Consider the following 55656-nt stretch of genomic DNA (forward strand, 5'->3'; position numbering starts at 1 on the left):
GAAAGTCAGCCGCCTTTGTCTGGGAACAATGAATTTCGGCGACGTCACCGACGAGGCGATGAGTTTTCGCATTCTGGACGCAGCCGTAGAGGCGGGAATAAATTTTATCGATACAGCCGACGTGTATGGGACGGAGCAATCACCTGACATCAGGCAGGGTTCAGGCCTGTCCGAAGAAATTATTGGACGCTGGCTTCAGCAGGGCGGTCGACGCGACCGTATCGTTCTGGCCACTAAGGTTTATCAGCCTATGGGACCCGGCCCAAACGATCGCCGCCTGTCGGCTTATCACATTCGCAAAGCCTGTGAAGACAGTCTCCGGCGGCTCCAGACCGATTATATCGATCTCTATCAGATGCATCACATCGATCGTCACACCCCCTGGGAAGAGATCTGGCAGGCCCTGGAAATTCTCGTTCAGCAGGGAAAAGTGCTTTATACCGGCAGCAGTAATTTTGCCGGCTGGGACATCGCCACCGCGCAGTCTGCCGCCAGCGCGCGCCATTTTCTCGGCCTGGCGGCCGAGCAGAGCCTGTACAATCTGACGGCCCGAACCGTTGAGCTGGAGGTCATTCCCGCCTGCCGCCATTACGGACTGGGGTTTATACCCTGGAGTCCGCTGGGCGGAGGGCTGCTCAGCGGCGTTCTGAAACAGCCTGTCGGCGGTCGCCGCGCAAGGCCTGCTTTCGCCCGCCAAATCGAACAATACAGAACGCAGCTTGAAGCCTGGGAAGGGTTATGTAAGGAAATGGGCGAAACGCCGTCGAATGTCGCTCTTGCCTGGCTCCTGAAAAACCCGGTCGTCACCGCTCCGCTGATTGGGCCGCGTACCCCTGAGCAGCTAAAAGAGGCGTTGCACGCCATAACCATCGATCTCTCTGAAGAGACGCTACGTCGCCTCGATGAGATCTGGCCGGGACCTGGCGGAGAAGCGCCGCAGGCTTATGCCTGGTAGCCCCGGTTTTCCGTCCAGCTTATCGATCAAATACGGGCGCCGTGCGGGTAAGCCCTGCGATTGCCCCGGCGCCGCAGACAATCACGCACGCTGAAAGCCGGTTCAGAACCCGATATTGACGCGCGCCATAATGACCTGGGAGCGGCTTTTCTGCTGAGCGAGTCCTGCCGTGCCCTGATAGGCAATACCGGGGGTAATGTTGTGGGGAAGCAGCAGATCAAAACCGGCTCCCAGCGTCAGCGATCGCTGGCTCTGTTCGTAAAGAGGGAGATGCCATGTGTCGTTAGCCACATCGGCGTAGCCCACGCGCGCGCTGCCGTTGTCATTGGTGAGCTGCGAGTATTCCAGACGGCTATGCAGCTTTATCACGCCCCAGCTGGCAAGGACGTTGTGCTCTCCGCGCAGGCCGGCAGTGGTGACACTCTGCGCGATTTCCTGAGAGGCGTAGGCCAGGTTAAAGACGCCTGCGTTGGTCTCGCTGTAGCTATCAAGCCAGGTACGGTAATACTGAACGCGCGCATAGGGAGAAAAGAGACTCAGAGGGGTTCTGAACTCGTAGCCCGTGGTCAGCGACGTAAATACCTGATGCCCGGAGCGACTGCCGCGCGCAACAGCATCGGACTCGCTGACGTGTCGTCTGCTGTCAAATGAGAGTGCGTTGTAGCCTGTCAGGCCATCAACAAAGAAAGCGTTGGGATGCCAGCTACCGTAGACGGCCGAACTGACTGCGCGTCCATTGGTACGCGACCCCGCGTCGCCAATATCGCTGACGTCGCGACCGAATCCGAGTCCTGTCCCGGCCGTAAAGGCTGGGGTGAAGCGGTAATCTGCTCCCGTGGTGATCCCTGCCGTCGTGTGGCTGAAGCGTACGGTATCGTCTTTGTCATGACCAAAATCGATGTACCCGCCGGTCCACCAGGAGAGGCGGCTGTTGTCCTGACCAGCAGCAAAGGGGGACGCTGGCGCAACCAGAGGGGGCTGTAAAAAGCTGTCCCGTTGTTGACCTTGTGCCTGCCAGGCTGAAGACCACAGCGTATTATCCCTGTCCTGCTCCGGGCGGCTGGCAGGCAAAGTGAACCGGATCGCGTTGTTCCCGGAAGGCAGCATCGCGCCGCTATGCAGCTGTTCCAGACGATCGTTGAAGTTACGGATCTGGGCGCGGGCGAAGTGCTGCGCAGCCTGTACCTGCGCGCTGATAAGGCCAGTCACATCCGCGTCTGAGGCGGGATCCGGTCGCGCGGCAATGGTAAAGGTGACGCGCGCAGGCTGCGTAGCGCCGGATGCGCTGGTCAGCGTATAGCGCAACACCACGGTTCCGCTCGCCTGTTGAGCCGCAGTGAACAGCAGCTGATAGTTTCCGCCTGAGGAGGAGATCGACGCGGTGCCTGAATCGGCTTGCGGCTCGTCGAGCAACTGCGCGCCCGTAAAAGGACCTCCCGTCGCGCCTTCTGAAAGAGGGACTTTGACTGACTGTCCGGCGTAAAGCTGGGCTGTATGATCGGCAGCGATGGCGGCGGGCGTCACCGTCAGCGTATAGACAGAGTGGATGCTGGCGTTGTTTGTGTCGGTTGCCGTCAGGGTAAAGGAAAACGAACCGGCTACCTGCGGAGTGCCTGTTAGTGCGCCTTCGGCAAATGTCATGCCCTGAGGCAGGACGCCGCTCAGTTGCCAGCGATACGGGGCGGTGCCGCCGGACGCGCTGAAAGCATGGAGATAAGCGCTTCCAGCGGTGCCATTGGGCAGCGCGCCGCTGGCTGGTGACAGGGCAAGGGTGACTTTCGACACCGTTAAACTGACGGTGGCCTCCACAGAGGTGCCGTAGGCATTGGTAGCGGTATAGGTAAAACTGTCGCTGCCTGAATAGCCGCCGGCAGGCGTATAGCGGATGCGGGTGCCAGTGACCTGCGCGGCGCCGTGGGCAGCCTGGCGGACAACAGCCACGCTGGTGACCGAGCCAGCAATGGAAAGGGTAATGGCGTTGTCGCTGCTGTCTGCGTTTACGTTTGCCGTCACCGGGCTGACAACCGGAGCGGTCCCGCCTGCGGCGACGCTAAGGCTGTAGTGAGCGGTATTGCTGGCGCCATAAAAATCTGTTGCGGTGATCTGCAGGCTGTAGCTGCCTGCAAGCGCAGGAGCGCCGCTTATTTCACCGGTGCTGCCGTTAAGGGTTAATCCCGCAGGCAAGCCGGTTGCCGCCCAGGTGTAGGGACCGGTGCCGCCGGTAGCGGAAAAAGAAACAGACAGGTTCTCACCCACTGTTGCGCCGGGCAGGGCGCCGGAGGCGGGAAGAAGGGTCAGCGTGGGCGCGGTGACCATAATCAACACGGTGGCGTTTGACGAGGTACCGGCTGCATTCGTCGCGTTCCATCTGAACGAATCTGCGCCGGAAAAACCTGATGTCGGTGTGTAGGTCAGGGTCGCGCCGCTGAGGGTCACCGAACCGTGCGCGGGCACGGACGCGATCGCATAAGAGTTTGCAGAGCCGCCGCTGGTGGGCAGGGAGATAACATTGCCTGAGCTGTTTGCCGCGACGGTGACCGAATTGTTGTTTGCTATTACAGGCTCTACCGCGCGCGTAGCGTCTACCGTGTAAGATTTAGTGCTGCCATCCTGAGCCGTGACCAGGATACTGATAGCTGTCGTGCTGCCTGCCGTCAGCGTTATGGCGGCAGACGCCGATCCTGATGACACAGGGTTACCGTTAACGGTAATGGTCGCATTTGCCTCTGCCGAAACCGGCGTCAGCGTTATACTGGATACGCTATTCGCAACCGCAACACTGTAGTGTGTGGTGCCAGCCGCAAAGGAGGGCGTCAGCGCACCAGTGGAGACCGACAGGCTGCTGAGGGTTGCGTCGCTCGATGGCGTGGCAGCCGCGCCGGTACAACTAAACACCACATTACTTATCTGCCCGTGGGTTGTGCTGAGACGCAGGCGTAAACCATTTGCGGCCAGGCTGCCGGCAGCAACGCTGAGCGATTCTGTATGAGCAGAGGTGCTGGTGGACTGAGAGGCGTAGTAGGTTTGCGTGCTGGTATAGCCGGTAGTGGTTAAACCGATGCTGTCCGTATTCATCGCGCTCTGACCGTAGCCAGCGCCGCTGTCGGTAAAGCTGACAACCAGCGCGTCGGCGGCGTCGAAGTCAGAAGCCGGAAAAGCATTAGCGGCAAAGGTGAGCGACGTTGAACCACTGAGAGAATTAACGGCGCTACAGCCGTTTGATAACGCATGCGCAGAGGTCATTGTTGAGAGCGCAACAAAAATGGCAATGGGCAATACCACCGCTTTTTGCAGTCTGGAAAAACGAAGTGCCATCATTCACCCGACAATTTTATGATTATAAGTTATTGAGAATAAAATTATTGGGTTCAGGCTATCATGAGGTAAATCGCCGCGATTGGCTGAGCTAAATCCTTTTCATATTTTATTTCCGGGCATTCCTGGAGGCGGCGGAGTAAGGCGGGGAGCTGCTGCGTAACTTTATTTTCCCGTTTTTATCTTTGATGAAAATACGGCCAGACATCTTTACCCGCTAAGCCTGGCCAGATAAGGCATAAAGGCGCAGGCGGGATGCCAAGGGGCATAAGCGCGTTAAAGTGAAACTCCTGGAGTGCAAGAGGCATAGAATTCAGGCGCAGCGTTTAACCGTGAACATCGATATGGTTTGCGAACCTGCTCGAGCTTTATCAGTAAAATATCGGCATCAGGATGAATAATAACCGGGAAGGGCGGGATTATTCGCGGCGATAAAACGGGTATCACCGGTCTGTCCAGATAGTTATCTCAAGCCAGGAAGATATTTATTCAGGCGGTGGTGCGGCTGAAAAACTTCTCTCTTTCTGGCGGTCGCGAATAAAACAGCAGCCGCGACCACCGGTCGCGGCCCAAAACTTATGCAGACTGCCACTCGCTTTCCACATCAGCTTTCGATTTGGCCAGAATAACCTTGTTATCGTCCACTTCTTTTACCCAGCTAAAGGGAATGATGTGGTGTTTGCCGCCAGCCTCAGGATCGCTTTTAGCAAGCTTGATTTTGTCTTCACCTTCGAAATGGTCCACGATGCCAACGTGTTCGCCGTTAACATCGACAACCTGAGCGTGATCTAAAATATCTGATTTGCTTACCATAATGCCTCCATCCTGGTTATCTGTGGGAATACTCATCTAGAGTGCTTCAAGACCCCTTAAGCCTGGTCAGTAAAACCCGGTTCGGTCAAGTCAGTAACAAAATGAAATATCCGGCATGCCCGTTACAACAGAGGAATCCTCTGTCTGTTAGCGCCATAAGCCATTTTAAAATCTGCTCGCGCCGCGCCAGCCAGCACCGGTTTATATCAGCCAAAGCGCCGGTTCACTGGCCCTGATCCGCGCCAGAAAAAAAGGGGCGTGGAAAAGTCGTCTACACTGTCGGATGTTCCTTAAACCCTCCGGCACCAGAGGAGAATCCGTGAAGAAATCCATAGCAGACGATGAGATGCCCATCATTATTCCCGACACCAGCTTCAACCAGGTGCTAAGCCCTGAAACTACCAACAAGATAAATACTCAGGATTTTCTTTCACGCGGTATCGATGAGTTTACGCTGCCCGACTTTACGTTGCCTTTTGGCTATCGCCTGGTGAGCTGTCCCGATGAAAAGCAGTATCGCATGGTGACCTGTGAGCCTGAGCCGGAAACGATATACGCCGTCAGGCTGGAAGAGACGCAGGATTTTACCTCGCCGGAGCGCGCCTGCATTCAGGTTATGGTGTGGCGCACCCGTCAACCTGAACATGAGCATGCGGTGCATGGCATCGCCCGTCGCTTCTTCCGCTACTTTCTGCAAACCTACTCCGTTATCGTCACTGACAGCGCGCAAACCAATGCCGCGCGTGTAATGTGGGAAGGAATGATTGCCTGGGCGTTGCGCGATCCGGGCCACTACGTTTACATCTATAACGCCTCCTGGCAGGACAAAAAGCTGGAGCGCGTGCGGGGGTGGGATGAGTTTTGCCAGCACTGGGCAGGCTTCTGCTGGGGAGCCGAGCCAGAAAGCCATCTTAATCGGCGCGTGGTGATTAGCACCGTACAGCTGGATTAACAGCGTGCCCGACAGGGCAGAAGGCGGGGAAAAGGCGCTCTGTCGCCGCGCGCGCCGCGCAGCGACAGAGCGTTGTGATGATCACAAACTACTGGTAAAGCCCGGCACAAAGCGATCGACATCGACCTCCATAAACTGCGAGCGCTGAAAGCTCTTTTTCAGGTCATAAGGCACGGTACAGTCGTAAATGGTTTTACAGGTAATGCCGTGCGCCCGGATAGAGGGGCTAAACGCAGGATCCTGTGACGGATCAAGCGGATGACAGCGCACACCGGGAATAGTGATGGTATCCACATCGGCCTGATAGCGGGTGGTCATCGCCCAGATGACGTCGTTCAGATCGAAAATATCCACATCCTCATCCACCAGGAACACATGCTTAAGTTCCGAAAAGGCAGAGAAGGCCAGCAGGGCAGCCTGACGCTGACGTCCTTCATCCTGCTGACTGCGCTTGTTGATCTGTAGCACAGCCATATATTTACCGGTTCCCGGCGAAGGGCAGTGGACATTTTTAACCAGCCCCGGCAGGGCGCGCTCGACCATGTCGAGAATACTGGCTTCAGTGGGAATACCCGCCAGATTGGTATGCTCGTCGCTGGGTCCGATACAGGTTTGCAGCACAGGGTGCTGGCGGTGGGTGACGGCTTTCACTTTGATAACCGGCACCGCCGCCTGAGCCTCGCCGGTGTAGCCCGGAAACTCAGGCATCGCTTTGCCGCTATGCGTATGCTGATCTTCCTGAACGCGATAATTGGGGACCAGTTCGCCCTCAATGACAATTTCCGCATTGGCGATAGCGCGCGCATTAACCGCAACGCCCTGGACCAGCTCTACCGCGCGTCCGCGCAGGCCACCGGCAATCGCCAGCTCATCAAAGCCCAGCGGCGTGGTGGGCGGCTCAAAACAGGCGCCGATTTCAATGGCGGGATCGACGCCGATACTGATAGTGATCGGCAGCGCCTGGCCTGCCTGCTCTGCTTTAATACGGAACTGATCGAGATGGCGGCCCGGAACGAAATACATCGAAATTTCGTCTTTGCCCTGCACGCAGAGGCGGTGAATAGTTACATCATGCTCACCCGTTTCCGGATCGGCGGCGTAGCACATACCCAGGGTAAAGTAGGGACCTGCGTCTTCAGGCGTGTTGGTCGGCGCGGGCAGCAGGGTGCGAATATCGAATCCTTCGTCAGAGGCCAGGTGGACCACCTCCTGACAGACGGCTTTATCGTTAGGAATAACCACCGGCGCGATGGCGCGATGCACCGAGTCGCGCAGCAGCTGCGCCAGATTCTCTTTGGGGACGCCCAGCAGGCGCGCCACCCGCTGGCGCGAAGCCAGCAGCCCGATCAGGACGCGAAAATCGTCATAGCCTTTTATCTTGTTGAAAACCATCGCCGGCCCGGTGCGCGTAGGACGCATTACCGTGCCGCCTGCGCCGACATAGCGATAAACGCCTGACAGCTCCGCCGCCGGATCGACCGGCTCGCTGGTTTCAAGATATTCACCGTCGTACTGTTTTAATATTTCGATGGCGGAACGGAGATCAAAACTCTTGCCTTCCGGGGAGTGATGCGCGTTGTCTGTCATGTTGTTCTCCTGAAAAAAAAAGAGGGGCAGTCAGGTTGTTAGCGGGCAAGGCCCTGCCAGCGGGTTGACTGCGGGGTGTCCAGTCCGAACTGATCGAGTACGCGACCGGCAATATGGTTTTCCACATCGGCAAGCGTGCGGGGATGGTTGTACCAGGCAGGCACGGGGGGAATGATGCTGACGCCCATGCGCGAGAGCGCGAGCATATTTTCCAGATGAATGGTATTCAGCGGCGTCTCCCTCGCGACCAGCACCAGCTTGCGCTGCTCTTTCAACACCACGTCCGCCGCGCGGCCAATCAGTCCTTCAGCGTAACCGCTGCGAATGCCTGCCAGGGTTTTCATGCTACAGGGAATGATGATCATGCCGTCCGTGACAAAAGAGCCGGATGAAAGCGTCGCGGCCTGATCGCCCGCGCTGTAACAGACGTCCGCCAGCGCTTTAACGTCGTTGAGATGCAGACCCGTTTCGTGTTCGATGGTGGTTTTACCCCAGCGCGAAACGATCAGATGCGTCTCTACATGCGGAATGTCAGCCAGCTTGCGCAGCAGCGTCACGGCGAGCGGCGCGCCCGTCGCGCCGGTGATACCGACAATGATTCTCATGCAGCCTCCCGATACAGGTAGAGAGTGGATTACTCACAGGAACAGAATGTTTCGACAGGCTGAGGATAATGGCGCGACTGATAAGGATCTAATTGCTATTATGGGATTATTAATAAGGATTCATTATCAGGTGGCCTGTGGAATACCCGAAACTTCGTTCTTTTATCACTCTGGCGCGCACCCTGCATTTTGCTCAGGCGGCAGCAGAGGTCAGCCTGACGCAGCCTGCATTGAGCCAGCATATTCAGTCGCTGGAAAAGAGCTGGGGCGTAAAGCTGTTTGAGCGAAACAAGCGTCAGGTCAGCCTGACCGTTGAGGGACAGTTGCTGCTGGATGAGGCCGAGCGCACTGTGCAGCGGCTGGACAATCTGCGTGCGACCGTCAGCGAGGTGGCGGCAGGCAGTCGCGGCGTGCTGCGGCTCGGCTATGTCGGCACGGCGGTGCTGGAGCCGCTGCTGGTCAGCGCGCTAAGAAGTTTCAGGAGTCAGTTCCCGCAGATACGTCTGGAGCCGGCAGAATATAACGTCGATCAACAAATTAGCCTGCTACAGAGCGGGGAGCTGGATGCCGGCCTTTTACGTGGCCCGTTGCCCGCTTTTCGCTTTATCGCCTGTCGGGAAATCCATCGGACGGCGTTATGCGTGGTGCTGCCCGATAATCATCCGCGCGCCAGCGACAGGCAGATCGACCTGCGCGATCTGGCGGACGAAACCCTGATCGTTCAGCAGGATCCGGATGGCGTGGGGCTGGGGGGCGCTGTGCTGCGTCTCTACACGGAAGCCGAACGGGTGCCGACAACAATAGTGCGCGCGCGCGATGTGAATACGGCCATCGATTATACGGCGATGGGCATGGGAATAACCTGTATTCCCTCTTCACAGCGCCATTTTTTGCGCCATGACGTGGTGGCGTTGGATATTAACGCGACAAATATTACCACCTCTCTCTATCTTTGCTGGAAAGAGGGAAGAAAAAATGCCGACCTGATGAAGTTTATTAAAAATACCCGACAGCTGTTTATGCCTGCGGCTGAAAAGATAAAATAGCCTGCATAATCCACGCATTATCCTGACCACGAAACTTTTTCGCCAAAATAAACGCATGTTTCCTGATGTAATATTTGTTTCAAAATAAAGAAATATCCTGCCGTGACCTTTTCCACCTGAAAATGATGTCTACACTCAATTTTCATGCTTCGTTTATCTCCACCTGTAACCCGAAATCATTACTCTAAGACTAACGATCGTCCCGTTGCCTTAATTGAATCACTTATGCATAAAGCGCAGACTGCATCCAGCATAAACGAAAGAATGATTATCTGAATCAGGAGGTTATAATGCACGCTGGCCAAGCGCCGGTTCGGGAATGGAACACGCGCCGCAGTGAAAAAGCGCGTCGTCTCGCCTCTTTTCCCGTAGACGGTAAACTGATCCCTACTGAAAGAGCGGTAGAAGCGCTGGAGAAATTAATAGCCCCAGGCGACCGCGTTGTCCTTGAAGGAAATAACCAGAAGCAGGCGGATTTTTTATCACGTACGCTGGCAGAGGTTAATCCGGCGAAAGTTCACGACCTGCATATGATTATGCCCAGCGTGGGCCGTAGCGAACACCTCGATATTTTTGAAAAGGGCATCGCCCGTAAACTCGATTTCTCTTTTTCCGGCCCGCAAAGTTTACGTATTTCCCAGCTACTTCAGGATGGCCAGCTGGAAATTGGCGCTATCCACACCTATATCGAACTCTATTCCCGACTCTATGTGGACCTCAGCCCAAATGTGGCGCTCATTGCCGGTTATAAAGCTGACCGCAAAGGCAATCTCTATACCGGTCCCAGCACCGAAGATACGCCAGCGCTGGTGGAAGCTGCCGCGTTTCGTGACGGCATCGTTATCGCTCAGGTTAATGAGCTGGTGGAGGATGAAAGCGATTTGCCGCGCGTCGATATTCCGGCCTCCTGGGTGGATTACATCGTGGTGGCGGACAAGCCTTTCTTTATCGAGCCGCTGTTTACCCGCGATCCTCGCCTGATTAAGCAAGAGCACATCCTGATGGCGATGATGGCCATCAAAGGCATCTACGCCGAACACCAGGTGCAGTCGCTCAACCACGGTATCGGCTTCAACACCGCGGCGATTGAGCTGCTGCTGCCGACCTACGGCGAGCAGCTTGGGCTGAAAGGCAAAATCTGTCGGCACTGGACGCTTAACCCGCACCCGACGCTGATTCCGGCGATTGAGAGCGGCTGGGTCGAGAGCGTGCACTGCTTCGGCGGCGAGTTGGGCATGGAAGAGTATATCCGCGCCCGTCCGGATGTCTTCTTTACCGGCGCGGATGGATCAATGCGCTCGAACCGCGCCTTCTGCCAGCTGGCGGGTCAGTATGCGGTCGATATGTTTATCGGCGCGACGTTGCAGGTAGACGGGCTGGCAAATTCTTCTACCGTAACGCGCGGGCGTCTTTCCGGCTTCGGCGGCGCGCCCAATATGGGGCACGATCCGCACGGCCGCCGTCATGCGACCCCTGCCTGGCTCAACATGATTACCGAACCGGACCCGATGCAGCGCGGTAAAAAACTGGTGGTGCAGATGGTGGAGACCTTCCAGGCGGGCGCGAAGCCGACTTTTGTCGAGCAGCTCGACGCGGTCGAGGTGGCGAAATCCTCCGGCATGCCGCTGGCGCCGGTAATGATTTACGGCGATGACGTTACCCACGTCCTGACCGAGGAGGGCATTGCCTATCTCTACCGCGCCGACAGCCTCGAAGAGCGCCGCGCGATGGTGGCCGCCGTGGCGGGCATTACCGACATCGGGCTTGGCGTTGACGCCGCGCGCGTGGCTGAACTGCGTAAAAGCGGCAAAGTCGTCTACCCGGAAGATATGGGGATCCGTCGCTCAGACGCCACGCGCTCGCTGCTCGCCGCGGGCAGCGTGGCGGATCTGGTCGAATGGTCCGGCGGTCTCTACAACCCACCGGCCAAATTCCGGAGCTGGTAATGAAACTCCTGTCACAGACTCAAGCCGAGGTACAGATCGGCCAGCTGGCGGCAATCGCACGCAGCTGCCTGATCGATGAAGCGCGACTCAGTCCGAAGCCGGGTCTGGTGGACAGCCGCGGCAACGGCGCGCATCGGGATTTAACGCTGGCGCTGATGGAGCGTTCGGCCAGCAGCCTGCATCCGACCTTTTTGCAGCTGGCGCGTCAGTGCTGGCGGCGTCCGGCGGACATCGCCCTGCGCGAAGCGATAGGGCGTCTGGGACGCGAAGGGGAGCAGCAGATGATGGCCGCCACCGGCGGCGTCAACACCCATCGCGGAGCGATCTGGGCGCTGGGTCTGCTGGTCAGCGCCGCCGCGATGAACGGCGGCCGCGCCGATGCTGAGCAGCTTACCCGCACAGCGGCCGCGCTGGCCAGTCTGCCCGATCGCGCCGCGCCGAAACTGTTCAGCAAAGGGCTGAAGGCGAGTCATCGCTATGGCGTTCCCGGCGCGCGGGAAGAGGCTCAGCAGGCTTTTCCTCACGTCATAAAGCTTGCGCTGCCGCAGCTGCTGCGCAGTCGCGCCGCCGGCTCCAGCGAAAGCGACGCCCGCCTTGACGCGCTGATGGCGATTATGACCTCGCTGAGCGACACCTGCGTGCTGTCACGCGCTGGGCTGGTCGGCCTGCAAACCATGCAGGCAGGCGCGCGCGCGGTCCTGCTGGCCGGCGGCTGTATGACGGTCGAGGGGCGGCAGGCGCTGGCGCGGCTTGACGCCGACATGCTGGCGCTGAACGCCTCGCCGGGCGGCGCGGCCGATCTGCTGGCCGCCACGCTGTTCATTGACAGGGTATGCCTCACTGCCCATCACGCTTTTTTCTAGAGGACGTTATGGAACACATCACATTATCTTTCCCTGCTAACCGCACGCTGAGCGGCAAAGCCCTTGCAGGGGTCGTTGGTTCCGGTGATATGGAAGTGCTGTTCACCGCCACCGAAGGGCAAACGCTGAGTATTGACATCACCACCTCTCTCGACAACAGCGACAGCCGCTGGAAGGCGCTGTTTGACCGCCTGAATCTGATTAGCGGTCTGCCTGCCGGACAGCTGATTATCCACGATTTCGGCGCGACGCCGGGCGTTGCGCGCATCCGTATCGAACAGGTCTTTGAAGAGGTGACTCATGCGTAACGATCCAAGTTTTATTGAGCTGCGCGCCCGCGAGCGCGCCCGCGCGCTGCTGGACGAGGGCAGTTTCCGCGAACTGCTCGATCCCTTTGAGGGCATTATGTCCCCCTGGCTGGCCCCGCAGGGCGTAGTGCCGCAGTCTGATGACGGCATGGTGGTCGCGCGCGGCACCATTAACGGTCAGTCCGCAGTGGTCATCGCCATTGAAGGCACCTTTCAGGGCGGCAGCATGGGCGAAGTCTCCGGCGCGAAAATGGCGGCGGCGCTAGAGCTGGCGGCCGAAGATAACCGCAACGGCATTCCGACTCAGGCGGTGCTCTGCCTGGAAACCGGCGGCGTGCGCTTGCAGGAAGCCAATCTGGGGCTGGCGGCGATAGCCGACATTCATGCCGCTATCGTCGATCTGCGCCGCTATACGCCGGTTATCGGCATTATCGCCGGCACCGTTGGCTGCTTCGGCGGCATGTCTATTGCCGCCGCGCTGTGCAGCTATCTGATCGTGACGCGCGAGGCGCGGCTGGGGCTTAACGGTCCGCAGGTTATCGAGCAGGAAGCGGGCATTGAAGAGTACGACTCGCGCGACCGTCCCTTTATCTGGAGCATGACCGGCGGTGAAATCCGCTATGCGAGCGGGCTGGTCGACGCGCTGGTCGGCGACGGCGTCAGCGCCGTGAAAACCGCGATGAACACCTTTATCGCCAGCGGCGTGCCGGCGCAGCATCGCAGCGATAAATATGCCGACTTCCTGCCGCGCCTGACCGGTTTCGATACGCGTCAGCAGGCGGACACGGCGCAGATTAAACAGCTTTTTGCCGGGGAGGAGAAATAATGACTCAGATTATCAGCCGCGGTGCGACCTGGCTGGAAAAACTGGCGCCAGGAGCGCAGCGCCTGAGCGGCCTGTGCGATTCGGTTCAGGTGGCCGACGGAGAAATTAACGGCGAGCGCGTACGTCTGATCGCCGTGGTGCCAGATGCGAACAACCACTATCCGCGCGCCGCAAAAGGCGAGGTCGGTCTGCTGGAGGGCTGGACGCTGGCGAAAGTGGTGCACGAAACCCTGGAAGCCGATAAAAACAGCGAGGTGAAGCGCCCGATTATCGCGGTCATCGACGTGCCAAGCCAGGCCTATGGTCGGCGCGAAGAGGCTTTCGGCATTCATCAGGCGCTGGCGGGCGCCGCAGGCGCCTATGCCAAAGCGCGACTCGCCGGGCATCCGGTGATCGGACTGATCGTGGGCAAGGCCATGTCGGGCGCTTTTCTGGCGCACGGCTATCAGGCAAACCGTCTGATTGCGATTAACGATAGCGGCGTGCTGGTGCATGCAATGGGCAAAGAGTCCGCTGCGCGCATTACGCTGCGCACGGTTGACGCGCTGGAAAAGCTGGCGGCCACCATTCCGCCGATGGCCTATGACGTCAGCAACTTCGCCACCCTGGGCCTGCTCGCCGATCTGCTCTCCGTCAGCAATCCCGACGCGCCGACAGACGCCGATCTGGCGCAGGTAGAAATCGCGCTGCAAAAGGCGATTGCCGACGCACGCCGGGACCCCTCGCTGAAAAACCGGCTCGGCGCGGAAAACCGCCGCAGCTCATCCCTGGTGCGCGAACGTATGCGCGCGACCTGGTAAAACACCAACAACTAAAAAGACCTGCCGAAATCGGTCTGTTCGGGGCGCGCTATCGCGCCCCGGAGTGAGGGCCGCTTTTAGAAATTATAAACATCGCGTGACTGGAATTTTATTTCTCAAATACAGGTGATTTATGATTTACACAATTGTTCATGCCCTTGCTCCAATATTTGTCATTATGCTGCTGGGTTTCTGGGCCGGTAAAGCCGGCATGGTCGACAATAAGAACGTCTCGCTGCTGAATATCTTTGTTATGGACTTTGCACTGCCCGCCGCGCTGTTCAGCGCCACGGTGCAGACCCCCTGGCCTGGCATCGTGGCCCAGTGGCCGCTGATTGTCGTCATTACCGGCGCGATGTGGATTACCTATGCGGCCATCTATTTCCTTGCCACTAAAGTCTTTAAAAAATCGCCGCAGGATGCCGCCGTGCTGACGCTCACCGTGGCGCTGCCGAACTATGCCGCGCTGGGGCTGCCGATCCTCGGCAGCGTACTGGGCGAAAATGCGACCACCTCGCTTTCGGTAGCGGTGGCGATCGCCTGTGGTTCCGTTCTGCTGACGCCGCTCTGCCTGCTGATTCTGGAACGCGAAAAAGCGCGCGCCGCTGGCGAAAATCACGGCTCTACCTTCGCCATGCTGCCGCTGCTGATGTGGCGCTCGGTGAAAAAACCGATCGTGCTCGGCCCGCTGGTGGGCGTGGTGCTGTCAGCGATCGGCATTAAAATGCCGGATCTGGTGCTGGCGGCGATTAAACCGCTGGGACTGGCCGCGACGGCGGCGGCGCTGTTCCTGACTGGGGTAATCCTCTCGGCGCGTAAGCTGAAACTTAACGCCGTGGTTGGCGTCGGCACCATCGTTAAGCTGCTGGTTCAGCCCTTTATCGCCTGGGGCATTGTCGCCGCGCTCGGCCTGAGCGGTCCGGTCGCCATTACCGCCATCCTGATGATCGCGCTGTCAGCCGGTTTCTTCGGCGTGGTGTTCGGCAACCGCTTCGGCGTGCAGTCGCCTGATGCAGAAGCCGTACTGCTGCTCAGCTCGGTTCTGTGTATTCTGTCACTGCCGCTGTTTATTACGCTGACTTCCGGGATTTAAGATGAACTTTACGCCGCGCCCGCACGATCTCCTCTGGCTTCGCGCCGACAGCGCGCTGTTGTCGGTTAACGAGGCGTGGGTCAGCCAGCACTGGCACCCCGGCCTGCCGGTGGTGGTGCGGCGTGATGTCACCACGGCGCAAGGGATCCCGGTCGGCGTGCGCGGCGAGCGACGCGAACAGCGCGCCGCCGCCAGGGTGCGGGGCGCGGATATTCTTCGCGTCATCACGCCTGAAATGCTCGCCGACCGCGCCTGCCTGCTGGCGTCGCCGCTCGTCGCCTGCCGCCCCGTTCAGGCCGCGCTCGCCCTCGGCGAGTCTGACTGGCCGTGGCGCTGGGGCGTTACCGGCAGCACAGGCTATGCGCTGGCGACCGGCATTGCGGTGTTGCACGCCGACAGCGATCTTGATCTAACTCTTCGCGCGCCGCAGCCGCTGGCGCGCGACCTTTTACAGCAGTGGCAGGCGCAGACGGACACGCTGCCCTGTCGCGTTGATACCCAGGTGGAAACCCCGTCAGGGGCCTTTGCGCTCAGCGAGTGGCTGCGGGAAGAGCGCGTACTGCTGAAAACCGCCACCGGCCCGGTGCTGACCGCTTCACCCTGGAGCAGGGAGTTGTCATGAAAATACTCTTTACCTTTCCCGGCCAGGGCACGCAGCGCCCTGGGATGCTGCGCAACTTGCCTGACGGCGACGCGCTGCTCGCCAGCGTGCGCAGCGTGCTGGGCGATGAGACCGACCGGCTCGACAGCGTTGAGGCGCTGCGCCATACCCGCGCCGTCCAGCTTTGCCTGCTGATCGTCGGCGTCGCCTGGGCGCGCGAGCTGATCGCAAACGGCGTGAAGCCGGACATCGTCAGCGGTCTCTCTATCGGCGCGTATCCTGCCGCCGTGGTGGCGGGCGCGCTCGATTTCAGCGATGCGCTGCGCCTGGTCGCGCTGCGCGGCGACCTGATGGAGCGCGCTTATCCTCAGGGTTACGGCCTGACCGCCATTAGCGGGCTGACGCTGGGCCGACTGGAAACGCTGATGGCGGGCAGTAACACTTTTATCGCCAATATTAATGCGGAAACGCAGACGGTGATCGCCGGACGCGACGAGGATATGGCGGCCGTGGCGCAAAAAGCGCTCGACGCGGGAGCCAGCAAGGCGACGCGGCTGGCGGTCAGCGTGCCGTCGCACTGCGCGCTGCTGGACAAGCCAGCCGCGGAGCTGGCCAGCGCCTTCGCGTCAGTCTCGCTGTCGCGGCCCGCCTGCGCTTACCTGAGCGGCTCCACGGGGCGTGTTATCTGGGAGCCTGACAAGATTGCCGAGGATCTGGCCTTCAACATGGCGCGCACCGTGCAGTGGAGTGATGCCATCACCGCGGCGAATCAGCGCGACGCCCGGCTGGCGATTGAAATGCCTCCGGGCAATGTGCTGACCGGCCTGACGCACCAGGCGGGCTGGCAGGGAGAGGCTATCTGTATGGAGCGCAACAGCGTTGAGGTCGCGCGTCATCTGGCTAGACGGCTGAGTCAGTGAGGCTGCGCGCGTACATGCGTCCTTCGGCGGCAAGGGCCAGCAGGTCCTGATCGCGCTCGCGGCGGTGCGAGTAGACGATCGATATCCGCTGGCGCATCTGGTAAGGCTCGGCGAGCCTGACCAGCTGCACGCTGTTCTCATAGGCCTTTTTCATTCGCCCAGGGATCAGCGAAAAACCCATGCCCGCCTGCACCAGACTAATCAGAGAAAAAATGTCGTTCACCCTGGTGACGATTCTGGGGTCGAATCCGGCGACCTGAAAGGCCTCCTGAAAACCGGTATAGGTGGCGAATCCCTCCGCCAGCGCGACAAAATCGCGGTCGGCGTAGTCGCGCAGATCGGCCTCGTGCGTGGTATCGAGCTTTTCGCCCGCCGGCGCGGCGAGAAAAATATGGTCCTGAAACAGGGGGATCACATCAAAGCTGGCGTCGCTGAGTTCGCCGCTGTCGGTGGCGATTAAAATGGCGTCGAGCGCATCGTCCTCCAGCATATTCAGCAGCATCTGGTTTGAACCCATCGTCAAATCAAGCTCAAGCGCCGGTCGGCGCAGCTTCATGCCCATAATCAGGCGGGGAATCGTCTCCAGCGTCAGCGAGTAGAGCGTCCCCAGCCGCAGGCGGCCGCAGCCGACGCCCGCCACCTGGCGCGCCTCTTCAATGCCTTTGCTCATCAGGGCGGTGACGTCCCGGCAATACTCCAGCAGCGTCCAGGCGGCGGGCAGGGGAACCAGATTGCGTCCTTTATGGATAAACAGCGGGCAGTTTATCCCTTCCTCCAGCGTATGCAGCGCACGGTGTACGCTGACGCTGCTCAAATCCAGCGCCTCCGCCGTGCGCGCAATGTTGCCTTTGCTCATAAACATCATGAACACGCTGAGCTTGCGGAAGGTAATCTCCTGATTAATGTCGTTGTGCATTTTTTATCCTGCGCGGGTGTCCTTAAACCGGGGGTAGGGTAAGCCGGACCCGGCGGAAGATGCAAAGCCCAATGTACAACGCATCCACGCCGTATGGGGGTAAGTGTACGTTTAATTCCGCCTTTTGTCGGAAAGAGCAGCCGTTCTGTTGATGCAGCGTAGAGGCGCGACGGGAGAGAGAGAAAAGCGGCTTGCGCCGTCAGCATCTGACGTGCGCGCAGCGCGCTGAAAACCAGGGCGTTCCTGCTGAAGCGAACGCCGCGCAAGGCTCAGTAGAGCGTGTTTTTCAGGCGCTCAGGCAGCGCCTGATCGTAGGCTTAGCCATCAATGTCAGCCTGTGAAAGCTGATGCAAAATAGCCCCTGGGCTGGGCAGCCTGTCACGCGTTATCTGCCCGGCGGGGTCCCAGAGTTTTGAGCGAATAACAGCCCGGCTGCACTGAAAAAAGACGCGCTCGACCCGGATACGCAACACCGTTTTAGGCCGCTGATTATTAACGGCGAAACGGCTAAGTAAATCGGGCTGGGTGGTGATGTCCGCCGTGCCGTTCACGCGCAGGGTTTCGCCAATGCCGGGGATCAGAAACAGCAGCGCGACGCGATTGTCGTGCAGAATGTTTCGCAGGCTGTCCAGCCGATTGTTGCCGCGCCGGTCAGGCAACAGCAGCGTCTTCGCATCTTCGATAAGGATAAAGCCTGCCGCATCGCCTCGCGGCGACACGTCCAGCCCGTCCGGCCCGGAGGTGGCCAGCGCGACAAAGGGCGAGGTTTCGATAAAAGGACGGTAGGCCGGGTGGATATGGTCGGTCTCTTTGGTTAAAGAGGGCTTAGCCACGGCGCCATAAATCTGCTCCAGTTCCGCTTCGCTGGTAATGCCTGTCTGTTCACGCGTCATCACTTCACCACTTTAGTCTGCAGGAATGCGTCGCTCTTCTTTATACAGGACGGCTGGCGAAAGTGCGCCCGGCAGACTCTTAAGCTGTTACTTCAGACCCAGTTTTCGCGCCAGGCGGTGAAGATTGCCCGGATCGAGTGCCAGCTGTCGCGCGGTTTTGGCCCAGACTTTCCCGCTGTTTTCATAGGCATACTTAATGTACTCATACTGAAACTGTCGAGTGGCGTCAGCCAGGCTGGTTACTGGCTGCGGCGTCGCGAGGAGGGGCAGCGCGGCGCCAGAGGAGGCTTCGCCTTCAAGGCTAAAGTGCTGAGGCAGCAACAGGATCTCTCCGCTGCGTGACTCCGCCTGCGCGATGATAACCGCGCGGTAGATAGCGTGCTCCAGCTCGCGCACGTTTCCCGGCCAGCTTGCCGCTTCAAGCAAGGCGCTGGCGGCCGGGCTGAGCGCGATGCTTGCCAGGCCGAACTTTATTCGGCACTTTTCACAGAAATAGCCGGCAAGCAGCACGATGTCGTCGCGACGCTCATGCAGCGGAGGCACGAGCAGCGGGAAAACGCTGAGCCGGTGATAAAGATCCGCTCTGAATTTGCCATCCGTCACCGCTTTGCGCATATCCATATTGGTCGCCGCGATGATGCGTACATCGACGGTCAGGGCTTTATCTTCGCCCACGCGCTGTAGATCGCCATACTGAAGCACGCGCAGCAGCTTGGCCTGTAGCGAGAGCGGCAGTTCGCCGATTTCATCAAGAAACAGCGTGCCTTTGTCTGCCAGCTCGAATTTGCCTGGCCGGTCGTGAATCGCCCCGGTGAAAGCGCCTTTGACATGACCAAACAGCTCGCTCTCCGCGACAGACTCCGGCAGCGCGGCACAGTTAAGATAAATCAGTGGCTGCGCGGCGCGGTGGGAGAGGCGGTGAACCGCCTGGGCGACAAGCTCCTTGCCTGTCCCCGTCTCACCCATAATCAATACGCTCAGGTCAGAAGGGGCGACCGCGGCGATCTCTTTTTTCAGATGGGCCAGCGGCGCGGATTCTCCGACGATCTGCATCTCCTTACGCTCTTCTGGCCGTACAGGTTGCGGCATAAAAGAGGAGGCCGGCTTTTCTAACTGCTCCACCAGCAGAGCATTGTTCAGCGCGCCCGCGGTCAGGCTGGCCAGCACGCGCAGCTCCTCGTCGCTGTAATCATCGAACTGGTGCGCGTCCATGCCGTCCAGGGTCAGGGCGCCGATCAGCGTCTGTCCCGCAAACAGCGGCATGCCGACGCACGCATGAACGTGAAGTTCGCCCTGTTCAGGGATCAAGCCGTCGTAGGGGTCGGGCAGATCGTTATCCGCAGGAAAGCGCACCACATCGCCTGCACGCGCGATCGCCTCCAGACGCGGATGCGCATCGAGACTAAACCGGCGTCCCATCACGTCAGGGGCCAGTCCCGCGGTAGCCAGCGGCCTGAACTGCTGATTTTCATAGCGTAACAGGGCGGTCGCATCGCAGTTCAACGCCTGATGGATGCCTTTAATCATCTGCATAAAACGGTCGCGCTCGCGCACGCCATTCTGAATATCTACCGCCAGCGCCGCCAGAGTATCGACTGAGAGAGCCATAGTGTCACCTGAACAAGTCATGTCTGAATAACAATAGAGGCCATTGTTATAAATACCATGCTGATTTTGCCTTTTGAGCTGAATCAATTACTTAACAAGTGGCACGGAATATGCGTGATGAGCGTAGTGAAGAGCATTAAGGAGCATAACCATGTCCAGCCCTGTAATGAGAAATACGCTCAGCGCAAAACAGATTACAGCCCTCGCCAGCGCGCTGCGCTGGGCGGCGTTCGGCGGCCGCCGGAGGCCTGATTTTACCTGTTACCAGCCCTCGCCGGACCGGCTGCATTTTGCAACCGAATATCGCGGACGCAAAGCCTGGGTAGAGGTAGATATTCCCTGCACGCCGCTGTCGCTGCTGATTGCCGGTTCACTCCTGTTGCAGCAGCTTAATACGTATGTCGGGTGACACTATGACGCATCTTGATGAAGTGATTACCGCAGTCGACGCTGCCATTGCCCGCAACGTTATTCGCGAGATGAATGTGCTGCTGTGCGAACTCAGCGAAGACAGCAGGCTGACGCGCGAAGAGCGCTTTACCCAGCAGCAGCGCCTGCGCATTGCCGTTTTCAAACACAGCGCTGAGAAACAGGCGCTCGCCGAACAGCGCCGTCACTGGCTAGCGCGCGGCGGCATCATTCATTAAAGGAGGCCCACTATGGCTCGCAGCATTCCTGAGCATTTTGTTCATACCCGTTCTACGCCTTTCTGGAACAAAGAGAGCGTGCCCAACGCGCTTTTGACCCGTCACAACACAAAAAAAGGGGTATTCGGTCGCCTCTCCGTGATGCGCGGCGCGGTGAAATATATTGGCTATGCCAGTGAAAAGGCGTCTGAACATGAGATGACGCTGATCGTTAACGCCGGAGAGTTTGGCATTAGTCCGCCGCAGTACTGGCATCGTATTGAGCTGCTGACCGACGACAGCTGTTTCAATATTGATTTTTTCGCCGACCCCGATGTCGCCCTGACGGGCAAAGGCATTGAGCGCGAGGTGCATATTCCAGCGGCCTGAACGTGGCCGTCTGCCTCGCCCACAGCGGCGGCTTTTTCAGGCTTTGCGCATTGTCTTTAAGACAGCGCCTTGTGAATACAACATTATTTTTCATTGTGTTTTAAACAAGATTTGCAATAAATATTATTTACAATCAAACAGATAAATAATGGCACGCTGGATGCAATGCATTAAGAACATTCACCTTAAGCTAACAGGGCATCTGATGAACATTCATGTCAAAAACAACATTTTTTGGGTCGGCAAACGTGACTGGGAAGTCGAGCACTTTCACGGCAAAGAGTTCAAAATGCAGCGCGGCACCAGCTACAACAGCTACCTTATCCGCGAAGAAAAAAACGTTCTGATTGATACCGTCGACTTCAGGTTTCGCAGCGATTTCGTGAAAAATCTCAGCGAAGAGATCGATGTGAAAAACATCGACGCCATCGTTATCAACCATGCGGAGGAAGATCACGCCGGAGCACTGGCTGAATTAATGGCGCTGATTCCAGGCACGCCGATTTACTGCACCGCCAACGGCGTAGATTCGATCAACGGTCATCACCACCATCCCGAATGGAACTTCAAGGTGGTGAGCACCGGCGACTCGCTCGATATTGGCAACGGCAAAAAACTGATCTTCGTTGAAACGCCGATGCTGCACTGGCCGGACAGCATGATGACCTATATGACGGAAGACGCGGTGCTGTTCAGCAATGACGCTTTCGGCCAGCACTACTGCGATGAACATCTGTTTAACGATGAGGTCGATCAGCAGGAGTTGTTTGACCAGTGCCAGCGCTACTTTTCAAACATCCTGACGCCTTTTGCGCGCCTGGTGACGGCGAAGATCCATGAGATCCTCGGTTTTAACCTGCCGCTGAGTATGATCGCCACCTCCCACGGCGTGGTGTGGCGCGACAACCCGGTGCAGATTGTTGAACGCTATCTGGCATGGGCAGCCGATTATCAGGAGGATCGCATCACGCTGTTTTATGATGCGATGTCGAGTAATACCCGCATGATGGCAGACGCCATCGCCCAGGGGATCCGCGAAACCGATCCGCGCGTCGCCGTTAAGGTCTACAACCTCTCCACCCACGATAAAAACGAGATCATCACCTCCTGCTTCCGCTCAAAAGGCATTCTGGTCGGCTCCTCCACAATGAACAATGTGATGATGCCGAAGGTAGCCGGCATGCTGGAAGAGATCACCGGTCTCAGGTTCCGCAATAAACGCGCGTCGGCATTCGGCTCCTTTGGCTGGACGGGCGGTGCCGTTGACCGCGTCGCCACCCGGTTGCAGGACGCGGGTTTTGAGATGGCTATCGCCCTGAAGATCAAGTGGCGTCCCGATCTCTCCTCGCTGGAAGCCTGCCGTGAACACGGCCGTCGTATCGCCCGCGAATGGGCGCTTTCCCCTGTCCCTGCGGCTGATAGCGCTGCGGCGAAGATAGCTGCCGCCGCGCCCGTCAGCAGCCGCGACGATGGCATGACGGAAGCGGAGCGTTCAGGCAGCCAGAAAATGATTTGCACCGTATGCCAGTGGGTTTACGACCCGTACGAGGGCGAAACTGGTCAGAAGGCCGCGTCAGGCACGCCGTGGGAAGCGGTGCCGGACGATTTTTTATGCCCTGGCTGCTCGCTGGGTAAATCCGTGTTCGATCCTTATGAGGGTTAACCCTGTGCCGGCAGATATGGTTATTACCGGCTCCGGCTTCGCCGCCCGGCAACGGGTGAAATGCATCCGCCAGCGGGATAAAACCGTGCCGCTTCGCCTTATCGCCGCCGACAGCTGCAATGAATATCACAAGCCTGAGCTAAGCCATGTGTTGAGTACCGGCCAGGGCGCCGACGCCTTAACCCGCCAGACGGCAGTGGCGTGGGCGGAAAGCCAGAACATCATGCTGCATCCTTTCACTTCGGGGCGTCGCTTAGCCAGCGGACGATCGTGCCCCATTTGATGACCAACAACGGAAAGCAGCCACTGCGTCAGGCTGGATAATGACCGGCCTGCCGCGCGCCAGTCTCTTCTCTGAACAGGACATATAATGAATAACGCTGACACCTCAACGGCAGTGACTCTGCATAATCCCTCATCCTGCACCTGCGGCAGAATGATCTGGCTGAGCACGCACTGCGATTTTTTCGCGCTGAACCTGGGGACGAGCGATCGCGAGGCGCATATCGAAGCGGCCCTCGGTCCGGCCAGCAGCAGCGTTCAGTTTCACCCGGAACAGCTGAAAGAAGTGGTCGCCGATCTGTTTTGGCAGATGTGGCACGTCTGGGAGCCTGCTGAGGGGATGAAAGTCACGAGACAGACAGGCGCCGCGCAGTGAACGCGCCCGTAAACGCAAAGAGGCCCGCAGCGACGGTCCATCCCTGTAGAATAACAGGCTTTCAGCCCTTAACCTGGAACCGCCCGCACTATGAAGCCGATGGCGTTGAATTTTGACCTTACCGATCTCTATGCTTTTCAGGCGCTGGCCACCTTCAAAAGCTTTAACGCCGCCGCCGAAGCCGTTCATATCTCTCAGCCTGCGCTCAGCCGACGCATCGATAAGCTGGAAACCTCGCTTGGCGTAAAGCTCTTCGAAAGAACCACCCGTCGGGTCAGCCTGACGCTGGCCGGGCGACGTTTTGCGCCGCGCGCGCAGCAGCTGCTGAAAGATCTGGAAAGCGCGGTCGCTGAAGTCGGCGACCTCCATGCCAGTCGCACCGGGCTGGTAACGGTGGCCTGCGTGCCTTCGGCCGCCTACTATTTTATGCCGAAGGTCATTGCGCAGTTCCAGTCGCTCTATCCGCGCGTGCGTATCAAACTTATCGATTCCAGCGCCGGCGATGTCTACGACGCCGTTGTCACAGGGCAGGCGGATTTTGGCCTCAGCTTTACCGGCGCGCCCCAGCCCGATGTGCGCTTTATCCCGCTGGTGGATGAGTCCTATGTCGCGGTCTGCCCGCATACGCATCCGCTGGCGGCTAAGCGCAGCCTGACCTGGCGGGAGTTTTATCAGCATCCCTATGTCTGGCTGGATAAAACCTCCGGCAATCGCAACCTGCTTGATCAGGCGCTGGCGGGCATTGTTCCGGAGCGTCCCGGCGTCTGCGAGACGCGTCATGTCACAACGCTGCTGGGGATGGTGGAGGCTGGGCTGGGTATCGCCGCGGTGCCCGCGATGGCAATGCCAAAATCGGGCCACCCGTCTTTGTCGGTGCTCAGGCTGACAGAGCCTGTGGTGCGTCGTACGGTCGGCATCGTGAAGTGCACCGGACAAGAGCTGTCGCATCTTGCCGGTGAGCTGGAGCAGATGATTATTGCGGCCAATCTTCCCTAGCCGCAGGCGACCTGCCAGCGGCGACGGCTGAGGTCAGCCGTAGGTCTTTTTCGCTGCGGGATGATGGGTCGCCGCCTCTTGCTTATAAAGAAACAGGGTCGCCAGAAGCGCGCAGACGGCGGCGAAGCTCATCCACAAGCCTGGGGCTGCTTTATCACCGGTCACTTCAATCAGCGCCGTGGAGATCGCGGGCGTAAAGCCGCCAAACAGCGCCGTGGCGAGGCTATACGCCAGTGAGAATCCGGCGACTCTGACAGAGACCGGCATGATTTCCGTTAAGGCCGGGATCATGGCGCCGTTGTAGAGACCGTAAATAAATGACAGCCACAGTAAAACGCCCAGCATGCTGTAAAAACTGGGGTCGGCGGCGAGATATTTAAGCGCCGGGTAAGAGGTGGCAATGGCGATCAGCGCCATGGCGACCAGCACGGGTTTACGGCCATAGCGATCGGATATGGCTCCGCCGATCGGCAGCCAGATAAAATTGGAGACCGCCACCAGCAGCGTGACCAGCAGGCTGTCTGAGGCGCTTAACATTAATACCTTTTTGCCAAAGGTGGGGGCGTAAACGGTAATTAAATAGAAGGCCGTTGTCGTCATCGCCACCATCAGCATACCGGCAATCACGGTTCGCCAGTTGCCGAGCAGCGTTTTAAATACCTGCTGCATGGCGGGATGCTGACGACGCGCGCTGAAATCCTGCGTCTCTTCAAGCTTGCGGCGCAGAAAGAAAATAAAGGGCACAATCAAACAGCCGAACAGGAAAGGGATACGCCATCCCCATTCGCGAATCGCACTCTCTTCCATCAGCGCATTCAGGGCAAAGCCCATCGCGGCAGCCACCATAATCGCCACCTGCTGACTGCCGGACTGCCAGCTGGTATAGAAGCCTTTTCTGCCCGGCGTGGCGATTTCAGACAGATAAACAGAAACGCCGCCTAACTCCGCCCCTGCGGAAAAGCCCTGCAATAAGCGCCCCAGCAGAACAATCAGCGAGGCCCAGTAGCCAATTGCCTGATAAGAGGGGATAAGGACGATCAGGAAGGTGCCCATCGCCATAATCGACAGCGTGACGATCAGGCCTTTTCGTCTGCCGACTTTATCGATATAGGCGCCCAGCACCACCGCGCCAATCGGCCGCATCAGAAACCCTGCGCCGAAAACGGCAAAAGTCAGCATAAGCGAAGCAAACTCGCTGCTGGTCGGGAAAAAGGTATGCGCAATATAGGTGGCGTAAAAGCCAAACAGGAAAAAATCAAACTGCTCAAGAAAGTTTCCCGAAGTGACGCGCACAATCGCGCCAGCCCGGTTGCGTACAGCGGTTGAAGATTCAGAGGTTGTTTGCATTGACAGCTCCAGCGTTTACGTAATGTTAATGATTCATTACTTTGTTGTGACTCAAGACTGAAGCAGGAAGGCGAGGGCAATAAGTGCAATTAGCGTATCGATTAATGCGTTTCATGCATTAATCAGCAGGCGCTGGCGGATAAGCGCCGATGGCGGCTGGCTCAGACGCGCGCTCGCCGCGTGAAAAGGCCAGAGATTCGATGTCTGGATTCGTGACCGGCTTCATACCGTGACGACACAGCGCAACGACGGGCGCGCGGGGCGTAGAGCCTGATCCTGTTGGCTTCACGTCTTCTCTCAGGCACACTACCGGCAGCTACACTTATCCGATAGCGCGCGCTGCTCTCGACGCGTTTCTCTTCGGCACCGATCAGCAGCGCACCCCCCACCTTCGCCACACCACAAGAGGAATGACCATGGCTACAGGACCCCTGAACGCAGACGAAATCGAGTGGATGGAAGATGTGTTAATGGCGCACGACAGCGAAGATGGCCTGATCGACATCAGCGAGCTGGATGGACTCTTCACTGCCGCGCTCTCCAGTCCCTCGCCGCTGGCGCTGGATGCGATGAAGCCGGTTATCTGGGGCGAGACCGCGCCGCAGTGGGACGATCCGGCGGATGAGCAGCGTTTCAATACGCTGGCGGCCCAGATGATGAATGACATCGCCGAGCGCCTTAGTCGCTATCCTGAGCAGTTTGAGCCGCTGTTTGGCTACCGTGAAATGGACGGACGGGAACTGCTGGTGGTGGAAGAGTGGTGCTTTGGCTATATGACGGGCGTGGCGCTGGCTGACTGGCCTGAACTGCCTGCGGAGCTACAGCCGTCGCTTCAGGCCATTGCGCTGCATGGCGATGTTAACGAAGTGGAGAAGCTCGACGGTATGGATGAGATCACCTATCTGCAAAGTACCGACGCGATTCAACCGGCGGCGCTGCGTCTCTATAACCACTGGCACGGCAAAACCGCCGCGATTCACTAAAGGTTTCTGGCGGCAGAAGCGTCAGGCAACGTCCCCTGCGGCAGAAACTCACGGGGTTGCCCGACGCGGCGCGCTGGCCCATCTGCGGGAGCGCCGCTGTGAGGCGGCGCGTTGTTTTCGCGCGGGGCAGGCGGGCAATCCGGCCTGCTTGCCCGCGCGGTCAGGCTGTCAGCCGCGCGTTACTGACCGAGCGCGGCCTCGTCAGACTGCTTTTTCCCTTCCTCGATAAACTCTTCGTCAATCTCTTCTGCGTTGTCGCGGTTATCCTTGCCCGACAGCAGGTTCCAGCAGGCGATAAACAGCGCGGCAATCAGCGGACCAATGACAAAGCCGTTGATACCGTAAATCTCCATGCCGCCAAGCGTCGCAATCAGGATCAGGTAATCGGGCATTTTGGTGTCTTTGCCCACCAGCAGCGGACGCAGAATATTATCCACCAGCCCGACGATCACCACGAAGAAGCCGACGATAAACAGGCCTTTCCACAGCGCGCCGGTCGCAAAAAAGAAGATGGCAGCCGGCACCCAGATAATCGCCGAGCCGACCGCCGGGATCAGAGACAGGAAGGCCATTAGCGCGCCCCACAGCAGGCTACCGTCAATATCCACAAACCAGAATGCCAGCCCGCCGAGGATCCCCTGCACCAGCGCGACCACCACCGTGCCTTTCACCGTTGCGCGTGAAACCGCAGCGAACTTCATAAACAGGTGATGTTTCACATAGGTAGAAAGCGGCAGCGCCTCCAGAATCAGGTGCACCAGATAAGAACCGTCCTTTAACAGGAAAAACAGCAGGTAGAGCATGACGCCGAAGCCGACGGTAAAGGTAAAGGTGCCTTTGCCGATCAGGAAGACGCTGCCCGCCATATACTGTCCGCCTTTCAGGGCGAAGCTGGAGAGCTTCTGCTGGATTTGCGACGCATTGTTGAGCTGGTGCTCGGAAAGATAGTTGCGCAGCCAGTCGGGCAGATGCTGTAGCAGATCGGCGAATACCGTGGGGAACTGCGCCGAATTGCTTTGCAGCTTGAGATACACCGTATTGATCTCCACCACCAGCGAAGAGGCGATAATCGCCAGCGGCGTAAAGACAATCAGACAGATGATAAGCAGGGTGATCAGCGACGCCAGTCCGTTGCGATCGCCCATTTTATGCCGTAGCCAGGTTTTAAGCGGCGCAAAAATCACCGCCAGAATGGCAGCCCACAGAATAGGGGAGAAATAGGGGGCCAGCACATCGAAAAACGCCACGGTGACTATCGCCAGAATCACGATAAAGAAACCGATATTTAATCCTTTAACACGCATGCGTAAACCTCAGGGTTAAGTGTTGCGGATGAACTATAGAACGCGCGGCGCGGTTTGTAATGCCTGTTTATGGTTTCGTTTAAAAATTTAAACGCCCGTCTCCGGGAGACGTCATGACGCAGCGATAAGCGATTTCCGCCCTAAATATGCACGATTGACGCATGGCTGTTGAAGCCTGTCGTCAAGGTGTGTAAAAATCCTGCGCAATCGTTTTCACCCGGCGTGGTCAGGCGATTTTTTTGTTGCCGCCGCCGCTTTCGGCCTGCCGCTCAGCGGCGGGGCAGGGCGGCCTGGCAATGTGGCTGCCGACGTAAACTCACCGTCGCCAGCATTGACGTCATGAAGACAGGACAGGCAGATGAAAACCACAGAAACCGGCACGCTTACGGCGGCAGCCGCAGAGGCGTCAGCAGAACGCGGCTGGCGCAAAACCGACACAATCTGGATGCTGGGGCTTTACGGCACCGCCATCGGCGCAGGGGTGTTATTCCTGCCCATCAACGCGGGCGTGGGCGGACTGCTGCCGCTGATTATCATGGCGCTGCTCGCTTTTCCGCTCACCTACTACTCCCATCGCGCCCTGACCCGTTTTGTGCTCTCCGGCAAAAAGGCGGGCGAAGATATTACCGACGTGGTGGAAGAGCACTTCGGCGCTGGCGCGGGCAAAGTGATTACGCTGCTCTACTTTTTCGCTATCTTCCCGATTTTACTGATGTACAGCGTCGCCATTACCAACACCGTTGACACCTTTATTACACATCAGCTGGGGCTGGTGTCGCCGCCGCGCGTGCTGCTGTCGCTGATTCTGATTATCGGCCTGATGATGGTGGTGCGCTTTGGCGAGCAGATGATTGTCAGGGCGATGAGCGTGCTGGTGTTTCCCTTTGTCGCGGTGCTGATGCTGCTCGCGGTCTACCTGATCCCGCACTGGCACGGCGCGGCGCTAGAGACGCTGTCGCTGTCTCATGCCAGCGGCGGGAAGGGACTCTGGATGACGCTGTGGCTGGCTATCCCGGTGATGGTGTTCTCCTTTAACCATTCGCCCATTATCTCCTCTTTCGCCGTGGCGAAGCGCGCGGAGTATGGCGAAGAGGCCGAACGCAAATGCGCGCGCATCCTGGCCTGTTCGCATCTGCTGATGGTGGCGACAGTGATGTTTTTCGTCTTCAGCTGCGTGCTCAGCCTGTCACCGGCGGATCTGGCTGCGGCAAAAGCGCAGAACATCTCTATTCTCTCCTATCTTGCCAACCACTTTGACGTGCCGGTGATCGCCTGGCTCGGCCCGCTGATTGCCATCGTGGCGATCACCAAATCCTTCCTCGGCCACTATCTTGGCGCGCGCGAAGGCTTCAACGGTCTGGTCAACAAGATGCTGCACAGCCGGGGTAAAACCATTGCGCCCGCGAAGCTGAACCGCATTACTGCGCTGTTTATGCTGCTCAGTACCTGGCTGGTCGCCAGCTGGAACCCAGGCATTCTCGATATGATCGAAACGCTGGGCGGTCCGGTGATTGCCGTTATCCTGTTTTTGATGCCGATGTACGCCATTCACAAAGTGCCCGCGATGCGTAAGTACAGCGGACATATCAGCAACCTGTTTGTGGTGCTGATCGGGCTGGTGGCTATCTCTGCCATTTTCTACTCTCTGTTCCGCTAACCTCTGAGCGCCCGCCCTGCGCGGGCCATGTCGTTTCTGGGTAGCTTTCAGCTGCGGCAACATGCTAGCCTTGTTGAGAATAATTATTAGTTACTGAGGTAGTGATTGATGAACAAGGGACTTCTGCTGGCTGGACTGCTGACGTCAGCGGCCTGCGGCGCAACCGCTTATCCGTTGCAGGTCACCGATCTGGATGGCAATGTCATCAGGCTCGACCATGAGCCGCAGCATGTTATTTTACAGGACGGGCGCGATGTGCTGGCGCTGGCGCTGCTGGACCGTGACGATCCTTTTAAGCGGGTGGTCGCCTGGAATAATTTGCCGAAAAAGCAGGATACTCAGACCTGGGATCTGCTGAAGCAGCGCTGGCCGCAGTCGACAAAGATTGTCGATATGGGCTTTAACGATCAGGGACAGGTCAATCTTGAGAGCGTGCTGGCGCAAAAGCCGGACCTGATGATCGCCCAGCTGCGCGCCAAATCCGCGCTACAGCAGTCAGGCGTGCTGGAAACGCTGAAGGGGCTGAATATTCCGGTGCTGTTTATCGACTATGAACTGCATCCGAAAGAGAACACCGCGCGCAGCGTCGCGCTGCTGGGTCAGGTGCTGAACCGCGAAAAAGAGGCGACGGACTATGCCGGTTTTTATCAGCAGCGCCTCCAGCAGCTCGATCGCGCTATCGCTCAGGTTAAGCACAAGCCCACCGTGTTTATCGAGCCGATTGCGGGCAACAGCGATAACTGCTGCTTCACCCACGGGCACAACGGCTGGGGCGGGCTGGTTGAAGCCGTCGGCGGAAAAAACATTGGCTCCGCGCTGTTGCCCGGCAATGCCGGTTTTGTCTCGCTGGAGAAGATTATCGCCATGAAGCCGGACGTCTATATTATGACCGGCTCAAAGCGCCCTAATCCGGGCGTGCTGCCGTTTGGCTATAACACCAGCCCCGATCAGGTATCAGCGACCTTTAGCGGTTTGCTGAACCGCACCGGACTAAAGCAGATTGCGCCGGTAGCCAATGGCCGCGTCTATGGGGTGTATCATCACTTCTATAATCATCCCTACAACATCATTGGCATGGAGATTCTGGCGAAAGATCTCTATCCGCAGGCGTTTGCCGGGCTGGACCCCAGCGCCGATTTCCACTATCTCGTGACGCATTTTACCCGTCTGCCGGATGCGCCCGCGACCTTCAGCTATCCCTGAGCTGCGTTGCCGCGCGTTGACAAAACGCGCGGTTAATTTACCTTCCCCAGGCGACATCTTTCGCTACTCTTATACAGATTGTTTTTGCTTCTGATACCATCGATTTTCTTGCGTCTTCAACGCCACCAGACGAAAAAGTTTGCCAAAAGCCAAAAACGTGGTGAAATTCGCGCGCTTATTTCGCACCGGGCGAAATAAACAGGGCAACAGGGAGTGCGCTATCAGACGATCAATTTGGGCAGCGTTTATCGCCGCAGGGAAGCTTTTAATAACCTCAGGTGATTAATCGCTGCCGTTTGGGCTTTGCCCGAGGTGTTTATGACCCCACACTCTTTGGCCTCCACGCTGAATAAAAAATTTATCCTTGAACCCGTAATGTCACAGGCTGGCGCGTATCTGGGGTTTGAGCTGTTAACGCGCTATACCTCAATAGCGGGCAAATCGCGCAATCCCTTTATGGTGATTGAAAATATGCCGCGGCACGAGAAGCGCGATTTACTGTTTGAACAGCTGGCCGAGCTCTCTTCGGTGGTTTCGCTGCTTGAGCAGCGGCAGCTGTTCGTCAGCATCAATATTGACCGCGAAATGGTGCAGATGCTGGAGGAAGATACGCAGCTGTGCTGGCTGTTCAGCAATTCAAGCGTGGTGCGGCTGGAAGTGTCAGAGAATATCGATTTTTTGCGCGATCGCGCCGCGCGCCAGACGCTGCAACAGCTCCGATCGCGCGGCCTTCATTTTATCCTTGACGATCTTGGCACCGGTTTCGCCAACCTTGAAGCTCTCTATACAGGTCTGTTCGATGCGGTAAAGATGGATAAGCATTTTTTCTGGGAGCAGAAAGACAAATCCATATTCCCGGTGTTAATGAAGAATATTCAGCGTTATTGCCCAAAGATTATTGTGGTCGGGGTAGAAAATAAAGAGGATTTAGCTGCGCTGACCGCTATACCGCTTTATGGACTTCAGGGATACTATTTCTCCGCGCTGGAAATAGATGAACTGGCGGAGCATCTTAACTAACGCTACCTTCTTTGTGTTATTCGCAGGGCGGCTGTTCACTATAGCGACGTCCTGTATTTTCCTCACGCCCTCAGCCATCCGTCGGCCGGACGCCAGCGCTTTGCGCCGCTTATTTAATTTATCGCTTTCGGTAAATTAAACTCACGGCGAGCGTAAAGAAAACGAAAGGGGAAGGGGAGCGCTGCCGCTACGGTTAGTACGCTGATCTACAAAAGATTATGACCGAAGCAGAGTCGTTTTTTGCTCTGTTTTAGCCACGCGATATTTAGCAGACAAACTATTAAGCTCATTAATTAGCGCCGTTTTCTGGTCAGACCCCCGACCTGTTTATGACTTTTTTACCCTCGCGTCGGGATTATTTCTGGCCGAACCTGATTTTTAATGAAAAATAAGTCAGGGCGTCGTTTTTAAAAAAGAGAAATATCTTAATTTTATAAATTAATCATCCCCTGATACAAATAACAGTGTTAGTATATTTGTTCAACACTAGTGATGTGGTGTTGTTTACTCTTGTTTTTTCCTTGATTTGGCAAGGATTAGCCGGTATTCGGTATCCTGGAATAGTCATTCCCCCGGTCGTTATTCGATCGGGTTTTTTCATTTTCCCAAATGACCCTGCCTGTAACGAAAATATCGTTATAAATGCAACTAAATAGCGCTATTTTCTTGCTTTACGTCTTATCCCCTGATGATGCGTCAGGTCCAGCCGTCTCCACAATTCCTGCTTAATGTTAAGGGATCGCTAAGCTGAGTAATAGTGTGTAAGTTACCGATATTTAAGACTTTTAGAGATGCATAACAGGAATGATATCGCCGATAGTAGAGTCCAGCGGCGCAACTCTCGCTGTTGCTACTGGAGGTTATGATGAAAAAAACAACATTACGCGTTATTGCTACTTTTATTGCATGCAGCTCACTCGTTTCTACGCTCTCCTGGGCAGAGGGTCCGGGCGACCATCATGGTCAGCAGTGGCAAAAACAGGGCGGCGATCGCCATGAGGATCGCGGACGGGGTCCGGAAGGTCATGGTCCGCAGGGGCATGGACCGGATCGTGCCCCTGGCCATGACCGCTTTGCGGGAGGACCGCGCGGCGAACATCGGGGCGAGCGCGACCATTTCGCCTGGAACGGACACGATTTCCGTCGTGGCCATCCCATGCCTCCCGAATATCGCGGTCCGCACTATCGGGTTGACGACTGGCGCGCACGTCGCCTGCCGGAACCGCCGCGCGGCGAGTACTGGTCTTATATCGACGGCAACTATGTGTTGATTGCCGCAGCCACCGGCGTTATTACCTCGCTAATCCTCGGGAATGCCTTCAACTAATTATGCAACAGAAGCGGCTCAGGCCGCTTCTGTGCTTTTTACCGCTTTCGGCAACGCTAAAACCGGCTGCATCAGCGCGCGGCTGTTCCTCTTTTCTTCATACGCTTCCAGGCTATGCTTTGCTTCCACACTGTTCCCTTTCGCCTGATAAAGGAGTCGAGATGACAGCGGTAAAAATGGTGGCGGTTGATATGGACGGCACCTTCCTTGATGACCAGAAACAGTACGACCGTCCGCGCTTTATGCGCTGTTATAACGAGATGAAAGCGCGCGGCATTAAGTTTGTTGTTGCCAGCGGCAATCAGTACTACCAGCTGAAATCCTTTTTTCCCGACATTGCCAGCGAGATCGCGTTTGTCGCCGAGAACGGCGCCTGGATTCTGGATGGCGATGAGGAGTTATTCTGCGGTGCCTTCTCCCGCGACGATATTCAGGCGGTGCTGGATACGCTGCAAAACGGGGACTATCCTGGGCTGCGCTATATCCTGTGCGGGCGAGAAAGCGCCTACTATTTTGACGGCGTCGAAGAGCAGTGGCTGGCGAAAATGCGCCACTATTGCCATCGCCTGAAGGCGATTCATTCTCTGGAAGAGACAGGCGATGACCGGCTGTTTAAATTCGCGCTCAATCTGTCTGACGACTATGTCACCACGCTGATGGCGGATATTCAGCGGCTGCACAAGGGCGCGGCTGATGCCACCTCAAGCGGCCACGGTTCGGTCGATCTGATTGTGCCGGGCCACCATAAGGCTAATGGGCTGGCTATCCTGGCGCAGCGCTGGGGAATCGATCATCAGCAGGTCCTGGCGTTTGGCGACGGCGGTAACGATCTGGAAATGCTGAAACAGTCCGGGTTCAGTTTCGCCATGGCGAACGCGCCGCAGCGGGTAAAAGAGGCGGCGCGCTTTGCCGCGCCGGCTAACAATGACGCCGGGGTGTTGCAGGTTATCGAGAAGATGCTGGCGGGCGAACCGCCTTTCGCCTGACGCCTTTACTGACGGGCAGCTTTGCTGCCCGCTGTCACACTGCGGCGGTGATGCGCCACGCCTGCGCCAGCATGTCGCGCATCTGCTGCCGACTATAGCTTATCAGCGAATTTTTGCTGTTAGCGCGCGCCAGAATCCACTCCACCTCTTCGCTGTTCAGCGTCTGCGTCTCCTGCCAGAAGGGCGTAATCGCCTGCTGCTGAAGCCATGCTTTCAGAAAGCGCGCGGGCTGGGCGTCCTGTGTGCCGAACAGCTGCTGTTGCAGCGTCTGCATGAGCTGCTGTTGCTCCGGCTGGCTGCTTTCCGCCAGCAGATCAAGGAAGGGGAACAGCAGACGACCGCAGACCTCGCCGTGATGAAAGGGCTTAATCGCGCCCAGCTCGCCCGCGATACCGTGGATAACCCCCAGACCGGCGCTGCTCAGACAGACGCCGCCAAGCCAGGAGGCCATCATCATTGCCTCACGCGCCGCATCGCCCTGAGCATCGTCGCGGTTAAGCGCGGGCCAGGCCTGCACAAACTGGCGCAGTCCGGTCAGCGCCAGCTGCTGCGTAAACAGCGTGCCTTTGCTGGAGAGGTAAGCCTCAAACAAATGGGTAAAGGCGTCAATGCCGCAGGTGACCAGCACGCTGTCCGGCGCGCCTTTCAGCAGGTCAGCATCCAGAATCGCCACCTGCGGCACAAAGACCGGATGGCGCAGCGAGGCCTTGACCTTGATATCGTGCTGGTCGGTCACCACCGCATTTTGCGTTGCCTCGCTGCCGGTGCCGGCGGTAGTCGGCACGGCGATTAGCGGCAGCGTTACGGCCTGCACCGGCGTGTCGCCGACTTTTTCCAGATAGCGTGCGGTGGGAAGCGGGTGCTGCATCATGGCGCTGAAGGCTTTGGCCGCATCCAGCACGCTCCCGCCGCCGATCGCCACGACGCGATCGACATGACCGCGCCAGCGTGTGACCCAGGCATCAATCTCAGCTGGTGAGGCTTCATGTGCGACGATTTCATATCCAATAATGAGATCGTTTAATTCAGCTTTCAGACGCGCATAAACCGGCCCGTTCAGGAAGGAACGGCCGCAAAACAGCAGCGTAGGCTGAGTGTCGGCGCGCAGCAGCGGCAATAGCTGGCTGATGCTGCCGCGTCCAGACAGGGTTCGTTGATTACTGTACAGCTCGCTCAGGTTCTCACTCACCGCAACATCCTCAGGTTAAAAGAGAAAACAGGAGTGTAGCGAAAACCGCAGCGCAGGCGGCAGCGAACTTTCCGATTGCTCAGGAGGGAAAAGTTGATCACCTTCGCAAAACAGAAATTCAACCTTTGCGGGGAGGTGTTTTCACCACGATGTTACCCTTAACATGTTACTGGTAACAGGTTGTGTCTGACTGTTACCTCGTTTTCCCGTGCCGTACCCGACGTCCGTCAGGACCTATGATAACAACACGCTGCTGGCCGCTGGCCGGTCTGCAAGGTGGAGAAAACCTATGCCATTACTTATTGTGGCGATCGGGGTAGCGTTACTGCTGCTGCTGATGATTCGCTTCAAACTCAATGGATTTATCGCGCTGATTCTGGTGGCGCTGGTGGTCGGCATGATGCAGGGCATGCCGGTGAATAAAGTGATCCTTTCTATTAAAAACGGCGTCGGCGGCACGCTCGGCAGCCTGGCGCTGATCATGGGATTCGGCGCCATGCTCGGCAAACTGCTGGCTGACTGCGGCGGCGCGCAGCGTATCGCGACTACGCTGATCGATAAATTCGGCAAGCAGTATATTCAGTGGGCGCTGGTGCTGACCGGCTTTACCGTTGGCTTCGCCCTGTTCTATGAAGTGGGATTCGTCCTGATGCTGCCGCTGGTGTTCAGTATTGCCGCCTCGGCGCGCGTGCCGCTGCTCTATGTTGGCGTCCCGATGGCGGCCGCGCTGTCTGTTACCCACGGTTTTCTGCCGCCGCACCCAGGCCCGACGGCGATCGCCACCCTGTTTAACGCCGATATGGGCAAAACCCTGCTCTGGGGCACGCTGCTTGGTATCCCGACGGTGATCCTCGCCGGGCCGGTCTATGCCCGCTTCCTGAAAAGCATCGATAAACCGATTCCTGAAGGGCTGTACAACCCGAAAACCTTTACGGAAGCGGAGATGCCGGGCTTCGGCGTTAGCGTCTGGACCGCGCTGGTGCCGGTGGTGCTGATGGCGCTGCGCGCGCTGGCGGAAATGGCGCTGCCGAAAGGGCATGCGCTGCTGCCTTACGCCGAGTTTTTTGGCGATCCGGTGATGGCGACGCTGATTGCGGTGCTGATTGCTATCTTTACCTTCGGCCTGAATCGCGGACGCAGCATGGATGAGGTGATGGGCACCATTACCGACTCAATTAAAATTATCGCCATGATGCTGCTGATCATCGGCGGCGGCGGGGCGTTCAAACAGGTACTGGTGGACAGCGGCGTAGACAAATATATCGCCTCGATGATGCAGGAGAGCAACGTTTCACCGATCTTTATGGCCTGGTCGATTGCCGCGGTACTGCGTATCGCGCTCGGCTCCGCCACCGTGGCGGCCATTACCGCTGGCGGGATTGTCGCCCCCTTGATCGTCAGCAGCGGCGCCAGTCCGGAGCTGATGGTGATTGCGGTGGGTTCAGGCAGCGTGATCTTCTCTCACGTCAACGATCCCGGCTTCTGGCTGTTCAAAGAGTATTTCAACCTGACGATTGGCGAGACTATTCGCTCCTGGTCCGCGCTGGAAACCATTATTTCAGTGTGCGGCCTAATCGGCTGTATGCTGCTCTCTTATGCGATCTAGGTGATGTCGCCGGGCGCAGCGCCCGGCGTCAGCGTTAGCTGGTCAGCGCGCGAAACGCGGCCAGCTCCTTTTCGGGCATGCCCGCCTGCTTCGCGGCCAGGCAGATTTGCTGCCAGCTGATGGCGTCCAGCGGGATGCCCTCACGCGCGCGCGCCGCGCGATTCGCCTCTTCCCATTCGCCGGGGACCTGAATTGGCTCGCTGCCGCTCTGCGGCGAGCGCTTCACCCACGCCAGAAAAGCCTCTGCTTCTTCCTGCATCGCGGGCGCATTAAAGGCGTCGGGGTTAAGGATAAGGGTCGTCATGCAGTTATAAATCGCATCGTGACTGCTCTGCACCGTCGCATCATGGGTGGTGCGTCCGCCGGAAAGCGCGCCGCCGAGAATTTCGCACATCGTCGCCAGCGCATAGCCTTTATGCAGGCCAAAGGGCAGCAGCGAGCCGTAGGGCGCTTCGTGCATGACGGCGGGCTGAACGGTGGGTCTGCCCTGATGATCGATAAGGTAGCCCGGCGGCACCTCGCTACCCTTATTGTAGGCCACGCGGGTTTTGCCGAAGGCAATGCCGCTGGTGGCGAAATCAAGCAGCAGGGGCGTGGCGTTACGCCGCGGGAAGATGGCGCAGAACGGATTGGTGCCGAAACGGCGATCGCTGCCGCCGAACGGCGCTACCATGGGATCGCCCATCACGTTGACGAAGTGAAAGGAGATAAACCCTGCCGCCGCGCACTGCTCGGCCCAGTGGCCTATGCGGCCGATATGGTGAGAGTGGTGGAGGCCGACGGCGGCAATGCCTGACTGGCGCGCGCGCTCAATGCCCTGCTGCATCGCCTCAAAGGCGGCGACCTGACCGAAACCAGAGCGAGCGTGAAAGGTCAGCACCGCGCCGGCGTCTTTTTCCAGCACAGGATGCTGATTGAGCTGCAAATGCCCCTGCGAAAACGACGCCATATAGCTGGGGATCATGCCGACGCCGTGGGAATCATGGCCAGCCAGGTTGGCAGCGACCAGATGATCGGCCACCAGACGCGCCTCGCTCGCTTCGCTGCCCGCGTGCAGCCAGATGGCCTGGACAAACGCATGCAGTTTTTCGGCGTTGATACGATAAAGTTGACTCACCTGCGCTTCCTCTTTTTATGGGTACATCGCATCCTGCGACCAAAAACAGGTAACGGCAAGTGATGGTTGCAATAACGGAAAAGGGCCACAAAGGGTGGCCCAGAGCGCAGGTTAATGTGGCTGTTCGAAGCCGGCTTTCACCATTTGTTCGCGTAGCGCACGCGTAATCTCACGGTTGCCGCCGGTGACAGGATAAATGACGTTGTTAACGACATCGTCGAGGTAATGCTCATCAAACTCCTGCATGGTGAGCTGCGTACCGCCTTCATCGTTGATAGCGAAGGAACCTTTAATATGATCGCCAGCGTTTTTCGCTTTTAGGCTGTAGCGTCCCATACTGGTATTTATCGTGCTCATACAGTCTCCTTATTACTCATCTGACATTCAAATTCGCAGAGGCCTGCCTTTGCCGCAAAAAGTTTAGCGGGAGAAGAGAGTGGAAACGAAGCGCAAAGCGGTGAAAAAAGCAGCGAATGCGACCGGTATCGCAGAAATAAAACAGATTTTTCTGGAAAGGGAACTTAGGCCGGAAGGACGGCGGCAGGCTCCGGCAAAAACGCAGCGATAAGCTATACTCTTATCCTGAAACGTTTTTTTTACTGGCAAAGGAACAAGGATATGAAAATAATTTTGTGGATTATCGCCATCATTTTCATCGTAGGGTTACTGACGCTGACAGGGGTGTTTAAGTTAATTTTCTGAATCAACGCGGGCACCTCTCAGGTGCCCCTGTTATTTGTGTTCTTCTTCATTTGCGACACCAGACAGCGTGCAATGGGATCAAGCGGCGTATTCGGCAACAGATCCCGCGCGGTCAGGCGCTTATTGCAGTTGGCGCAGCGAGCGCCATGAAAGCTGGCTTCTGATGAAGGATCATGAGTAAAGGTAAACTTTGCGCTGCCGCAGGCGGTACAGCGAATTTTCATCACCATGTAATGCTCTCCTTGCCCGGAAACGAACAAGGGCCATTCTAACAAATATCTTCTGGATATTTATCAAAAATCCTAAACAATTAATGCGCGTTATCTTTCGGGGTTTCTGTTTAAATTTTTATTAATAACATTCGGTTATTGTTATTTTGGGTGATGGTGCAGGCGCTGTCACGCCAGAAGTCACCGAAAGCCGGGCGGCGCTCAGCGAGCCGGTTTCCGGATAGCCCCGTTTTCCTGTCCCGTTTTAACAACGTTTCGCTTTACGCCTCCATACTTTGTCGCCGTAAAGAGAAGGTTTTGTTACGCATGGCGCGCGGTTCGCTCCCGTTCGGCCGGTCGGCTTAGCGCCACTTTATACAGGAAAACAGTTGTGAATCGGTACTCTCTGCGCGGCGCCGCCGCTCTCTGCGCGGCGCTGCTTTTTTCAGGCTCCCTTTATGCGGCCACCGTTGCGCAAGGGCTAAAAGAGGGCTGGAACACCTTCAGCAACAATGCGCAGCAGACCTGGGAACAGCCGCAAAACCGGGACTTTTACCTGCCGGCCATCACCTGGCATAACCGCTGGACCTACGACGACGATCACATCGACCGTTATAATGAACGGCCCTGGGGAGCCGGCGGGGGGATTTCGCGCTATGACGAAAAGGGCAACTGGCACGGTCTCTATCTGATGGCCTTTAAGGATTCGTATAACAAATGGGAGCCTTTTACCGGTTATGGCTGGGAAGCCACCTGGCGTCCGCTAAGCGACGAGCGCTTTCACCTGGGAGCGGGCTACACGGCGGGGGTAACGGCGCGCCATAACTGGAAATATATCCCTGTTCCTGCCCTGTTGCCGCTGGCTTCGCTAGGATATGGCCCGGTTAACTTTCAGATGACTTATATTCCAGGGACTTACAACAACGGGAACGTCTATTTTGCCTGGCTGAGGGTGGCGTTTTGATTCTGCTGCGCGGCAAGAAAGGGTGGCAAAGGCAAAAAAAGGTGAAATTTATCACTTTTTATTCAATTGCCGCTGGACAAATGTCACCGCAATTGCTGTACTAGACGCCGACACAGTTTAGTGTCCATTTTTCATGTAAAGGTAATATAGATGTCCAAGATCAAAGGTAACGTTAAGTGGTTTAATGAATCTAAAGGATTCGGTTTCATTACTCCAGAAGATGGCAGCAAAGACGTGTTCGTACACTTCTCTGCTATCCAGAGCAACGGTTTCAAAACTCTGGCTGAAGGTCAGCGCGTTGAGTTTGAAATCACCGAAGGTGCCAAAGGCCCATCTGCTGCTAACGTTATCAGCCTGTAAGTTAACAGTCAGAATTTCAAAAACCCGCCGCATGGCGGGTTTTTTTATGGCTGCTGCACCCCCCCTTCATCTCCAGCTTCTTCGTCCTGCGCTTAATCAACTAAGATCTGCGGACCCAGTCACACAAAAGACTGGTAACATTATTATAACAACTCTTACTTGCAGCTTTTTTCCTGCCGACGCTATATAACAGAGCGGCAGCACTATCTTCTTGAGGAGGCAGGATGAATATACGTCAGGCACAGGCGAAAGACAGTTTTGCGCTGAGCGCGCTACTGGCGGAATTAGGCTATGGCGGAACCGAAAGCTTTATCGACAAGCGCCTGGCTCAGCTCAGCCAGGATCCCGACGAAATGCTACTGGTCGCCGAGCACGGCACGCAGGTGCTGGGATTTCTGTCGATGCATTTTATCCCCCAGCTGGCGCTGGCAGGGGATTTTGCCCGTATCAGCTACTTCTGCATCGCCGAGGGCGAGCGCAGCAAAGGGGTGGGACAACAGCTTCTCCAGCATGCTGAAGCCATGGCGTCCCAGCGCGGCTGCGATCGCATGGAAGTGCACTGCCATGCGTCACGGCTTAAGGCTAACCAGTTCTATACGCGCGAAGGCTATGTGGAGTCGCCGCGTTACCATACTAAAAATCTGCATTCAGCGTAACGTCGCGGCCGGAAGCAATCGCCAGCGCGCTGGCTATCATTTCCAGCTGGTCATCCTGCATACAGGCGATACTGACGCGAATAAACTGCGCAGGTCCCAGGCGACAGCGCTCGCCAGGCAGCACGGCGATGCCGCGCGCCGCAAGGGTAATCATCGCATACTGCTCTGACGCGACCGGTATGCAAAGGCTTAATCCGTCGCGCAGGGGCAGAGTTAATCCACGCGCCGCCAGCGCCGCCAGCATTTTCTCACGACGCTGACGGTAAACGGCGCGCGCCGCCGCAATTTTCTGCTGCGTCTGCGCATCCTCAAGCAGCCAGGCGACGCTGTCCTGTAACAGCCGGCTGGTCCAGCTGACGCCGAAATTACGCCACGCCTGAATACGCTTCACCATCTCCGCCGTCGCGGACAGCACGGCCAGACGCAGATCGGGACCGTAGGCTTTAGAGAAAGAGCGTACGTGCAGAGTGCGCTCCGGAAACGCGTTGCCGAGACTCCAGGCAGGCGTTGAAGAGAGATCGCCAATGCCGTCGTCTTCGACGATCAGCGTGGTGCTCTGCGCCAGCACCGTCGCCAGCGCCGCCTGACGGGCCGCGCTGACGCTGTTGCCGGTCGCCGAGTGGGTGCGCGGCTGGTAGATCACCATAACGGGCGAGCGTTGCAGCAGCTGGGCAAGAACAGCAGGCAGCGGTCCTTCGCTATCGCAGGCCAAGGGTAAGATCTCCGCGCCTACATTATCCAGCATATCAAGCAGACGCGTCGCGGTAGGATCCTCGATAACCACGCGGTCGCCGGGCGACACCAGCGTCTGCACCACCAGATTCATCGCATCGAAGCCGCCGTCCGTAGCCAGAAAGGCTTCGGCGGGATAGGGCCAGCGCGGTTGAATCGCGGCGAGCAGCGGCGCTGAAATCGCCTCGCGAAAATAGCTGTTGAGATGAGGCGACTTCAGCGCCGCCTGAAGGGCGGGTTGCAGATCGGGCAGCAGAGCGGGATCCGGCGACGCCATCGCCAGATCGGCGCGAATGTTATCGCCGTAGTTGCCGATTTTTTCAAAACGAATCGGGCGCGGCATCACGGTATTGCCGGAAACCCAGACGCCGCCGCGTCCTTTACCCGCCAGAACTTTCCTTTTTTTTAGCTGCGCCCAGGCCGCTGACACGGTGGCAGGGCTGACGCCCAGCTTCTCCGCCAGCTCGCGCACCGCGGGCATCTGCATGCCCACGGCGATTTTGCCCTCGCGGATCAGCGTGGACGCTGCCAGCGCGATGCCTTTCACCGAGGTATCCGTTATCCGATCGCACAGCCAGTCGAGAACGTTTTTTTTCGTCATAAGAAAAAACTTTGTTCAGTAACAAATTAATGATTGTTCAGCTAAGTATTCCCGAATTAGTATCAAATTCAAGCACAATTTGATGAATAAATCGTCGCCGCTACGGGCGCAACCTTAAAACGGGGCAGACATGAGCAAACCGATCGTCAGACTCGCGGTGCGAGACTGGGACTACTTTACGCCGCTGGCGCTGGGTGACCTGAAAGCTGAAGGATTTGATGTGATCCTCGACCGCGTAGGAACGCTGGTCGATAACCTTGCCGTCAGCCCCGATTACGATGGCGGCGAAGTCTCTTTTAGCCGCTATGCGCAAGGGCGTGCCCGTGGCGACGTCAGCCTGCTGGGGCTGCCGCATTTTCTGATGCGCGGTTTCCGCCAGCGCTGCATTATCACTACCGCCGACAGTCCGCTGACCACGCCTGCGCAGCTTAAAGGCAAGCGCATTGGCGTGACCGGCTGGCAGGATTCCGGCAACACCTGGACGCGCGCCGTTCTGCGCGAAGCGGGCGTCGAGATTGACGACGCTTACTGGTTTGCCGGTCGTCTGACCGCCGATCATCCTGTCACCGATCGCCTGGCGGGGTTTGGACGACCTGGCCGCATTGAAGCCGCGCCGGAAGAGCGGCCGCTGCTTGATCTGCTGAAGGCCGGGGAGCTGGACGCGGTATTTACGCCCTTTATGCCGGAGGGCTTCTTTCTGCCGCAGTCGGGACTGCGTCAGCTGCAACCCGATTTTTATCAGGCCGAGCGTGACTACGTCCAGCGTGTCGGCTATGTCCCAGGTATTCATATCCTTGCCCTGAAGCCCGCGCTGGCTGAGCAGTATCCCTGGCTGCCGCAGGCTCTCAGCGAGCTCATCGATCGCTCCGCCCGGCTGTGGCTGAAAAAGCGGGAAAAATATGCCGACACCACGCCCTGGCTTCTGGATGATTTGCGACGCACCGCGCAGGAATTACCTGCCAGCTGGAATGAAAACGGGTTTGAGGTTAACAAAAAGATGATTGCCGACTTTGCCAGAGAACTTTATCAGCAGGGTCTGACCACAACCAGTCTGACGCCGGAAGCGATCTTTCCGGCCGCGAGTAAAGGGGAGCTGTGATGAAAGTAGCGATGGGGCAGTTTGCGGTCAGCCGCGAATGGCAAGAGAACGCGGATATCTGCATCGATCTGATGACGCGCGCCGGATCGGGCGGCGCCGATCTGCTGGTGCTGCCGGAGGGCGTGCTGGCGCGAGATATTGCCGACCCGGATCTGGTGTTAAAAGCCGCCCAGCCGCTGGACGGGCCGTTTCTTACCAGGCTGTTGCAAAAGAGTAAGGGAAACGAGCTAACCACCATGATGAGCGTGCATGTGCCGACAGAGGGCAATAAAGCGCTTAACGTGCTGGTTGCGCTGCGTAACGGCGAAATCATCGCCGCCTATGAGAAGCTGCATCTCTATGACGCCTTCGCCATGCAGGAGTCGCAGCGGGTGAATCCCGGCCACGTCATTCCGCCGCTGGTGGAGGTGGCGGGCATGAAGGTTGGACTGATGACCTGCTATGACGTGCGTTTTCCGGAGCTGGCGCGCCGCCTGGCGCTGGATGGCGCAGAGGTGCTGGTGCTGCCGTCTGCGTGGGTAAAAGGGCCGCTAAAAGAGATGCACTGGGAGCTGCTTACTACCGCGCGTGCGCTGGAGAATACCTGCTATATGGTGGCGGTAGGCGAGTGCGGCCCGCGTAATATCGGCAATAGCCTGGTGATCGATCCGCTCGGCGTAGCGATCGCCAAAGCGCCAGAGTCGGCCGCGCTGGTCTTTGCTGATATCGATCCGCAGCGTATCGCCTACGCACGCAGCCTGTTGCCGGTGCTGGAGAATCGCCGCTTTGCCCGTCCGGAATTAAAAACAGAATAAAACGCCTGGGAGAAAAACCGTGAACAAGTGCGCAACCGCTATTTTGCTGGCGCTCGGTCTGAGCGTTTCGCTGGCCCATGCCGCAGAGTCCCTGCCTACTCAGAAAGCCGATCCGGCGCTGCACGATCGTTTACCGGCCGCAATCAAACAGGCGGGTAAAATGACGTCGGTTAACAACGGCTCGTTTCCGCCTTATGAAATCGTCAACGGCCCGCATGCGATGGACGGCGCTTCCGCCGATCTCAGCAACGCGCTGGGGCAACTGCTGGGCGTGAAGATCGAACATGCCACGGTCAGCGGCCTTTCCGGCGTGCTGTCCGGCATTAATTCCGGTCGCTATCAGCTGGCGATTGGGCCGATAGGCGACTATCCGGACCGTCAGCAGAAGGTCGATTTTATCGATTTTGTTCAGGAGTTTGTGGTCTTTGGCGTACAGAAGGGCAACCCCCAGAAGATCAACGGACTGGGCGATACCTGCGGCAAACGCATCGCGGTTATGGCGGCAGGCTCCGCAGAGCAGGTGATCCGCAAGCAGTCTGAGGCCTGTGTAACGGCGGGCAAGCCGGCGGTTGTCGTACAGTCCTTCACCGATCAGCCGTCGTCCATTCTCGCCGTGCGCTCGAAGCGTTCTGACGCCTTCTTCTCCTCACAGGCGCCGCTCACCTGGTTTATCGATCAGGCTAACGGTCAGCTGGAACTGGCCGGGCAGGGCGAAAAAAACGGCTTTGGCGATATTTTTCAGGGCACGGTGGTGCCGAAAGGCTCAGAGCTGGGCAAGGTCGTGCTGGATGCTTATCGCCAGCTTTACCAAAACGGCACCTATACGGCCATCATGAAAAAATGGCATCTGGACGGCAATATGATTGACGCGCCAGGCCTGAATCTGGCGCAAGAGGCGGCAAAATGAGTCACTTCTCCCACAAAACACGAGCCACGGACAAGGCCGACGTGCAGCAGCGCGACGTGGCTTATGCCCGCAGCGCGCCCGTCTGGGGACGCTGGTTTTCCTGGATTGTGGTGCTGATTATCGGCTCAAATTTTCTCTGGATAGTGGCGACCAATCCTGGCTTTGAGTGGCAGGTGGTCCTGCAATGGTTTACCGAGGCGTCGGTGCTGCAAGGTCTCAAGGTGACGCTGGGGCTGACCGCTGTCTCGATGGTGCTGGGCACGCTGCTGGGACTGCTGCTGGCGGTGTGGCGGCTGTCTGACAACCGCCTGCTCAGCGGAATCGCCAGCCTCTATATCTGGTTCTTTCGCGGAACGCCGCTGCTGGTGCAGCTGATATTCTGGTACAACCTGTCGACGCTGTTTCCAGCAATCTCGCTCACGCTGCCCTGGACCTCGCTGACCTGGGCCAGCTGGAATACCAATGACCTGATTACGCCGCTCACGGCGGCCATTGCCGGGCTGGCGCTGAATGAGGCGGCCTATATGGCTGAGATTATCCGCGCCGGACTCCTGTCGGTGGACAATGGTCAGACAGAGACCACGCAGGCGTTTGGTATGAGCCGTACCCGCGCGCTGCGACGCATTATTATTCCGCAGGCCATGCGCGCCATTATCCCGCCGAGCGGCAACCAGCTGATCAGCATGATCAAAGCGACCTCGCTGGTCAGCGTTATCGCCATGGGCGATCTGCTTTACTCGGTTCAGGCGGTTTACAACCGCACCTTTGAGATCGTCCCGATGCTGATGGTGGCGGTGATCTGGTATCTGTTGATCACCTCTGTTCTGAATGTCGGCCAGTCGGCAATTGAGCGTTACTACGCACGCGGTACGCGCCGCACGGTAGAGAACGTTAAGGCCCGCGCGCCTGCGCCGCGATCCGATGCCCGTCTGGTGCGCAAGGAGGAAGTATGAGTGACGTTGCACCCTTAGTCAGCGCGCGTAACGTGCATAAAAGTTACGGCCATAATGAAGTGCTTAAAGGGATCGACCTCGACGTATTCCCTGGCGAAGTGGTGGTGATCCTCGGCCCGTCAGGCTCTGGAAAATCGACCTTTCTGCGCTGCATTAATCATCTGGAGGAGATGAACGCCGGATCGATCATGGTCGGCGAACAGCAGATCGGCTATGAACTCAAGCGCGGCCTGTTGCACCGTCTCTCTCCGCGTAAGATTGCGCGCCAGCGGCAGAAAATCGGCATGGTGTTTCAGCAGTTCAATCTCTATCCGCATATGACCGTGCTGCAAAACATTATTGAAGCGCCAGTAGGCGTGCATAAGTTTCCGCGCCACGAAGCCGTTGCGCACGCCAGGGCGCTGCTGGAAAGGGTAGGGCTGAGCGATAAGGCCGATGCCTGGCCGCGCCATCTCTCCGGCGGTCAGCAGCAGCGGGTGGCCATCGCGCGCGCGCTGGCCATCAAACCCGCGCTGATGCTGTTTGACGAGCCGACGTCGGCGCTCGATCCTGAGCTGGTAGGGGAGGTGCTACAGACTATGCGTACCCTGGCGGACGGGGGGCTGACCATGATTGTCGTGACCCATGAAATTGGTTTTGCCCGCGAGGCGGCCGATCGGGTGGTATTCATGGATGGCGGGGTGGTGGTGGAGCAGGGGCCGCCGGAGCAGGTGCTCACCCGGCCGCAGCACGCGCGCACGCAGGCGTTTCTCAGCCGGTTTATTTAATCGCGATTAAATAGATCTTACTCTGTTACAGATTACAGTTGAGCTTGTCGCTGAAGTGCGCGTAAATAAGCCTGTTTGTTTTTTCGCTAAGGTTGAAAGGTAAAGTATGGAAGGTATCAGTATTGCCAAACTGCTGATCATCGGTGCGCTCATCGTACTGCTTTTTGGCACCAATAAGTTACGTTCACTGGGTGGCGATCTGGGCTCCGCAATCAAAGGCTTCAAAAAAGCCATGAAAGACGAAGAACCCACCGCAACCAAAACGACAGCTGAAGATGTTCCGGCAGAGCGCGTTACGCACAAAGAGTGATACGCCGCCGCTGAAGATAAATGTAATCATTTATTTCTTACAGACATAAAAAAACCAGACAGTACGCGTCTGGTTTTTTATTGCCTGCGGAAAGCGAGCGGGCTTATTTCACTTCCAGCCCTTTCGCCTGCATATCAGCGTGATAGGAGGAGCGAACAAAGGGACCGCATGCCGCATGGGTAAAGCCCATCGCCAGCGCCTCTTCCTTCATTTCATCGAACTCCGCCGGACTGACATAGCGCTGCACCGGCAGGTGATGACGGCTCGGTTGCAGATACTGTCCCAGCGTCAGCATGGTGACGCCGTGGCGACGCAGGTCGCGCATTACCTCAATAATTTCTGCGTTGGTTTCGCCCAGACCGACCATCAGACCCGATTTGGTCGGGATCTCCGGATGCGCTTCTTTAAAACGTTCCAGCAGCTTCAGCGACCACTCATAGTTCGCGCCCGGTCGCACCTGACGATAGACGCGCGGCACGTTTTCCAGGTTATGGTTGAACACGTCCGGCGGCGTCGCGTTGAGGATCTCCAGCGCGCGATCCATACGGCCACGGAAATCGGGCACCAGGGTTTCGATCTTAATCGCCGGGCTTTTTTCGCGGATAGCGGTAATGCAGTCAGCGAAGTGCTGCGCGCCGCCGTCTCGCAGATCGTCACGGTCTACCGAGGTAATCACCACATAGCGCAGCGCCATATCGGCAATGGTCTGCGCCAGCTTCATCGGCTCATTGGCATCCGGCGCATTCGGGCGACCGTGCGCCACGTCGCAGAACGGACAGCGGCGGGTACAGATCGCGCCAAGGATCATAAAGGTGGCGGTGCCGTGGTTAAAACATTCGGCCAGGTTAGGACAGGACGCTTCTTCACATACCGAGTGCAGACCATTTTTACGCATCGCCGCCTTGATGCCCTGAATGCGGCTGGAATCCGCAGGCAGCTTGATTTTCATCCATTCTGGCTTGCGTAACAGTTGCTGGCGTTCAGTCACCACGGTTTTCACCGGGATGAGCGCCATTTTATCTGCGTCACGGTATTTGACGCCGCGTTCCATCTGAATAGGTTTACTCATAAGTCTGAGGGTTCCGGTCGGATTGCGTGGTGAGAGCTGTTGCCTTCAGTTCAGCGAAACAGCTTTCAACTTTATTTGATAAAACTTCAAAAATTATATCAGTTCCGCCAGGCAGAAGCAGCCGTATGGCGGCGGTAAAAGTTACAATTTTGTAAATTCGCATGCACGGTTAAGGCAGCGGCAGCGTTTCCGCCGATAGCCACTCTACCTGACTAAAGCCCAGCAGGCGCGCAAAAGCGGCAACCAGCAGCGGCTGCACGTCAGCGAGCGCGACGCCAGGCTGGAACGCGCTGAGCTGCGTCATGCGCATCCCGGCATAGCCGCAGGGGTTGATGCGCAAAAAGGGCGTAAGATCCATGGCCACGTTGAGCGCCAGGCCGTGAAAAGAGCAGCCTTTGCGAATCCGCAGACCCAGCGAACAGATTTTCTCGTCGCCGACGTAGACGCCTGGCGCATCGGGACGCGCGCGCGCGGCGATGCCAAAGTGGGCCAGAGTGGCGATAACCGTCTCTTCCAGCGCGGTAACCAGCTGGCGCACGCCGATCTTGCGGCGTTTAACATCAATCAGCACATACATCACCTGCTGGCCCGGACCGTGATAGGTGACCTGGCCGCCGCGATCGCTCTGCACGACCGGAATATCCCCTGGCATCAGCAGATGCTCGGCTTTGCCCGCCTGGCCCTGGGTGAAAACGGCGTGATGCTCCACCAGCCACACTTCGTCGCGGCTGTCGCTGTTACGGCGGTCGGTAAACTGATGCATGGCATCGGAGACGGGCTGCCAGTCGCGCTGGCCAAGCTGGCGAATAAGAAGCGTATCTGCTGACAAAACGGCGGTCCGGTTAAGGGGGAAAGGCTGAGTATAACGTCGGCAAAGGGCAAGACCAAGACCCTTTGCCGACGTGGGCACTTACAGCACCATGCGCACAATGTCGATATTGCCAAGCTCTTCGTACAGGGTTTCCACCTGTTCAATATGCGTGGCGTTGATCGTGATCGACACTGAGTGGTAGTTGCCTTTGCTGCTTGGCTTAACGTCGGGCGAGTAGTCGCCGGGCGCATGGCGTTGCACCACTTCAACCACTTGATCAACCAGCTCCGGCTGCGCCAGACCCATCACTTTATAGGTAAAAGGGGTAGGGAATTCGAGCAGTTCATTCAGTTTGGTTTTCATATTGACTCCGGTGCATAAAAAACAGGCTCCCGCCGAAGCGGGAGCATTATCATAACGTAGTTATGGCGACGATGTGGCGATTTTTCAACCGCCCGTCTGGTTAGCCAAACCAGTGATGGAACATCAGTTTGATGTAATCGATGATGCGGCTGAAGAATCCGCCTTCCTGCACTTCGTTCAGCACCACCAGCGGACGCTGTTCCACGGTTTTGCCGTCGAGCTGGAAGTTGATGCTGCCCACCACCTGATTTTTTTGCAGCGGGGCGTGCAGTTCGCTGTTGTTCAGAACGTAGCTGGCTTTCAGATCTTTCATACGGCCGCGCGGAATCGTCAGGTAGGCGTCTTTCTCTACGCCCAGCTGGACGCGATCGCTGTTGCCGAACCAGACCGGCTCAGAGGCGAACTCTTTGCCTGCTTTCAGCGGCGCTACGGTTTCAAAGAAGCGGAAGCCCCAGGTCAGCAGCTTTTTGCTTTCGACTTCACGGCCTTTAAAGGTGCGACCACCCAGCACTGCCGAAATCAGACGCATCTGGCCTTCGGTGGCCGACGACACGATGTTATAGCCGGCAGAGGCCGTATGGCCGGTTTTGATACCGTCTACGTTGAGGCTGGTATCCCACAGCAGACCGTTGCGGTTGGTCTGACGGATATTGTTAAAAGTGAACTCTTTCTCTTTATAAACCGAGTATTCGTCCGGCACGTCGCGGATCAGCGCCTGACCAATCAGCGCCATATCGCGGGCTGAACTGTACTGGCCTTCGGCATCCAGACCGTGCACCGTCTGGAAGTGGGTGTTTTGCAGGCCCAGCGCCTTCACGTAGTTATTCATCAGGCCGACAAACGCATCCTGGCTACCGGCAACATAGTCCGCCATCGCCACGCAGGCATCATTGCCCGACTGCAATACGATGCCGCGCGTCAGCTGTGAAACCGGCACGCGATCTCCCGGCTTCAGGAACATCAGCGAGGAGCCTTTAAACACCGGGTTACCGGTCGCCCAGGCGTCTTTACCCACGGTAACGACATCATCCTGATGGATTTTGCCGGCCTTCACCGCCTGACCGATAACATAACTGGTCATCATTTTGGTCAGGCTGGCGGGGTCGCGGCGCGCATCGGCGTTCTTTTCGGCCAGCACTTTACCTGAGTTGTAGTCGATCAGGATATAAGCCTCTGCATCAATATCCGGTACGCCGGGGATCATGGTCTTGAGGTTAATGTCATCAGCAAATGCGACGTGGCTGAGCGAGAAGGCGATCAGTGAGCCTGCTGTCAGGCGTTTCAGAAAACGGGAGGGTTTCAGCGTGTTCATGTATGGACTACAACATCCGTGAGTTAAGGTTAAAAAAAAGTGACTCATGATAGCAAATGCCTGTTTTGCAGGCATCTTGCTTTGTCATTCTGTTGTTAGCAGAGATTAACGGCGCGTGCTGGTAATAAACGACGCCTGGCCGTCTGCACTCAGGCGCTGCTGAAGCGCAGCGGCCTCGGCGCGATGAGTAAAGCTGCCGAGCTGAATGCGATAAACATTATTTCCGGCGTTCTCAACGGTGCCGGGCACGCCATATTTTTGTCCCAGGCTCTGCGCCAGCTGCTGCGCGCGTGCGGCGTCGTTGATGGCGCCCACCTGGACCACAAAGCTACCCGCTGCCTGCGCGGCGGAGCTGCCGGCGGCAGGCGCGGCCGCGACGGCAGAGGCTGCGGGCGCGACGGCAGGCTGCGGTTCAGGCTCGCTGCCTTCCAGCACGCCGCTGGCTAAAGGCTGCGGCGCGCCGAGAAAGCCGCTGCTGCTCACCGGAGCGCCCATGCTGTCGCTGCTTTGTAAGGTGCTGTTGTCAACGGCGCGAATATCTTGCGCCGGTACGGGCGCTGCGGCAGGCGCGCTGCCGCCGTTCATGACGCCGTTACCGCCGAGATCGGGACGGGCGGGCAGGGCATAGCTCTGTTTCGCCACTGTGGTGCCGATAGTGCCGGGACCGGAAAGAGTGCCGTCCGGGGCGACCTGAATAAAGTCTACCCGCACGCGCGTGTTGTTCGAGATGTTGAGGCGATCGCCCGCCGCGCGCGACAGATCGATAATGCGCCCCGGCGTATAAGGACCGCGGTCGTTTACCCGCACCACAATCTGACGACCGTTAGCGAGGTTGGTAACGCGGACATAGCTGGGTAACGGCAGGGTCGGATGTGCCGCCGTCAGCGCGTCAGGATCGTAGCTCTCGCCGATAGCGGTGCGCTTGCCCTGCGCCTCATCGCCATACCAGGCCGCTAATCCCACTTCGCTGAAGTTAGCGGGATTTTTGACGATACGGTAGGACTTACCGTTCGCGCTGTAATCCTGGCTGGTGGTGGGATTAACCGGCTCATATTTCGGCTCCACGCCCGGAATTTCCACCACCGGCCCGTTGTAGGCCGGTTGGGGCGGCGCCGTGGTTTGCGGTTCCTGTGTGGTACAGGCGGTTAAAACCAGTAATGCCAGAGCAACGCCGGGCCATTCCTTACGCATGTGCAGCCTCTTAAACGCTTTTAGATAACATTTTTCTGTGAGTATGGATCGACATCACTATGCCGAATCCCGCCATAAGCACGATCAGCGCCGAACCCCCGTAGCTGACCAGCGGCAGGGGGACGCCGACCACCGGTAAGATACCACTTACCATGCCAATATTAACGAAAACATAGACAAACAAAATCAGCATTAATCCACCCGCCATGACGCGGCCAAAGGTGGTCTGGGCGCGCGCCGCGATCATTAGCCCGCGCAGGATCAGCAGCAGATAGAGCACCAGCAGGATCAGCACGCCCACCAGGCCCAGCTCTTCCGCCAGTACGGCGAAGATAAAGTCGGTGTGGCGTTCAGGCAGAAACTCCAGCTGCGACTGGGTGCCGTGCAGCCAGCCTTTGCCGCGCAGTCCGCCGGAGCCAATGGCGATTTTCGACTGAATAATATGGTAGCCCGCGCCGAGGGGATCGCTCTCTGGATCGAGCAGCATCATCACGCGGTCGCGCTGATAGTCGTGCATCAGAAAGAACCACAGTATCGGGATAAAGGCCGCGACCAGCAGCACCGCCACGCCGATCAGCTTCCAGCTCATGCCCGACAGAAACAGCACGAAAAGCCCTGATGCGGCAATCAGAATCGAGGTGCCGAGATCGGGCTGAGCGGCCACCAGCAGCGTTGGCATAAAGATCAGGATCAGCGCGATGCCGGTATTTTTCAGCGTTGGCGGACAGACGTCGCGGTTGATAAAGCGCGCCACCATCAGCGGCACGGCGATTTTTGCGATCTCCGACGGCTGGAAGCGCACGACGCCCAGATCGAGCCAGCGCTGCGCGCCTTTACTGATATGACCGAAGGCGTCTACCGCAACCAGTAAGATGACGCAGACAATATAGAGATAGGGCGCCCAGCCTTCGTAGACGCGCGGCGGCACCTGCGCCAGCACCAGCATGATCACCAGCCCCATCGCAATCTGGCCTATCTTGCGCTCCATCATGCCCGGATCCTGTCCGCTGGCGCTCCAGATCACAATCGCGCTGTAGCCCAGCAGCGCCAGAATCACCAGCATAAACAGGGGATCGATGTGGATACGCGTCCAGATCGATCTTTTTTGCGGACTATCGTTCATCGACATCGTTATTCACCTTCATAGCCAGGCGGCACAGGAGCCGCGTCTGGCAGAGCCGTATTGTTGTCGCCCAACATAATGTGGTCGAGAATCTGTCGCATCACCGTGCCAACCGCCGGACCGGCGCCGCCGTTTTCCAGGATCATCGTGACGGCAACGCGCGGTTTGTCATAGGGCGCAAATGCGGTCATCAGTTTATGGTCGCGCAGCCGTTCGGCAATTTTGTGCGCGTTGTAGGTTTCATTCTCTTTCAGACCAAACACCTGCGCGGTACCGGATTTGGCCGCGATTTTATAGGGCGCGTCGGCAAAGCTTTTGTGCGCGGTTCCGTTTGCGCGGTTCGCCACGCCGTACATTCCGTCTTTAGCAATTTCCCAGTAGCCGGAGTGGATGTCGCCAATGGGTTCCCCCGGCGGCTGACGCCAGGGCACGATGGTGCGCCCTTCGCGCGTGGCGCGCAGCAGGTGCGGCACTTTTACCACGCCGTCGTTAATCAGGATCATCAGCGCTTTGTTCATTTGCAGCGGGGTCGCCGTCCAGTAGCCCTGGCCGATACCCACCGGAATGGTATCGCCCTGATACCACGGCTTCTTAAAGCGCTTCATTTTCCATTCGCGCGTCGGCATATTGCCCGCGCTCTCCTGCGGCAGATCGATGCCGGTGCGGTGGCCGTAGCCGAACTTATTCATCCACTCCGACAGGCGATCGATGCCCATGTCATACGCCACCTGGTAAAAAAAGGTATCGGCGGATTCTTCCAGCGATTTGGTGACGTTGAGGCGGCCATGCCCCCATTTTTTCCAGTCGCGGTAGCGCTTTTCTGAGCCGGGCAGCTGCCACCAGCCGGGATCGAACAGGCTGGTGTTGCGGTTAATCACCCCTGCGCTCAGGGCGGAAACCGCCACATAGGGTTTCACCGTAGACGCGGGCGGATAGGAGGCCTGAATCGCGCGGTTATAGAGCGGTCGGTTCTCATCGTTAAGCAGCCCGCGATAATCTTTACCTGAAATGCCGTCGACAAACAGATTCGGATCGTAACTGGGTGTGGAGACCATCGCCAGGATCTCGCCGGTGCGCGGATCGCTGACCACGACGGCGGCGCGGCTGCCGGCCAGCAGGGTTTCGATATATTGCTGGAGCTTGAGGTCGATGGTCAGCCAGATGTCGCGCCCCGCCTGCGGCGACTGCTCGTGCAGCTGGCGGATCACGCGGCCGCGGTTGTTGACCTCGACCTCTTCGTAGCCGGTAATCCCGTGCAGCACATCTTCGTAATAGTTTTCGATCCCCAGTTTGCCGATATCATGCGTGGCGGCGTAGTTTGGCCACTTGCCCTCTTTATCAAGGCGCGCCACATCGCGGTCGTTGATCTTTGAAACGTAGCCGACGACGTGCGTCAGGGTAGGGCCATAGGGATAGTAACGGCGCTGATAGCCTTTAACCTCAACGCCGGGAAAGCGGTACTGGTTTACGGCGAAGCGGGCGACCTGCACCTCGTTCAGGCCGACCTTGACCGGAATCGAGGTAAAGCGGCGCGAGCGCTTGCGCTCTTTGTCGAAGGCGTCGAGATCCTCGTCGGTCATATCCAGCACCGGGCGCAGATCCTGCAAGGTTTGCTTGAGGTTATCAACCTTCTCAGGCACCAGTTCGGCCTGATAGATGGTGCGGTTGAGCGCCAGCGCGGTGCCGTTACGGTCATAGATAATGCCGCGGCTCGGCGCTACCGGCACCAGCTTGATGCGGTTTTCGTTAGAGCGGGTACTGTAATCTTCAAAGCGCAGAATTTGCAGGTGATAAAGATTGACCACCAGCACGCTGGAGAGCACCAGAATGCCGAAGAAAGCAATTAATGCCCGGCGGACAAAGAGTTTCTGCTCGGCACTGTAATCGCGAAAGGCGTTGCTTTGTAATTTCATCCGCTACTTAAAATGTCGGGGTTGGCCTTACCGTTTATTCACGATGATAAGGATGATTGGCGGTGATGCTCCAGGCGCGATACAGGCTCTCGGCGACCAGCACGCGCACCAGCGGATGAGGCAGCGTCAGCGCCGAAAGTGACCAGCTCTGCTCAGCCGCGGCTTTACAGGCGGGCGACAGCCCTTCCGGACCGCCAATCAGCAGACTGACGTCGCGTCCGTCCTGCTTCCAGCGCTCCAGCTGCTGCGCAAGCTGCGGGGTTTCCCACGGCTGGCCTGGAATGTCCAGCGTGACGATGCGGTTGCCTTTGCCGGTCGCCGCCAGCATCGCTTCGCCTTCTTTCTCCAGAATGCGTTTGATGTCGGCGTTTTTGCCGCGTTTACCGGCGGGGACTTCCACCAGCTCCAGCGGCATATCTTTCGGAAAGCGGCGCAAATATTCGGTGAAGCCGGTTTGCACCCAGTCAGGCATTTTGGTGCCTACGGCCACAAGCTGTAGTTTCACGATCAGCCCCAGAGCTTTTCCAGCTCATACAGCTGGCGGCTCTCTTCCTGCATGACGTGTACGATCACATCACCCAGATCGACGACCACCCAGTCAGCGGCATTTTTGCCCTCTACGCCCAGCGGGATCAACCCAGCGGCGCGGGATTCCTGCACCACATGATCCGCAATGGAAGAGACGTGGCGCGTGGAGGTAC

59 protein-coding genes and 1 pseudogene (2 of these 60 cut by a window edge) are annotated in these 55656 nt (G+C 57.7%); 36 read left to right on the top strand and 24 right to left on the bottom strand.

Features of this window, described 5'->3' with window-relative positions; genetic code table 11:
• Window positions 1-955, top strand: the 3' portion of a protein-coding gene (locus tag BBB56_RS03950) for an aldo/keto reductase (protein WP_123798999.1). The gene continues 32 nt to the left of window position 1, outside the view; the window shows 955 of its 987 coding nt (coding positions 33-987); the start codon falls outside the window, past its left edge; the stop codon is at window positions 953-955.
• A 102-nt stretch (window positions 956-1057) separates the two neighbouring features.
• Here the strand turns inward: BBB56_RS03950 and BBB56_RS03955 are convergent, their stop codons facing one another.
• A complete protein-coding gene (locus BBB56_RS03955) occupies window positions 1058-4273 on the bottom strand; it encodes an autotransporter family protein (RefSeq protein ID WP_233592986.1) in 3216 nt (1071 codons plus the stop codon).
• Between the two features lie 573 nt (window positions 4274-4846).
• Window positions 4847-5083, bottom strand: a complete 237-nt coding sequence (locus BBB56_RS03960) for a DUF2171 domain-containing protein (RefSeq protein WP_123799001.1) — start codon at window positions 5081-5083, stop codon at window positions 4847-4849.
• A gap of 319 nt (window positions 5084-5402) precedes the next feature.
• Between BBB56_RS03960 and BBB56_RS03965 the strand changes: the two genes are divergently transcribed.
• Window positions 5403-6035, top strand: a complete 633-nt coding sequence (locus BBB56_RS03965) for a hypothetical protein (RefSeq protein ID WP_123799003.1) — start codon at window positions 5403-5405, stop codon at window positions 6033-6035.
• A gap of 81 nt (window positions 6036-6116) precedes the next feature.
• On the opposite strand, the gene BBB56_RS03970 is transcribed toward BBB56_RS03965, so the two are convergent.
• Together BBB56_RS03970 and BBB56_RS03975 are read right to left on the bottom strand one after the other, a co-directional pair.
• A complete protein-coding gene (locus BBB56_RS03970; protein ID WP_123799005.1) occupies window positions 6117-7622 on the bottom strand; it encodes a UbiD family decarboxylase in 1506 nt (501 codons plus the stop codon).
• 38 nt (window positions 7623-7660) lie between these two features.
• Window positions 7661-8227 carry a non-oxidative hydroxyarylic acid decarboxylases subunit B gene (locus BBB56_RS03975; protein ID WP_123799007.1) on the bottom strand — a complete coding sequence of 189 codons (567 nt, stop codon included), beginning with the start codon at window positions 8225-8227 and terminating at the stop codon, window positions 7661-7663.
• A 137-nt stretch (window positions 8228-8364) separates the two neighbouring features.
• Between BBB56_RS03975 and BBB56_RS03980 the strand changes: the two genes are divergently transcribed.
• The 9 genes from BBB56_RS03980 to mdcH all read left to right on the top strand — a co-directional run bounded on the left by BBB56_RS03980 (window position 8365) and on the right by mdcH (window position 16630).
• The gene (locus tag BBB56_RS03980) at window positions 8365-9273 is read left to right on the top strand and encodes a LysR family transcriptional regulator (protein WP_123799009.1); all 909 of its coding nucleotides are present in this window, start codon (window positions 8365-8367) and stop codon (window positions 9271-9273) included.
• Between the two features lie 290 nt (window positions 9274-9563).
• Window positions 9564-11219, top strand: coding sequence for a malonate decarboxylase subunit alpha (gene mdcA, locus BBB56_RS03985; protein ID WP_123799010.1), 1656 nt, complete (start codon window positions 9564-9566; stop codon window positions 11217-11219).
• Entirely contained in the window at window positions 11219-12082 is an 864-nt protein-coding gene (locus tag BBB56_RS03990; protein WP_123799012.1) for a triphosphoribosyl-dephospho-CoA synthase, read from the top strand. Before mdcA ends, BBB56_RS03990 begins: the two co-directional genes overlap by 1 nt.
• A gap of 8 nt (window positions 12083-12090) precedes the next feature.
• On the top strand, window positions 12091-12390 hold the full coding sequence (mdcC, locus tag BBB56_RS03995; RefSeq protein WP_123799014.1) for a malonate decarboxylase acyl carrier protein: 300 nt from the start codon (window positions 12091-12093) through the stop codon (window positions 12388-12390).
• Complete coding sequence (locus BBB56_RS04000; RefSeq protein ID WP_123799016.1) at window positions 12383-13216, top strand: biotin-independent malonate decarboxylase subunit beta; 834 nt, start codon at window positions 12383-12385, stop codon at window positions 13214-13216. Before mdcC ends, BBB56_RS04000 begins: the two co-directional genes overlap by 8 nt.
• Window positions 13216-14016, top strand: coding sequence for a biotin-independent malonate decarboxylase subunit gamma (gene mdcE, locus BBB56_RS04005; RefSeq protein WP_123799018.1), 801 nt, complete (start codon window positions 13216-13218; stop codon window positions 14014-14016). The genes BBB56_RS04000 and mdcE overlap by 1 nt, the downstream gene beginning before the upstream one ends.
• 133 nt (window positions 14017-14149) lie before the next feature.
• Window positions 14150-15109 (top strand): AEC family transporter, encoded by a 960-nt coding sequence (locus tag BBB56_RS04010; protein ID WP_123799020.1) that lies wholly within the window; start codon window positions 14150-14152, stop codon window positions 15107-15109.
• A 1-nt stretch (window position 15110) separates the two neighbouring features.
• The gene (locus BBB56_RS04015) at window positions 15111-15731 is read left to right on the top strand and encodes a malonate decarboxylase holo-ACP synthase (protein ID WP_123799022.1); all 621 of its coding nucleotides are present in this window, start codon (window positions 15111-15113) and stop codon (window positions 15729-15731) included.
• Window positions 15728-16630 (top strand): malonate decarboxylase subunit epsilon, encoded by a 903-nt coding sequence (gene mdcH, locus BBB56_RS04020; RefSeq protein ID WP_123799024.1) that lies wholly within the window; start codon window positions 15728-15730, stop codon window positions 16628-16630. The genes BBB56_RS04015 and mdcH overlap by 4 nt, the downstream gene beginning before the upstream one ends.
• Here mdcH and BBB56_RS04025 read toward each other — a convergent pair.
• The 3 genes from BBB56_RS04025 to norR form a co-directional block, all read right to left on the bottom strand.
• Window positions 16611-17546, bottom strand: a complete 936-nt coding sequence (locus tag BBB56_RS04025) for a LysR family transcriptional regulator (RefSeq protein WP_123799026.1) — start codon at window positions 17544-17546, stop codon at window positions 16611-16613. The two genes, mdcH and BBB56_RS04025, sit on opposite strands and share 20 nt — an antisense overlap.
• Before the next feature lie 317 nt (window positions 17547-17863).
• Window positions 17864-18439 carry a pyridoxamine 5'-phosphate oxidase family protein gene (locus BBB56_RS04030; protein WP_123799028.1) on the bottom strand — a complete coding sequence of 192 codons (576 nt, stop codon included), beginning with the start codon at window positions 18437-18439 and terminating at the stop codon, window positions 17864-17866.
• Between the two features lie 87 nt (window positions 18440-18526).
• Window positions 18527-20047 (bottom strand): nitric oxide reductase transcriptional regulator NorR, encoded by a 1521-nt coding sequence (gene norR / locus BBB56_RS04035; RefSeq protein ID WP_123799030.1) that lies wholly within the window; start codon window positions 20045-20047, stop codon window positions 18527-18529.
• Window positions 20048-20198: 151 nt separating this feature from the next.
• On the opposite strand from norR, the gene BBB56_RS04040 reads away from it, so the two are divergent.
• The 7 genes and pseudogenes from BBB56_RS04040 (at window position 20199) to BBB56_RS04070 (ending at window position 24380) form a co-directional block, all read left to right on the top strand.
• On the top strand, window positions 20199-20456 hold the full coding sequence (locus tag BBB56_RS04040) for a hypothetical protein (RefSeq protein ID WP_123799032.1): 258 nt from the start codon (window positions 20199-20201) through the stop codon (window positions 20454-20456).
• A 4-nt stretch (window positions 20457-20460) separates the two neighbouring features.
• On the top strand, window positions 20461-20694 hold the full coding sequence (locus BBB56_RS04045) for a DUF2526 family protein (protein ID WP_123799034.1): 234 nt from the start codon (window positions 20461-20463) through the stop codon (window positions 20692-20694).
• A gap of 12 nt (window positions 20695-20706) precedes the next feature.
• Window positions 20707-21063: a TehB family protein gene (locus BBB56_RS04050; RefSeq protein ID WP_123799036.1), complete on the top strand. Its 357-nt coding sequence runs from the start codon at window positions 20707-20709 to the stop codon at window positions 21061-21063.
• 205 nt (window positions 21064-21268) lie between these two features.
• Window positions 21269-22726, top strand: coding sequence for an anaerobic nitric oxide reductase flavorubredoxin (gene norV, locus BBB56_RS04055; RefSeq protein WP_123799038.1), 1458 nt, complete (start codon window positions 21269-21271; stop codon window positions 22724-22726).
• Between the two features lie 16 nt (window positions 22727-22742).
• Window positions 22743-22967, top strand: a pseudogene (locus BBB56_RS04060) (NADH:flavorubredoxin reductase NorW); the annotation flags it as partial.
• A gap of 129 nt (window positions 22968-23096) precedes the next feature.
• On the top strand, window positions 23097-23384 hold the full coding sequence (locus tag BBB56_RS04065; RefSeq protein ID WP_123799040.1) for a hypothetical protein: 288 nt from the start codon (window positions 23097-23099) through the stop codon (window positions 23382-23384).
• Window positions 23385-23483: 99 nt separating this feature from the next.
• On the top strand, window positions 23484-24380 hold the full coding sequence (locus tag BBB56_RS04070) for a LysR family transcriptional regulator (protein WP_123799430.1): 897 nt from the start codon (window positions 23484-23486) through the stop codon (window positions 24378-24380).
• Window positions 24381-24413: 33 nt separating this feature from the next.
• Here the strand turns inward: BBB56_RS04070 and BBB56_RS04075 are convergent, their stop codons facing one another.
• Both BBB56_RS04075 and BBB56_RS23475 read right to left on the bottom strand, forming a co-directional pair.
• Window positions 24414-25727: an MFS transporter gene (locus BBB56_RS04075; RefSeq protein ID WP_123799042.1), complete on the bottom strand. Its 1314-nt coding sequence runs from the start codon at window positions 25725-25727 to the stop codon at window positions 24414-24416.
• A gap of 118 nt (window positions 25728-25845) precedes the next feature.
• Window positions 25846-26016 carry a hypothetical protein gene (locus BBB56_RS23475; protein ID WP_158673930.1) on the bottom strand — a complete coding sequence of 57 codons (171 nt, stop codon included), beginning with the start codon at window positions 26014-26016 and terminating at the stop codon, window positions 25846-25848.
• A 127-nt stretch (window positions 26017-26143) separates the two neighbouring features.
• Between BBB56_RS23475 and BBB56_RS04080 the strand changes: the two genes are divergently transcribed.
• On the top strand, window positions 26144-26710 hold the full coding sequence (locus BBB56_RS04080) for a UPF0149 family protein (protein ID WP_123799044.1): 567 nt from the start codon (window positions 26144-26146) through the stop codon (window positions 26708-26710).
• Window positions 26711-26889: 179 nt separating this feature from the next.
• On the opposite strand, the gene BBB56_RS04085 is transcribed toward BBB56_RS04080, so the two are convergent.
• Window positions 26890-28014: an AI-2E family transporter gene (locus BBB56_RS04085; protein WP_123799046.1), complete on the bottom strand. Its 1125-nt coding sequence runs from the start codon at window positions 28012-28014 to the stop codon at window positions 26890-26892.
• A gap of 358 nt (window positions 28015-28372) precedes the next feature.
• Between BBB56_RS04085 and BBB56_RS04090 the strand changes: the two genes are divergently transcribed.
• The 5 genes from BBB56_RS04090 to BBB56_RS04110 all read left to right on the top strand — a co-directional run bounded on the left by BBB56_RS04090 (window position 28373) and on the right by BBB56_RS04110 (window position 34207).
• Window positions 28373-29671 carry an HAAAP family serine/threonine permease gene (locus tag BBB56_RS04090; protein ID WP_123799048.1) on the top strand — a complete coding sequence of 433 codons (1299 nt, stop codon included), beginning with the start codon at window positions 28373-28375 and terminating at the stop codon, window positions 29669-29671.
• A gap of 108 nt (window positions 29672-29779) precedes the next feature.
• Window positions 29780-30874 (top strand): ABC transporter substrate-binding protein, encoded by a 1095-nt coding sequence (locus BBB56_RS04095; protein WP_123799050.1) that lies wholly within the window; start codon window positions 29780-29782, stop codon window positions 30872-30874.
• Between the two features lie 318 nt (window positions 30875-31192).
• Window positions 31193-31894 (top strand): EAL domain-containing protein, encoded by a 702-nt coding sequence (locus BBB56_RS04100; protein WP_123799052.1) that lies wholly within the window; start codon window positions 31193-31195, stop codon window positions 31892-31894.
• A gap of 865 nt (window positions 31895-32759) precedes the next feature.
• Window positions 32760-33221, top strand: coding sequence for an RcnB family protein (locus BBB56_RS04105; protein WP_123799431.1), 462 nt, complete (start codon window positions 32760-32762; stop codon window positions 33219-33221).
• Window positions 33222-33382: 161 nt separating this feature from the next.
• Window positions 33383-34207: a Cof-type HAD-IIB family hydrolase gene (locus BBB56_RS04110; RefSeq protein WP_123799054.1), complete on the top strand. Its 825-nt coding sequence runs from the start codon at window positions 33383-33385 to the stop codon at window positions 34205-34207.
• Between the two features lie 34 nt (window positions 34208-34241).
• Here BBB56_RS04110 and BBB56_RS04115 read toward each other — a convergent pair whose 3' ends face one another.
• Window positions 34242-35396, bottom strand: a complete 1155-nt coding sequence (locus BBB56_RS04115) for an iron-containing alcohol dehydrogenase (protein ID WP_123799056.1) — start codon at window positions 35394-35396, stop codon at window positions 34242-34244.
• 289 nt (window positions 35397-35685) lie between these two features.
• Between BBB56_RS04115 and gntT the strand changes: the two genes are divergently transcribed.
• Window positions 35686-37002 carry a gluconate transporter gene (gene gntT, locus BBB56_RS04120; protein ID WP_123799058.1) on the top strand — a complete coding sequence of 439 codons (1317 nt, stop codon included), beginning with the start codon at window positions 35686-35688 and terminating at the stop codon, window positions 37000-37002.
• Between the two features lie 34 nt (window positions 37003-37036).
• Here gntT and BBB56_RS04125 read toward each other — a convergent pair whose 3' ends face one another.
• Both BBB56_RS04125 and BBB56_RS04130 read right to left on the bottom strand, forming a co-directional pair.
• The gene (locus BBB56_RS04125) at window positions 37037-38119 is read right to left on the bottom strand and encodes a malate/lactate/ureidoglycolate dehydrogenase (protein ID WP_123799060.1); all 1083 of its coding nucleotides are present in this window, start codon (window positions 38117-38119) and stop codon (window positions 37037-37039) included.
• 111 nt (window positions 38120-38230) lie between these two features.
• Window positions 38231-38476, bottom strand: a complete 246-nt coding sequence (locus BBB56_RS04130; protein ID WP_103795010.1) for a hypothetical protein — start codon at window positions 38474-38476, stop codon at window positions 38231-38233.
• Between the two features lie 79 nt (window positions 38477-38555).
• Here BBB56_RS04130 and BBB56_RS23905 point away from each other — a divergent pair, with 79 nt between their 5' ends.
• Both BBB56_RS23905 and BBB56_RS24030 read left to right on the top strand, forming a co-directional pair.
• Complete coding sequence (locus BBB56_RS23905; RefSeq protein WP_255420535.1) at window positions 38556-38687, top strand: hypothetical protein; 132 nt, start codon at window positions 38556-38558, stop codon at window positions 38685-38687.
• A gap of 50 nt (window positions 38688-38737) precedes the next feature.
• A complete protein-coding gene (locus BBB56_RS24030) occupies window positions 38738-38821 on the top strand; it encodes a small membrane protein YohP (protein ID WP_019105993.1) in 84 nt (27 codons plus the stop codon).
• A gap of 17 nt (window positions 38822-38838) precedes the next feature.
• On the opposite strand, the gene BBB56_RS04135 is transcribed toward BBB56_RS24030, so the two are convergent.
• A complete protein-coding gene (locus BBB56_RS04135; protein WP_123799062.1) occupies window positions 38839-39051 on the bottom strand; it encodes an ECs_2282 family putative zinc-binding protein in 213 nt (70 codons plus the stop codon).
• A gap of 370 nt (window positions 39052-39421) precedes the next feature.
• On the opposite strand from BBB56_RS04135, the gene pagP reads away from it, so the two are divergent.
• The 3 genes from pagP to BBB56_RS04150 all read left to right on the top strand — a co-directional run bounded on the left by pagP (window position 39422) and on the right by BBB56_RS04150 (window position 41010).
• Window positions 39422-39994, top strand: a complete 573-nt coding sequence (gene pagP / locus BBB56_RS04140; protein ID WP_123799064.1) for a lipid IV(A) palmitoyltransferase PagP — start codon at window positions 39422-39424, stop codon at window positions 39992-39994.
• A gap of 150 nt (window positions 39995-40144) precedes the next feature.
• Entirely contained in the window at window positions 40145-40354 is a 210-nt protein-coding gene (gene cspE, locus BBB56_RS04145) for a transcription antiterminator/RNA stability regulator CspE (protein WP_033751857.1), read from the top strand.
• 224 nt (window positions 40355-40578) lie between these two features.
• The gene (locus tag BBB56_RS04150) at window positions 40579-41010 is read left to right on the top strand and encodes a GNAT family N-acetyltransferase (protein WP_123799066.1); all 432 of its coding nucleotides are present in this window, start codon (window positions 40579-40581) and stop codon (window positions 41008-41010) included.
• On the opposite strand, the gene BBB56_RS04155 is transcribed toward BBB56_RS04150, so the two are convergent.
• Window positions 40988-42343 carry an aminotransferase class I/II-fold pyridoxal phosphate-dependent enzyme gene (locus BBB56_RS04155; protein ID WP_123799067.1) on the bottom strand — a complete coding sequence of 452 codons (1356 nt, stop codon included), beginning with the start codon at window positions 42341-42343 and terminating at the stop codon, window positions 40988-40990. The genes BBB56_RS04150 and BBB56_RS04155 overlap by 23 nt on opposite strands.
• Window positions 42344-42473: 130 nt before the next feature.
• Between BBB56_RS04155 and BBB56_RS04160 the strand changes: the two genes are divergently transcribed.
• From BBB56_RS04160 to tatE, 6 genes are all read left to right on the top strand, one after another.
• On the top strand, window positions 42474-43442 hold the full coding sequence (locus BBB56_RS04160; RefSeq protein WP_123799069.1) for a substrate-binding domain-containing protein: 969 nt from the start codon (window positions 42474-42476) through the stop codon (window positions 43440-43442).
• Window positions 43442-44236, top strand: a complete 795-nt coding sequence (locus BBB56_RS04165) for a deaminated glutathione amidase (protein WP_123799071.1) — start codon at window positions 43442-43444, stop codon at window positions 44234-44236. Before BBB56_RS04160 ends, BBB56_RS04165 begins: the two co-directional genes overlap by 1 nt.
• Before the next feature lie 19 nt (window positions 44237-44255).
• Window positions 44256-45143, top strand: a complete 888-nt coding sequence (locus BBB56_RS04170) for an ABC transporter substrate-binding protein (protein ID WP_123799073.1) — start codon at window positions 44256-44258, stop codon at window positions 45141-45143.
• Window positions 45140-46096 (top strand): amino acid ABC transporter permease, encoded by a 957-nt coding sequence (locus BBB56_RS04175; RefSeq protein ID WP_123799075.1) that lies wholly within the window; start codon window positions 45140-45142, stop codon window positions 46094-46096. Before BBB56_RS04170 ends, BBB56_RS04175 begins: the two co-directional genes overlap by 4 nt.
• Entirely contained in the window at window positions 46093-46863 is a 771-nt protein-coding gene (locus tag BBB56_RS04180; protein ID WP_123799077.1) for an amino acid ABC transporter ATP-binding protein, read from the top strand. Before BBB56_RS04175 ends, BBB56_RS04180 begins: the two co-directional genes overlap by 4 nt.
• 106 nt (window positions 46864-46969) lie before the next feature.
• Window positions 46970-47173, top strand: coding sequence for a twin-arginine translocase subunit TatE (tatE, locus tag BBB56_RS04185; protein WP_033751842.1), 204 nt, complete (start codon window positions 46970-46972; stop codon window positions 47171-47173).
• Between the two features lie 103 nt (window positions 47174-47276).
• Here the strand turns inward: tatE and lipA are convergent, their stop codons facing one another.
• The 9 genes from lipA to rsfS all read right to left on the bottom strand — a co-directional run.
• Window positions 47277-48242, bottom strand: a complete 966-nt coding sequence (lipA, locus tag BBB56_RS04190) for a lipoyl synthase (RefSeq protein ID WP_123799079.1) — start codon at window positions 48240-48242, stop codon at window positions 47277-47279.
• A 169-nt stretch (window positions 48243-48411) separates the two neighbouring features.
• On the bottom strand, window positions 48412-49071 hold the full coding sequence (gene lipB / locus BBB56_RS04195) for a lipoyl(octanoyl) transferase LipB (protein ID WP_123799081.1): 660 nt from the start codon (window positions 49069-49071) through the stop codon (window positions 48412-48414).
• Between the two features lie 81 nt (window positions 49072-49152).
• Complete coding sequence (gene ybeD / locus BBB56_RS04200) at window positions 49153-49416, bottom strand: DUF493 family protein YbeD (protein WP_033751835.1); 264 nt, start codon at window positions 49414-49416, stop codon at window positions 49153-49155.
• Between the two features lie 100 nt (window positions 49417-49516).
• Window positions 49517-50728: a D-alanyl-D-alanine carboxypeptidase DacA gene (gene dacA, locus BBB56_RS04205; RefSeq protein WP_123799083.1), complete on the bottom strand. Its 1212-nt coding sequence runs from the start codon at window positions 50726-50728 to the stop codon at window positions 49517-49519.
• Between the two features lie 105 nt (window positions 50729-50833).
• Entirely contained in the window at window positions 50834-51919 is a 1086-nt protein-coding gene (rlpA, locus tag BBB56_RS04210) for an endolytic peptidoglycan transglycosylase RlpA (protein ID WP_123799085.1), read from the bottom strand.
• 10 nt (window positions 51920-51929) lie between these two features.
• The gene (gene mrdB, locus BBB56_RS04215) at window positions 51930-53042 is read right to left on the bottom strand and encodes a peptidoglycan glycosyltransferase MrdB (RefSeq protein WP_123799434.1); all 1113 of its coding nucleotides are present in this window, start codon (window positions 53040-53042) and stop codon (window positions 51930-51932) included.
• Between the two features lie 8 nt (window positions 53043-53050).
• Window positions 53051-54955 carry a peptidoglycan DD-transpeptidase MrdA gene (gene mrdA, locus BBB56_RS04220; protein WP_123799088.1) on the bottom strand — a complete coding sequence of 635 codons (1905 nt, stop codon included), beginning with the start codon at window positions 54953-54955 and terminating at the stop codon, window positions 53051-53053.
• Between the two features lie 34 nt (window positions 54956-54989).
• On the bottom strand, window positions 54990-55460 hold the full coding sequence (rlmH, locus tag BBB56_RS04225; RefSeq protein ID WP_081139401.1) for a 23S rRNA (pseudouridine(1915)-N(3))-methyltransferase RlmH: 471 nt from the start codon (window positions 55458-55460) through the stop codon (window positions 54990-54992).
• A 2-nt stretch (window positions 55461-55462) separates the two neighbouring features.
• Window positions 55463-55656 carry the 3' portion of a ribosome silencing factor gene (rsfS, locus tag BBB56_RS04230; RefSeq protein WP_123799090.1) on the bottom strand. The gene runs 124 nt beyond the window's last position, so only the last 194 of its 318 coding nucleotides appear in the window; its start codon lies beyond the right edge, outside the window — the gene reads right to left on this strand; the stop codon is at window positions 55463-55465.

Source organism: Candidatus Pantoea deserta, from assembly GCF_003813865.1.
Lineage (GTDB): Bacteria > Pseudomonadota > Gammaproteobacteria > Enterobacterales > Enterobacteriaceae > Pantoea > Pantoea deserta.

What these genes read in the sequence shown, in the direction of transcription:
- BBB56_RS03955 (WP_233592986.1), bottom strand. Translation starts at nt 4,273, where the DNA reads ATGATGGCACTTCGTTTTTCCAGACTGCAAAAAGCGGTGGTATTGCCC.
- BBB56_RS03960 (WP_123799001.1), bottom strand. Translation starts at nt 5,083, where the DNA reads ATGGTAAGCAAATCAGATATTTTAGATCACGCTCAGGTTGTCGATGTT.
- BBB56_RS03970 (WP_123799005.1), bottom strand. Translation starts at nt 7,622, where the DNA reads ATGACAGACAACGCGCATCACTCCCCGGAAGGCAAGAGTTTTGATCTC.
- BBB56_RS03975 (WP_123799007.1), bottom strand. Translation starts at nt 8,227, where the DNA reads ATGAGAATCATTGTCGGTATCACCGGCGCGACGGGCGCGCCGCTCGCC.
- mdcA (WP_123799010.1), top strand. Translation starts at nt 9,564, where the DNA reads ATGCACGCTGGCCAAGCGCCGGTTCGGGAATGGAACACGCGCCGCAGT.
- BBB56_RS03990 (WP_123799012.1), top strand. Translation starts at nt 11,219, where the DNA reads ATGAAACTCCTGTCACAGACTCAAGCCGAGGTACAGATCGGCCAGCTG.
- mdcC (WP_123799014.1), top strand. Translation starts at nt 12,091, where the DNA reads ATGGAACACATCACATTATCTTTCCCTGCTAACCGCACGCTGAGCGGC.
- BBB56_RS04000 (WP_123799016.1), top strand. Translation starts at nt 12,383, where the DNA reads ATGCGTAACGATCCAAGTTTTATTGAGCTGCGCGCCCGCGAGCGCGCC.
- mdcE (WP_123799018.1), top strand. Translation starts at nt 13,216, where the DNA reads ATGACTCAGATTATCAGCCGCGGTGCGACCTGGCTGGAAAAACTGGCG.
- BBB56_RS04010 (WP_123799020.1), top strand. Translation starts at nt 14,150, where the DNA reads ATGATTTACACAATTGTTCATGCCCTTGCTCCAATATTTGTCATTATG.
- BBB56_RS04015 (WP_123799022.1), top strand. Translation starts at nt 15,111, where the DNA reads ATGAACTTTACGCCGCGCCCGCACGATCTCCTCTGGCTTCGCGCCGAC.
- mdcH (WP_123799024.1), top strand. Translation starts at nt 15,728, where the DNA reads ATGAAAATACTCTTTACCTTTCCCGGCCAGGGCACGCAGCGCCCTGGG.
- BBB56_RS04025 (WP_123799026.1), bottom strand. Translation starts at nt 17,546, where the DNA reads ATGCACAACGACATTAATCAGGAGATTACCTTCCGCAAGCTCAGCGTG.
- BBB56_RS04030 (WP_123799028.1), bottom strand. Translation starts at nt 18,439, where the DNA reads ATGACGCGTGAACAGACAGGCATTACCAGCGAAGCGGAACTGGAGCAG.
- norR (WP_123799030.1), bottom strand. Translation starts at nt 20,047, where the DNA reads ATGGCTCTCTCAGTCGATACTCTGGCGGCGCTGGCGGTAGATATTCAG.
- BBB56_RS04040 (WP_123799032.1), top strand. Translation starts at nt 20,199, where the DNA reads ATGTCCAGCCCTGTAATGAGAAATACGCTCAGCGCAAAACAGATTACA.
- BBB56_RS04045 (WP_123799034.1), top strand. Translation starts at nt 20,461, where the DNA reads ATGACGCATCTTGATGAAGTGATTACCGCAGTCGACGCTGCCATTGCC.
- BBB56_RS04050 (WP_123799036.1), top strand. Translation starts at nt 20,707, where the DNA reads ATGGCTCGCAGCATTCCTGAGCATTTTGTTCATACCCGTTCTACGCCT.
- norV (WP_123799038.1), top strand. Translation starts at nt 21,269, where the DNA reads ATGAACATTCATGTCAAAAACAACATTTTTTGGGTCGGCAAACGTGAC.
- BBB56_RS04065 (WP_123799040.1), top strand. Translation starts at nt 23,097, where the DNA reads ATGAATAACGCTGACACCTCAACGGCAGTGACTCTGCATAATCCCTCA.
- BBB56_RS04070 (WP_123799430.1), top strand. Translation starts at nt 23,484, where the DNA reads ATGGCGTTGAATTTTGACCTTACCGATCTCTATGCTTTTCAGGCGCTG.
- BBB56_RS04075 (WP_123799042.1), bottom strand. Translation starts at nt 25,727, where the DNA reads ATGCAAACAACCTCTGAATCTTCAACCGCTGTACGCAACCGGGCTGGC.
- BBB56_RS04080 (WP_123799044.1), top strand. Translation starts at nt 26,144, where the DNA reads ATGGCTACAGGACCCCTGAACGCAGACGAAATCGAGTGGATGGAAGAT.
- BBB56_RS04085 (WP_123799046.1), bottom strand. Translation starts at nt 28,014, where the DNA reads ATGCGTGTTAAAGGATTAAATATCGGTTTCTTTATCGTGATTCTGGCG.
- BBB56_RS04090 (WP_123799048.1), top strand. Translation starts at nt 28,373, where the DNA reads ATGAAAACCACAGAAACCGGCACGCTTACGGCGGCAGCCGCAGAGGCG.
- BBB56_RS04095 (WP_123799050.1), top strand. Translation starts at nt 29,780, where the DNA reads ATGAACAAGGGACTTCTGCTGGCTGGACTGCTGACGTCAGCGGCCTGC.
- BBB56_RS04100 (WP_123799052.1), top strand. Translation starts at nt 31,193, where the DNA reads ATGACCCCACACTCTTTGGCCTCCACGCTGAATAAAAAATTTATCCTT.
- BBB56_RS04105 (WP_123799431.1), top strand. Translation starts at nt 32,760, where the DNA reads ATGAAAAAAACAACATTACGCGTTATTGCTACTTTTATTGCATGCAGC.
- BBB56_RS04110 (WP_123799054.1), top strand. Translation starts at nt 33,383, where the DNA reads ATGACAGCGGTAAAAATGGTGGCGGTTGATATGGACGGCACCTTCCTT.
- gntT (WP_123799058.1), top strand. Translation starts at nt 35,686, where the DNA reads ATGCCATTACTTATTGTGGCGATCGGGGTAGCGTTACTGCTGCTGCTG.
- BBB56_RS04130 (WP_103795010.1), bottom strand. Translation starts at nt 38,476, where the DNA reads ATGAGCACGATAAATACCAGTATGGGACGCTACAGCCTAAAAGCGAAA.
- BBB56_RS24030 (WP_019105993.1), top strand. Translation starts at nt 38,738, where the DNA reads ATGAAAATAATTTTGTGGATTATCGCCATCATTTTCATCGTAGGGTTA.
- BBB56_RS04135 (WP_123799062.1), bottom strand. Translation starts at nt 39,051, where the DNA reads ATGGTGATGAAAATTCGCTGTACCGCCTGCGGCAGCGCAAAGTTTACC.
- cspE (WP_033751857.1), top strand. Translation starts at nt 40,145, where the DNA reads ATGTCCAAGATCAAAGGTAACGTTAAGTGGTTTAATGAATCTAAAGGA.
- BBB56_RS04150 (WP_123799066.1), top strand. Translation starts at nt 40,579, where the DNA reads ATGAATATACGTCAGGCACAGGCGAAAGACAGTTTTGCGCTGAGCGCG.
- BBB56_RS04155 (WP_123799067.1), bottom strand. Translation starts at nt 42,343, where the DNA reads ATGACGAAAAAAAACGTTCTCGACTGGCTGTGCGATCGGATAACGGAT.
- BBB56_RS04160 (WP_123799069.1), top strand. Translation starts at nt 42,474, where the DNA reads ATGAGCAAACCGATCGTCAGACTCGCGGTGCGAGACTGGGACTACTTT.
- BBB56_RS04165 (WP_123799071.1), top strand. Translation starts at nt 43,442, where the DNA reads ATGAAAGTAGCGATGGGGCAGTTTGCGGTCAGCCGCGAATGGCAAGAG.
- BBB56_RS04175 (WP_123799075.1), top strand. Translation starts at nt 45,140, where the DNA reads ATGAGTCACTTCTCCCACAAAACACGAGCCACGGACAAGGCCGACGTG.
- BBB56_RS04180 (WP_123799077.1), top strand. Translation starts at nt 46,093, where the DNA reads ATGAGTGACGTTGCACCCTTAGTCAGCGCGCGTAACGTGCATAAAAGT.
- tatE (WP_033751842.1), top strand. Translation starts at nt 46,970, where the DNA reads ATGGAAGGTATCAGTATTGCCAAACTGCTGATCATCGGTGCGCTCATC.
- lipA (WP_123799079.1), bottom strand. Translation starts at nt 48,242, where the DNA reads ATGAGTAAACCTATTCAGATGGAACGCGGCGTCAAATACCGTGACGCA.
- ybeD (WP_033751835.1), bottom strand. Translation starts at nt 49,416, where the DNA reads ATGAAAACCAAACTGAATGAACTGCTCGAATTCCCTACCCCTTTTACC.
- dacA (WP_123799083.1), bottom strand. Translation starts at nt 50,728, where the DNA reads ATGAACACGCTGAAACCCTCCCGTTTTCTGAAACGCCTGACAGCAGGC.
- rlpA (WP_123799085.1), bottom strand. Translation starts at nt 51,919, where the DNA reads ATGCGTAAGGAATGGCCCGGCGTTGCTCTGGCATTACTGGTTTTAACC.
- mrdB (WP_123799434.1), bottom strand. Translation starts at nt 53,042, where the DNA reads ATGAACGATAGTCCGCAAAAAAGATCGATCTGGACGCGTATCCACATC.
- mrdA (WP_123799088.1), bottom strand. Translation starts at nt 54,955, where the DNA reads ATGAAATTACAAAGCAACGCCTTTCGCGATTACAGTGCCGAGCAGAAA.